We start from the raw sequence: 45,072 nt of genomic DNA, 5'->3' as shown, positions 1-45,072 counted from the left end.
TCCGAGAAGGTACGCAGGCGTCGGTAGCCGACTCTCATCTCGGTGCCGTTATTCGATCGAGCGATGCCGACGGGATCACCGTTCTGACCAGCGATCCCGGTGATGCTCGTGCCGTTGCGGGCGCCCGACACATCACCGTCGTGACGATTTGAGCATGCCCGCATGGATCCGCGAGCCGGCGGTAGGGGCTACCTGGGTTGGCTGATCACGCCCGGGGGAATATGGGGCAGCTCGAAGCGCTGAGTGGGTCCAGTGCGAGCCGCAACTTGCCACTATGTGTCTACATAGCTCGGCTAGTCGCGTACACTCGGGTCCATGGAAGTCGGCATAAGAGAACTGCGAGGAAGATTGAGCGACTACCTGGCCCGAGTCCGAGAGGGCGACGAGGTCGTGGTCACCGACCGAGGCACTGCCTTCGCTCGGATCGTCCCAATCGAAGGCGGCCGGACCTTGGACCGCGCTATCGCTGAGGGCATCGTCAGCCCGGCGCTCCAGCCAGGTCGGACCCGGCCCGCTCGACGGGTGAAAAGCCGCGGCAGTGTCAGCGACTTGGTTGGTGAGCAGCGCCGTTGATTGTGTACTTCGACACGTCTGCCATCGTGCCCCTAGTCATCGACGAGCCCTCCAGCACGGTCGCTTCTCGACTTTGGGACGAAGCTGACCGGGTCGTGTCTTCGCGTCTGGTCTACGCCGAGGGTAGAGCGGCCCTGGCCATGGCTCGTCGACTCGACCGGATCGACGAGAGCGGGCTGAGAGAAGCAGTCGACGACTTCGAAAGTCTCAACGACCAGCTTGACGTGATCGAGGTCACCGAGAGGCTGATTCGAGAGGCTGGAGGTTTGGCTGAGCAGCTGTGCCTCCGTGGCTATGACGCGGTCCACCTGGCTTCGGCAAGGCTGGTAGACGATGCCGAAATGGTCTTGGCGGCAGGCGACCAGAGCCTCCTCGTTGCCGCTCGAGCAATAGGGCTCGCCACAGCCGATCTGACCCGTCAATCCTGACCGACCGTGGCTCAGCGGCTCGCCCCGGACCGGGCGGTAGGAGACGTCCCGCCTGTGTGCTTCGGAGACGTCTCGGACGAGTGGTATGGGATACCTCGCCTTGTAAGGTACAACCGTGTACAATGCGGGATATGGCTACCACGATCAACGCCAGGGTGTCTCATCGAGGGCAGACCAGTTTGCCGGCCGACCTACGCCACCGCTGGGGCATCGAGGCGGGTGGGGAGATCGGATTCATCGACCTCGGAAACGCCGCCTTGGTAGTACCCGGCGGGGTAGACGTGGCGCGCCACGAACTGCGGCGGGTGCTGCGAGATCGATACGCGACCGGGATCGCGGCGATTGACGATCCAGATCTTGCTGATCAATAGCTCAGCGTGCCTGCGACTTCTGAGCTGGTCATAGTCGACGACCGGCTGCTGATTGAGGAGTTGCTGTTCGGACTCGCCAAGGGTAATGACGTTGCCCTCTGCACGACCTTCTACTGGTACTACCGAGCATGTCGCGCGGCCGTGCTCGGGGCGGGTGGCCACCTCTCCGGTCCGTTCCAGGAGTTGGACAACGACGAGCAAGAGCAAGCGATCTTGAGTCTCCTGGAACTGCGAAACGACATCGAGCTTCCCGACTCGCGACCGACCGTTCCTCGCATGGCCCAGATCGCCAAGCGTCACCCTCGGCTCAATCTTCTGAATCTCGAGGCAGTTGCCGTTGGTCAGCTGACGGGAGCCACGGTATGGCTTTCAGCAGAAGCCGCCGGCGGTGTTCTTCCAGACGTTCTTGATCAAGAGGGCGTCACGTGGAACACCGTTCGGATCGTCACGGACTGACCTCCGGACCACAGCAACGCCTGCCTTCTCAACACGGTGAGCACGCGCCCACGAGCCGGCGTTGGAGGGCACCTCGTGCTCGACATAGTGGGATGTTTCGACTGAGCAGTATGGGGCAGTCCTGCTTCCCACCTTGCGCGGGCTTCTTGTCATTGGTGCCGCTGGTATGATTGTGGTATGACCACCAAAGTTGCCATCAGCCTCCCAGACGACGTGCTCGCATCTGCACGTCAGGCCGTCGCTGAGGGCCGTGCGAGTTCCCTGTCCGGTTACATCTCTTCCACGCTGGCCGAACGCCGGGACTACGAGGACCTGGCAGAACTTCTCGCCGACATGGCTGCGGAGACCGGGGAGCCTTCCGATGAAGATCGCCGCTGGGCGCGCCAGGCCCTAGGTATCGACTGATGCCAGGCGTGACGCTCGATACAGGAGCCCTGATCGCCATCGAGCGGGCCGATCGGCGGATGCAGGCCTTACTCGACGAGGCGCACACCGCCGGGCTGCCCATCGACATCCCGGCTGGCACCTTGGCTCAGGCATGGCGGTCCGGCCCTCGCCAGGTCCGTCTTGCGAGAACGTTACATCTGGCCAACGTCACCGTCCCGGCCCTTGACGAACCGAACGCCAAGGCTGCCGGCATCCTGTGTGGCCAGCGAGGCACCCACGACCCAATCGACGCAAGCGTGGTGCTCAATGCCCGCCGACGCGATCAAACCGTGATCACCAGCGATTCGGCTGATCTCCGCAACCTTGACGCTCATGTTCGCCTCATCGAGATATAGCACCGAGCCGGCGTTGGTGGGCACTGTGGCCGGCGCCGATAGGGGGCACCTCAGCCACGAGTTGAGACTCCCGCCTTTATGATGTTCCGGGCGGACGGGTTGACTGAGCGACTATCCGAGGTCGAAATCTGGCTCGGCCATGCCGGGCCAGTCTGGAGGTAGTCCGAAGCAGGGACCCATCGCAGTGGATGGGAGCGGCCGCGCCTCGACGGTTAGGTCGAGCCGTGCGAGCCAGTCCGGTTGCTGGGTGGCGGTGGCCCCTGGTTCGAGGGTCGTCCAGAGTCGGGGCCGGATCGTGGTCACCGTCCATGGGCTGAGTCCCGCTGCCGATACGACCTGAGGGACGTTGCCGTACCGCCAACCGGCCTTTGTCAACCAGAACCCTTCCTGGAAAAGGCTGTCGGGGCGACGGGGGCTTTCGTGAGGTCGGTAGGACGAGACACCGTAGAGGGCCTGCTCGAACTCATAGTCCTTCGTCGGGTACATCGTGTTCGACAAGACCGCCACGACAAGTGGCGCGTCGAGCTGACCGTACTTGCTCTTCTTTGAGTCGAGCGCTCGACGGATGCCGGTGACGTTGTCGACCACCACTGCCTCGCCTGGCCCAAGCATGCCGAGTGCCGAGCGCGGCCTCCCGCGGACTTCGTCTCTGAGAGGGAGAGCGTGGAACTCCAGCCGCCATCCTTCATCTTCCCGGGCGAAGGCGGGTAAGGCGTCGAAACCGACCGCCGTTCGGGCCTCGACGGATCGCGCGACCTCATCGGGGTCGAGGCCGGCCAACCAGTCCTGGAGCTCTCGGCGGAGGCCTCTGGTGGCCAACGGCTTCGGTCCGATGGTGTAAGTGGACAGCTCAAGGGAGAAGTCCTGCACTTGGAGATCGGCCAAGATCTGGTGGAGATCTTGAAGGCGACGGTCCTCACCAATTGCGGTGGCGGCTTGGCCGACGCTGACCGCTTCGATATAGAACCTCTCCTCGTCGCGCGTCATCCGAAAGTCAGGGCGCGTTGGTCTGCCGGGAACGTCCGGATGGATCTCGATCTCGTAACCCGAGCACCGGTAGGCCTCGTGAAGGAACAGTTCCCAGAACGCGGACTCCATCTGCCGGTCATCAGCTCGGAGTGCGCCGCGGAGGTCTTTCTTTGCGGGCTGGGGCAGATGGGCGAACCAGTCTTCGATGAGATCGCGCACCTCCTGGAAATATTGGGACGCCGATCGGTTCAAGAACGCGAACCTGCCCTCGTTGTGCCGGGCGGGGGTGGCGTCGGTCCGCGCTAGGTCGTCGAAGACCTTGGTTTCCATGTGACGGTCGCTCCTGATTATCGAATGTCGAGCCAGCTGAGGTGGCCTCGGGCGGCAGCCCTGCTCGCTGCTTCTTGGGCGGCGCGCCTCGCGTCGTGATCGGGGCTTGCCAGCGCGGTGCGAATGATCGTGGCGGCGCTCTCGTCCCACAGCGAGAATCGCCACCCGTCTGTCTCGTGGTCGACCATGTCCGCGAGCAGTTCGACAGCGGGACGAGGGTGATCAGCGGAGAGCGAAGCGAGGTGCTCGATGACCATGTGGGCAGGCTCTGCAGCTCCGGCCAAGGTGAGGGCGCTGCGGAGTCCGTCGAATCGGCGCTCTGCCGGCAGCCGGGTGGAACAGAACCACCAGCCGTAGGCGGAGAGCTCCTTGGACGCTCGGATCTGTGCGGCCCGGATGCGGCTGTCCCACAGAGCGAGGAGCCGGTCGAGGGCCGCAGGTTCTAACGGGGGGCCGTCTTGGGCGAGGCCGCGGCCGACCAATTCGAGGGCCAGTCGTCGCGTCTCGTCATCGGCTCGGTCGAAGAACTCAGCGAGGAGCCCTTCGTCGAGGGTGAGCTCGCCGGACCAGTAGAGGTTCATAAGATGGTTGGCGAGCGCGTGATCTCGGCCTTGGTCACGGCGGTCCTCGCTTCCGGGGGCCAGTCGGGAGACGGCCAGGGCGTACTGGTCGCGCAGCGCCAGCCAGGTCGGTTTGTTTCGGATCCCCCGCCACAGGTAGGCGTCCCAAGCCGCCTCCCAGAGCCGGCGAAGGGGTTCTTCGGGCGGGAAGACTCGAGGGGCCGCCGCTTCGGCCCACCCTCTGTCAAAGGCCAGCAGGTTACTGAACTCGCGCCCGAGGACGGCACGTACCGCTACCGATGGGTCGGCGACGGCGTCGAGGTGTTGGTCGATCAGGCTGGTGATCTCGCTGAAGGGATCGTCGGGGTGGTTCTGGTACACCCAGATCCCGTACTGCACGGCAGCATCGATTGCCCTCGGTCTCACGCTGTTGAGGGCCAGGTCGTCGGGGCTCATGTTCGGTGGCCCGAAGCGCTCCTCTTCGCCAGGCGTGGGGTGGGGGTCGCTGGCCACTGCCGCGATCAGATCGAAGAGCCGCTGGCGGTGCTCGTCTCGAGGCCGGTGAGGGCCGGTGAATCCGGAGGTGAGGAGACGCATCACGTCGAGACGCGCCCATCCCCATCCGTCGACGGTGCTGTCATCAGGAGTCTGCGATCGAGAGTGCGACACGATCGATTCGCACAGGTCGATCGCCTGGTCCCAGTCGAGTGTCTCGCCGCCGGTCTGGGCACGCACGATCCCGTTCAGGGTGCCGTGGGCGTATTCGACGTCGAGGTCTCCGAGCTGGCGTGCCTCGAGGAGGTAGCGGGAAGGGTCGGCGGCCACAACGTCGGTCAGCGTTAGTGCCAGGCCGCTCTTCGACGGTCCGAGGAACTCGGGCGACGGCTCGAAGGCGCCCAGGTAGGCGACGAGGTCGTCGATGCTCAGGGTCGCCAGTTCTTCTGCGTTGGTGGGGCTGCGCTCGGCGACGGGGCCGCCCGTGAACAGCGGGGCGTCCGACCGTTGCGGTGGGCCGTTGTCAGCCACGAGCGCTTCGTAGCGCTGGGCCCATTCTTCGGGAAGTTGCCCAGCGAGCGGGGCGAGCCGATCGCGCTGCCAGATCTCGACATAGGTTTGGAGCTCTTCGCCCGTCGGCTCACGCCCCTGCGCTTGGCGCGCCCACTCGATGTGTCCGTCGACGTGGCTCGGGCCTCGCTCCACCATGGCGAGGATCGCCCGCCGCGCCTCAGCGTCGAGACCCGCAAAGCGAGCGGCGAGGAGTCGGTCGTATTCCGGGCGGAGCTGCAGGTCGTCGAAGGCGGCGGGGTCGGTCAGCTGGATTCGGATCTCGGGCTCGTCGCCGGTTGAGCGGGAAAGCAGGTCGAGCCTGAGCCGGCGGAAGATCGACCACTTCCGGCCGCCAAGGAGGTCCAGCAGCGAACGGAGGTCTGCTGGGACGGCGGCAGCTCGGGCGGCCAAAGCATGGCTGAGCGCGGTCGTAAGTCTGCTCTTGATTCCGAGGTCGTGGCTAAGCCCGCCAGGGGCGATGGCCCGGTGCCAGACGGAGGAGAAGTCTTGGCCCTCCTCGATCATCTCTGGTGACGCCGAGGCGGTGATCGCTTCCTCCAGCAGGCCGGCGAGCAGTTCGATCACCGGCTGGCCAATGGCGGCGGCCAGCGGCGTGGTGTGCCGTTGGAGGATCGATTCGTAGGTGTGCTCATCGATGCGCAGTCGGGGCTCTCGCATCGAGCGAACGAGCTCCGGTGGCAGGTCGCTCTCTTCTGGCTCAGCGGGCTCAGCGGGCTCAAAACTCAGTAGGGAGCGCGTCAATGCCAGTGCCGAAGGGAGGTCCTTAGCTTCGCTGAAGGCACCGATTAGCTCGGCGAGCCGCATCGGATACCCGATCCGGTAGCGGGCCTCAAGGGTTGCTACCAAGCGAGGGACCAGCTGTGCTGCGTTGGCGACGGGGAGCGCACGGCCGATGTCAATGATCCCCGAGTTCACGGCGGCGTTGTCGGTCGGCGGGATGGCCTTTGCTATCTCGGTCACTTCGTCGGGCAGGACCGTTGCCATACGGACGAGGTAGCGAAGCTGGGGCCACGGCGGGAAGCCGACGGTGTCGTTGTCGTGCAGCTCTGGCTGGGGCGGCTCCGCGAACAGTCGTGCGCTCCGCAACAGGGGCAACCACGACGGGTCGGCGATGGTTTCGAAGAACCGTCCGAGCGCAACGAAGTCTTGCGGGACGCTGGTCAGCAAGAACTTGACGTCGTCCGCGGTCGCTGGCGCCTTGACCGCCAGCTGGTCCAAGGTGGCGATGACCGAGGCGAAGTTGGCCTCCATCTTGTCGAGGACGTAGTCGAGAATGCCTTGGAAGTCGTCGAAGAACTGGGTGACGGTGTCGGTCATAGGGGCGGGTTCGGCGAGGTTCCGCCGGTGCGCACGCCCGTGGTAGCTGCCCGCCTGGCGAAGCCACTTCTTGGCGACGGGGTCGGTGATTGGAATTTCGAGTGCGGCGAGGATGGCTCGGATCTCGTCCTTGTGGCTACTGCCGCTCTCCTTCGCATCTTCATCGGCCGCTGGCGCGCTACTTGCTGAGAGCGGAACCAGCACGTCTCGAAGGGCGGACTCGATCTCTCTCATCAGATGGGCGACCAAGTGGGTGGTGGACTGGAACCGTGTGGGATCGTCCATGAGGTCGTAGGCATCGCGGTAGAACGCCATCGGACCGGGTCCGACCAGCTTGCTGAGCCTCCAGCGGATCCGGAGCCGGCGGGGGTCGCGCGGCGGTCGCGGTGATAGCGGCTGGGCTGGGTCCTCAGCCATTACCCGCCTCGGGCGTTGAGATCGGCTGTACGAGCTTGGCGAACGGCGGTAGGCCGAGGCGGTCGAGCGCCCAGTCCAGCCACGAACCTTCGGTGGCATACCAGCTCGTCCACTCCGCACGTTGTCGCGTGGCGGCTTCATTTGGCCCACCGACGACGAGGGACTCCCTCCAAAAGGGTGGTTGGGTCGTGCAGACGACGCTCGTCGCATTGCCATCCAGGTTCTGCCAGGTGTCTTCTGCCCCTACGGTCGAGCCGGCCGTGGGGGCGCTTGAGAGGACGATTCCGGCTACATGGGCGAAGGCCGCTAGCTCTGCCGACAGGCCTCGGGCGAGACGTTCGTGTAGACGGCGCCGGGGGTAGTCGGGCGGGACGGCGAGCGCCCAAAACTGCAAAGTCTCGTCGAACCGCAGCCACAACGGGTGCTCGCCGCGGCCCTGCTCGGCCTTGGCCTTGAGAGCGGTGGTAATGCGTCGCCACTCGTCGCCGTGGCGGATGGTCGTGGAGTGCCCGGCTCCGGTCGTAGGCCAGCCGGGTTGGATGACGAGACGGCCGCCAGAGGGTGGAGCCGTCTCGATCACGAGTCCCGACCGCGCTACATCCGCGGCCAGGAGGGCCAGCTCTTCGATCCATTCGTCGAGCTTGTCGTCCTCTATGCCCGGTTCGATCTCGCCGTTGAACGTGACCTGTTCGCGTGACTCAATCGCCATGAGGGCCATCGAGACCCGGCGGCTGAAGGCCAGATCCTGGTTGGACTGCTGGTCCAGGAGGAAGCCCTTTACCTCGACAAGCATGGCGTCGTCATCCCTGACGAGGAGCAGATCGGTACGGCTGCCCTCTTCGCCAACGCCCGGTTCGAACGTCACTTCCCAGCCGGCTCGCATTGCTAAACCACCGACCTCCAGCTGGAGGAGGCTGTGCGCGAACTGCCCGAGGTCCCGGCGCATGTTTCGGCGGAGGTCAGCGATCCCGGAGACACCCTGTAAGAGACGAAGTCGCGACCCCAGCTCCAATAGGCGCATAGACGTGCGGTACGTCGTTGCTGGGCCACCAGTGCCAAGACATCAATGGCAGCCCCGACCTGGACGACCTGGTTCCATTGGGCAGGAATCGAGCGAGCCAGTCTTCGCCTAGGTATTCGGCCACAGCGTCTACGGTGGCGCGGACAGCCTGTTTGCCAGCATCGGTGAGCGCGTTCGAGTGCTCCACGGGTGCGGACCACAAGCCCCAGGTCAGCTGGGCTTCACCTCGCTCGATGGCGAGCCACGCCGCGACCACTTCTGACTCCACAGTGTTGAGTGTCGCGCGGGGCTGGGACGACAGTCCTGCGAAAAATGCGCTCATTACCAGCTCCAGTGGTCGGGTCGGGCACACCTCCGGGAATGTCGCTACCCGCCTCGTCGTCGGCGAGACTGGTGACCCCGGTGCCCGGACGGCACGAAGGTCGGAGCAGCGTCTCGCAGTGCGACAGGCGAGTTGAACTCCATGGCCGACCCATCCCGAAACGCCGGCCGAGACGAGAACTGGATACGCCGGAAAGTGCCGATCGGGGGCGCCGAACGCGCACTGGGCATCCCCCACTGGGTGGGACACCTAGGACGAATCTTGGAGGCTGGTGGACGGGAGTCTGATATGCCGCGCCGCAGGTGGGCTCTGGAGGGATCAGGGGCTGGTCCTCTGCACCGAGATGGGCACACCGCTGGACCCTGCCAACGTGCGGAAGGTCTTCGCCCGGGTCGCTCGCGGCGCCGGCATCGACCCCGCCGGCGTGGTGCCGTACCTCCTACGCCACAGGGGTGTCACTGCTGATCGACGCCGCCGCCCCGATCGAGGAGGTAGCCGACCTGCTCGGCGACGACCCCCAGACCATCTACCGGCACTACCGCCACCGGGTCCGGCCCGTCGTCACCACCGCTGCAGAACGCATGGAGCGACTGGGCGGCACCGACGGCGACCGGCCGTGACCGTCAATGCCCGAATCCTTCGCGCACGAATCGCGCACGAGGCCCGTCCGGACTGCGCGCCGGACATCCTTCCGGCGCAAAACCCCTGGTCAGGGAGTGGAGGCGATGGGAATCGAACCCACGAACCTCTTGCATGCCATGCAAGCGCTCTACCAACTGAGCTACGCCCCCAGGTGGTCTGAAGACAGTAGCACCCCTCCCGGCGGGCCCCCAAGCAGGCGGTTCCGCGCAGCCTCAGCGGCGGGACGGCCCGCCACGGACGATGGCACGGGTCAGTACCGGCGCCGGTCAGTACCGGCGCCGGCACGAGTCAGCATCGGCCCCCGCCGGCGGGAGGCGAGATGGGAGGCGCAGCACGCCCCCGGTACGCTGGGGCCTCCACCGACGAGGAGCAGCATGGCTGAGGCGTACGACCCGCAGGCGGTCGAGACCAAGTGGCAGGCCCGCTGGGCCGACGAGGGCACCTACCAGGTCGACAACGACGACCCGCGGCCGACCTCCTACGTCCTCAACATGTACCCGTACCCGAGCGGCCCCGCCCACATGGGCCACGTCCGCAACTACACCTTCGGAGACCTGAACGTCCGGTGGCGGACGATGCAGGGTCAAGCTGTGCTCAGCCCCTTCGGGTTCGACTCCTTCGGGCTGCCAGCAGAAAACGCGGCCATCAAGACCGGCACCCACCCCCGCGTCTTCACCGACGCCCGCATCGAGGAGCTCAAGGCCAGCATCAAGCGCCTCGGCGCGGTGTACGACTGGCGCCGCGAGGTCCGCAGCCACGACCCCGCCTACATGCTCGGAAACCAGCGCATCTTCCTCAAGTTCCTGGAAGCCGGTTTGGCCTACCGCGCCAACGCGCCGGTCAACTGGTGCCCCGGCTGCCAGACGGTGCTGGCCAACGAGCAGGTCCTCGCCGACGGGACCTGCGAACGCTCCGGCGACGTTGTGGTCAAGAGGGACCTCGAGCAGTGGTTCTTCAAGATCACCGCCTACGCCGACGAGCTGCTCGACGCCATCGACGGCCTCGACTGGCCCGAGCGGGTCAAGACCATGCAGCGCAACTGGATCGGCCGCTCCGAGGGCGTCGAGTTCGACCTGCAGATCGTAGGGCGCACCCGCAAAGCTCACGGTGACGACGCCAGCATCCGGGTGTTCACCACCCGTCCTGACACCTCGTTCGGCATGACCTTCGTGGTCCTCGCCCCCGAGCACCGCCTGGTGAAGGACCTGACCACCGAGGACCGCCGAGGCGAGGTGGATGCGTTCGTCGAACGGGTGCTGCAGGAGTCCGACATCGACCGCCAGTCCAGCGAGGGCCCGCTCGACAAGCGGGGGGTGTGGACCGGCTCCTACGCGGTCAACCCCTTCAACGGCAAGGAAGTACCGATCTACCTGGCCGACTACGTCCTCGGCACGTACGGCACCGGGGCGGTGATGGCCGTCCCCGCCGAGGATCAGCGGGATTGGGATTTCGCGGTCGCCTACGGGTTGCCGATCGTGCGTACCGTCCAGCCGCCGGACGGTTGGGACGGCCAGGCGTACACGGGTGACGGCCCGCGGGTAAACAGCGAGTGGCTCGACGGCCTGGTCGATACAGCGGAAGCCAAGCGGGCCGCCATCGACTGGCTGGAGGACAAGGGCATCGGGCAGGCCAAGGTCAACTTCAGACTGCGCGACTGGTTGCTGTCGCGCCAGCGCTACTGGGGATGCCCGATCCCGGTGGTCCACTGCCCGGTCGACGGCATCGTCGCGGTCCCCGACGACCAGCTCCCCGTGCTCCTCCCCGACGACGTCGAGTTCCTCCCTACCGGAGAGTCCCCTCTGCGCCACCACGACGCGTTCTTGCACACCACCTGCCCGAAGTGCGGCGGACCGGCGGAGCGCGAGACCGACACCATGGACACCTTCGTGGACTCGTCCTGGTACTTCCAGCGCTTCACCGACCCGTGGACCGACGAGCCTGTCGACAAGGCCGCCGCCGAGAAGTGGATGCCCGTCGACCAGTACATCGGCGGCATCGAGCACGCCATCTTGCATCTGCTCTACGCCCGCTTCTACACCAGGGCCATGGCCGACCTCGGCCTCGGGCCGGCGACCGTCCGCGAGCCCTTCGCCCGCCTCTTCACCCAGGGCATGATCACCGCGGACGGCAAGAAGATGTCCAAGTCGTCAGGCCGGTCGGTCGCCCCCAGCCACTACTTCGACACCGCCGGCGCGGACTCCCTGCGCCTGTTCCATCTCTTCGTCGGGCCACCCCAGGACGACTTCGAGTGGTCCGACCAGGTGGACTCGATGATCGAGGGCTGCAGCCGGTTCCTCAACCGCCTGTGGCGGCTCGGGGCTTCGTCGGTCGAGCGGGCCGTGATCGTCAACCGTCCGGCCACCCCGGCAGACCAGGAGGTGGAGAAAGGAGTCCACCGGCTGATCCAGAAGGTCACCTCGGACTACGAACGGTGGTCTTACAACACGACGGTCGCCGCGGCGATGGAGCAGGTCAACACCCTGACCCGCTACGCCACCGACGGGGACGGGGCGCGGCGCGAGACGCTGGACTTCGCCGTCGACACGGTGCTGCTGCTGCTGGCGCCGATGGCGCCCCACGTGACCGCGGAGCTGTGGGAGCTGCGCCACCCAGGGGAGCCGTCGCTGCACGCCCAGCCGTGGCCCGTCGCCGACCCGGCGATGCTGGCCGTAGCGTCGGTGACCATGGTGGTGCAGGTCAACGGCAAGCCTCGGGACCGCATCGAGGTCGCGCCCTCGATCTCATCGGAGGAGGCCGAGGCGCTGGCGCTCGCATCTTCCAAGGTGGCCGCGGCGCTTGACGGCGCCCGCCCGCGCAAGGTGATCGCCAAGCCGCCCCGAATCGTCAACATCGTGGTGTGAGCGGCGCCCTCGACGGCGTCCTGGTAGCCGATTTCAGCCGGGTCCTGGCCGCCCCTTACGCCACCATGCTCCTCGCCGACCTCGGCGCGGAGGTCATCAAGGTCGAGCAGCCGGGACGCGGTGACGACACCCGCAGCTGGGGGCCTCCGTGGGCCGGGGACGACTCGACCTACTACCTGTCGGTCAACCGTTCCAAGCGGTCGGTGGCGCTGGACCTCGCCGACCCCGAGGACCGGGCCGCGGCGGTGGCGTTGGCCACCCGGGCCGACGTGCTGGTGGAGAACTTCCGCCCCGGCGGTCTGGGCCGCTATGGCCTCGGCTGGAGCGACCTATCCGAGGTCAATCCCCGCCTCGTGTACTGCTCGGTGACCGGTTTCGGCTCCGGTGCTGGCGCCGACCTGCCCGGCTACGACCTCCTGGCCCAAGCCGTGGGGGGTCTCATGAGCATCACCGGCCCGGCCCCAGGCGAGCCCACCAAAGCCGGAGTCGCAGTCGTCGACGTGCTCACCGGTCTGCACGCCACCGTCGCCATCCTCGCCGCGCTCCGCCACCGCGACGCCACCGGCATCGGGCAGCGAGTGGAGGTCAACCTCCTCTCGGCGCTGCTGTCATCGCTCGCCAACCAGTCGACGGCGTACAGCGCGGCGGGCGTCGTGCCGGGGATCATGGGGAACCGGCATCCGTCCGTTGTGCCCTACGAGCTGTACCCCACCGCGACCGATCCGATCGTCCTGGCGGTGGGCAACGACCGCCAGTTCGCTGCGCTCTGCGCGGCCCTCGGCCTGGAGCGGTTGGCCTCCGACGAGCGCTTCGCCACCAACTCCGATCGGGTCGCCAACCGCGACGTGCTGGCGTCCCTCCTGGTGGAGGCCCTGCGCAGCCGGCCGGCGGAGGAGTGGTTCGAGGCCCTAACCCCGCTCGGGGTGCCGTGCGGGCCGGTCAACGACATGGCCGGCGCCTTCGCGATGGCGGAGCGCCTCGGCCTGGACCCCGTTGTCGACGTCGAAGGCGTGTCGCTGGTCGCCAACCCGGTGACTTACGGCGCCTCGCCGGTCACCTACCGCCGGCGCCCGCCGCGCCTGGGCGAGCACACAGACGAGGTGCGGGCCTGGCTGCAGCCGGGCTGAACGCCAGTTGGGGCCCGGTGGGCCCGTTGCCGGGCTCGGGTGTCGCGTCGTCGCGTCGTGGGTGCCGTGGGTGTCGTGGCGTGGCGTCCCCCGATGAAACCCTCGACAGACGGTGCCGCGGCGGTGGGGATGTGTCGCGGGCTGCGCGGGCTCTTCGCGTATAAGTCGCGACAGACCCCAGGCTCGGAGGCGAGGTATGTCGCGGCTTTCATCGGGGAGGCTGGCGCCGGCGGTAAGGCGCCCGCAACGCGCCACCTTGCCGGCAACGCCGCCACGTCGCCGGCAAGGCGCCAGTCCCGCCGGCAAGGCGCCAGTCCCGCCAACAATGCGCAGGCAATGCGCCGCTCCCGCCAGCAATGCGCAGGCAAGGCGCCAGTCCCGCCGGCAATCCGCGGGCGATGCGCCACTCCCGCCGGCAATGCGCCGGCAAGGCGCCGGCGAGGCGCGTGCCGCCGGCGAAGGCACGCGCCGGTCAGGGTCCAGCGGCGGAGGGCGCCCCGGGGCGTCGCCCGAGGTCGGGGAGCAGGGCGAAGAGCTGGCGGGCGGCCCAGTCGAAGGAACGCTCGGCTGCCCAGCGCCGGCCCCGATCCCCGAGAGACTCCCGCCCCGCGGGGTCGGCGAGCGTCGACTCGAGCAGCTCGGCCAGGTCCGCGGCGCCGGCGCCGGCGCCGGCGGGCAGCTGCGCGGTGACCGCGGCCAGCTCCGACTGCGGGCCGAGGGCGCTGACGACGGTCGGCACTCCGTGGCACAGGCAGTCGGCGACGGCCCCCGAGCACTCGCCGTTGGTGTATCGCCGCAGCTGGGCGGCGACGGCCGCCCGCCGCAGCCACTGCTCGTAGTCGTCGTCGGCCACCTCGCCGGTGACCACGACGCGGTCGCTGACCCCCAGCTGCTCGGCGAGGGCTGCGATGGCCTGGCGCTGATCGGCGCCGGCGGGGCCGACGAAGGCCAGGCGCAGATGGGGGCGGCGGGGCAGGAGCAAAGCCAGCGCGGACACGAGCAGGTCAGGTCTTTTGGCTTCGTTGACCAGGCCGAAGGTGCATACGAGGTCGGGATCCACGCCGCCGGCTGCTCGTCCCACGGCCGGCGGGTAAGCGTATGGCCACACCGCGACCTTCTCCCGGTCCTCGGAGCGGCAGTCGAGCCGGGCAACGTCCGCCGCGAACTCTGAGGTGACCAGCGTCCGCTCCGAGCGGGCGACGATCTCGCTGAGCATGAAGATGCCCTCGCGGGCCGCGACGTCGCTCGGGATGCGCCCGTCGCGGACCACGTTGCTCAGCCCGGGGTAGTGGTCGGCCACGGCCTGCTCGAATCCCTCCGGCACGGCGCCCCGGGCGGCCGAGTGGAGCCACAGGTTGGCCAGGCGCACGTCGTGGACCTGGGCCACGACCGGGATCGGCGAGGTGCGGAGGATCCGCAGGGCGTTGGCGTGGAACTCGCTGTTGCCGAGAGCGACGATCACCGAGTCGTAGCCGCCGGTCGTGAGGTCCCGAAGGGCGATGCCGGCGGGGTCGAATACGCCTCCCCGCTCGGTGTCTTCCACCGGGTCGCCGTCGGTGTAGACGTCGACGTCGCAGTAAGCGCGCAGCGCGTCGACCAGCCGCCGGCTGTAGCTGGCCACCCCGGTCAGCGACGGCGGCCACGGGGTGACCAACGCCAGCGAGGGCCGTCGCCGCCACCGCCGGACCGGTCGGGCGCCGGCGGGCGGCAGGAGGCCCCGGTATACCTCTGCCGCCCGGTCGGCGACTCCGGCCCAGGTCGGCTGGGGCCGGTCGGACCAGGCCAGCAGCCGGGCCCGCAGCCCGTGGTCGGACAGCCCGGCGTGCACCGCGGCCGCGATGGCCGCCGGGCTCGACGGGTCGAAGGTGGCCTCCGGCGCCACCAGCTCCACCAGCGACGAGTTCCCCGACGCGATCGCCGGCGCCCCGCAGGCGATGGCTTCGGCGACCGGCAGGCCGTAGCCCTCGTAGAGGGAGGGGAACACCGCCAGGTCGGTCGTCTGGTACAGCGCGACCAGGGTCGCGTCGGGCAGGTAGCCGGTCAGCACCACCTGGCCGGCGACGCCGAGCTGCGCGGCGCGCACCTCGAAGTGGTTGCGTTCCAGGGGAGCCAGCTTGCAGACCAGCACCAGCTGATGCTCAGCCCGCAGGCGGGCGGGCAGCTGGGCGTAGGCCTCGAGCAGCGCCTCCATGTTCTTCCTGGGCTCGACCGCGCCGTTGTAGACGATGAATCCCGGCTCGATCCCCGCGACGAGCCCGCTCAGCGCGGCGCGGGCCGCGTCCTTGCTGGCCGGCCGGCGGAACGCCGCGCCGGTGGCCGCCCCGACGACGGTCACCCTCGACTCGGGCACGCCGAGATGGTCGATCACGTCGTCGGCCGCGGAGCGCGACAGGGTCATGACATGGTCCGCGACCCGGATCAGCTCCCGGCGGGCCCGGTAGCGGCGGCGTAGTCCCTCGTCGCGCAGGTAGATGTCGGGGAACAGTTCAGGGATCAAGTCGTAGACGGTCACCACCGTCGCCATCTGGCGCTGCGACACCCGGCGTGGCCACAGCCGGCGGACGCCTACCGCCAGCTCGAAGGGGGAGAGGACATGGAAGATCCCGCCGTCGGCGCCCGGAGACCAACTACCGGAGCGGGTGACTCGCGCCTGGGCCATGAGGTGCTCCACCCCAACGGGAGGAAGGTCGGGGTCGAGCACCACCTGCTCGAGCAGATCAGGGTGGCGCTCCACCAGGGAGGTGGTGAAATCGAGGGCGTAGCGGGCCACGCCTCGGTCGCGGTAGCCGGCGCTTTGCGCGGCTTGGAGGTCGACGGTGACCGCACCCAGGCCCCCCGGTCCTGCGCCGGCCTCCGGCGAAGGAGCGCCCAAGGCCTCAGCCCTGGCCGCGCAGGAACCGCTCGAGCTCCGCGGCCAGCTCGTCGCCGGAGGGCAGCGGACCGAACGACGCAGGCGGGGCCTCCGCCTCCGCGTCGTGTTGGGTCTCTAGCTGGCGGATCATGGCGGCGTGCTCGTCGCTGGCGGCGACCAGCTGCTCGATCTGATCGAAGGTGGTCTGGCCCGCCTCGCGCAGCGCGCTGGTGTCCAGCTCCAGGTGGGCCAGGCGGGCCAGCTCGTCGAGGAGGGCGGCCGCGGCTGCCGGGTAGGGCATCGCCGACGCGTAGTGCGGCACCCGGGCCCACAAACCGACGGCGGGGAGCCCAGCGTCGCCGAACGCGTGCTCGAGCGCCGCCTGCGCGCCTGCCGGCACGTCGATGGTGACGGGGAGGAACCCCACCTCGGCGGCCAGCTCGGCGCTGGTGGCCGTCGCGGTGAGCCGTACCGGCCGGGTGTGGGGGACCGGGGCGGGGAAGGCTCCGAGCCCGATGACCTGCTTGACCCCGAAACGCTGGGCCAGCGACACGACCTCGGTCGTGAACTGGTGCCAGCGCATGTCCGGTTCGGGTCCGACGAGGAGCAGCACGCTGCGCCCGGTGCGGGTGGTCGCGGCCTCAATGCGGATCTCCGGCCAGTGCAACCCGGAATGAACCCCGTTGACGATGCGCAGGACTGGCCGGCGGGCCCGGTGGTCGATGAGCGCGTCGCCGTCGAAGGTGGCCAGCAGCTGGCGCGGCAGGGTCTCGAGCAGCGCCGTCGCCGCAGTTACCGCCGCCGCCCCGGCGTCGATCCAGCCTTCCAAGGCCATCACGAGCACGGGATCCTCCAGCGCCGGGAGGCTGTGGATGGTCGCAAGCTCACTCATGGACGGACCATTCTTCCAGGCTTGGGCCGCCGGAGCGGTACCGGCACCTTCCTGTCAGCGACCCTCGACGGGCTGTCAGCGACCCTCGACGGGCTGTCAGCGACCCTCGGCGGGCTGTCAGCGACCCTTGAGGGCGTCGTGGGCCCGCTCGGCGAGGCCGGAGATGGCCGCCGGGTAGAAGCTGTAGTCGAAGTCGGTGTCGCCCATCGCCCCCGCCACGTAGCGGACGTAGACCCCTTCCAGGATGCATGCCAGCTTCCACAGCGCGAACGCGTAGAAGAAGTCGAGCTGGCTGAGGTCCCTGCCGGACGCCTTGGCGTACAGCTCGGCCACCTCGGCGCGAAGCGGGAAGCCCTCGACCCCGGTGGCCGACGCGCCGAGCGGGCTCTCCTCACCCGGCTCGCTCCAGTAGGCGAGCAGCGCGCCCATGTCGGCCAAGGGATCCCCGAGGGTGCACAGCTCCCAGTCCAGCACCGCCGCGATGCGGTGGTCGGATCCGACGACGGTGTTGTCGAGGCGGTAGTCGCCGTGGACCAAGGTGGCCGGCCCCTGCTCGGGAATCGACGCCGAGAGCATCCCGTGGAGCTGGTCGACCAGCTTCACGTCGGGGCCGCCGGCGCCGTCGCGCGACGCCTGGTACTGGCTGTACCAGCGCTTCAGCTGGCGGGCCACGTAGCCCTCGCGCCGGCTGAGGTCGCCGAGGCCGGCCGCGTCGGGGTCGACGGCGTGGATCTGCGCCAGGGTGTCGATCAGCGACTCGGCCACGACCCGCCGGGCCGGGACGTCCCACGCAGCCTCTGCCTGCTCGGCGCTCCGCACGATGAGACCGTCGACGAACCCCATCACATAAAACGGCGCCCCGTTGACCGACTCGTCGGTGCACAGCCCGAGCGCGGGCGCGACCGGCACCCCGGCGGGGGCGACGGCGGCGATCAGCCGGTGCTCCCGGGCCATGTCGTGGGCCGTCGGGAGCAGATGCCCGGTGGGCGGCCGGCGCAGCACCGTCGCCCGCCCCGCCGCGTCGTCCACCCGGTATGTCAGGTTGGAGCGGCCGCCGGCGATCAGCGTGAAGTGCAGCGGCAAAGTGGTGCCGGGAATGTTGTCGGCGTACCAGGCGCTTACCCTGTTGGTGTCGATGCCGGGGAGAGCCCGGTCGACGCCGCTACCGTCTGGGTCGGTCATGACGCAGCTTCCATGACCCAGCAATGTAGAGCGAGAGAGGGAGTGAGGGTCCGTATGGACGTCACCGATGCCACATTCGAGACCGCCGTGCTCGAGCGGTCCACCGAGGTCCCCGTAGTGGTCGACCTGTGGGCGGAGTGGTGCGGGCCGTGCCGGACGCTCGGGCCGATCATCGAGAAGGTGGTCGGGGAGACCGGCGGGCGTGTCGAGCTGGTCAAAGTCGACGTCGACGCCAACCCGAGGGTCGCGGCGACGTTCCAGGTCCGCTCGATCCCGGCGGTGTACGCCATCGCCGACCGCAAGGTCGTCGACAGCTTCGTCGGCGCGCTCCCCGAGCCGCAGGTACGGGAGTGGGTCAACCGGCTGGCTCCCGAACCCACCGAGGTCGACACGCTGATCAGCGCCGGCGACGAGGCGTCCCTGCGCCGCGCGGTGGAACTCGAGCCGGCCAACGAGAAGGCCCTGCTGGCCCTGGCCGGGCTGCTCGTCGACGCCGACACGAGCGACTCGAAGGAGGAGGCCCTAGGGCTGCTCGCCCGCCTCCCCGAGACCGCCGAGGTCCGCCACCTGATCGCCAAGGCCCGCGTCGGCGACGAGGTGGTCGACGCCGGCGCCGGCGAAGGGGTGGACGCCAAGCTCGACGGGCTGCTCGAGCGGGTCAAGTCCGACGAAGCGGCCCGCCAGGAGTTCCTCGACCTGCTCGAGGTGCTAGGACCCGACGACCCCCGCACCGCTGGGTACCGCAAGGCGCTGACCGCCCGCCTGTTCTGACCGCCTGATGGCGGCGGCCCGCGGCCCGGTCGCAGGGCCCCGATAGGGTCGAATCGTGCAGCTCCGCCTTGGACCAGTCCGCTACGACCTCTCCGAGCGGGCGCTGGTCATGGGCATCCTCAACCGCACGCCGGACTCCTTCTACGACAAGGGCCGGTACTGGGACCTGGACGCTTTCTACCGGCGGGCCGAGACGCTGGTCGGCGAAGGCGCCGACCTGCTCGACGTCGGTGGGGTCAAGGCCGGCCCGGGCCCCGAGGTCAGCGCGGCGGAGGAGCTCGAGCGCGTCGTCGGGGCCATCGAAGGCCTCGCGTCCCGTTTCGACGTCCCGCTCTCGGTGGACACGTGGAGAGCGGAGGTCGCGGCGGAGGCCTACAAGGTCGGCGCGGTGGTCGGCAACGACATCAGCGGGTTCGCGGACCCCGAGTACCTCCCGGCCGCGGCCGCCGCGGGAGCGACGGTGGTGGCCACCCACATCCGCCTGGCGCCGAGAGTGGCCGATCCCGACCCCCGCTATGACGACGTCGTCGCCGCAGTGGCGGCATTTTTGACCGAACGGGGAGAGCGGGCCCGTGCCGCCGGGCTCGGCGACGACCAGATCATCGTCGACGCTGGACTGGACCTGGGGAAAACGGCCTTGCAGTCGTTGGCGCTGCTGCAAGCCTCCGACCGCCTGTCCAAGTTGGGGTGGCCGCTGCTGCTCTCCGCGTCGAACAAGACGTTCCTCGGGGTGCTGTTCGACCTGGAGGTGGCCGAGCGCCGGGAGGCGTCCGTGGCCGCCCACGCCCTCGGCGTCGCCCTCGGGTGCCGGATCCTGCGAGCCCACGACGTCCGTGGCGCCCGGCGGGTCGCCGATACCCTTGCTGCGGTGCTGGCGGCTCCATGATGGACATCCCCCGATGAGCGAGCAGCTGCGAACGGTGTGGCTGGTCGACGGCGACGACCCGACGTTGGTCGCCGAGGCGGTCCGGGGCCTGGTCGACGACTTGGTCGGCGACGCCGACCGGTCGATGGCCCTCGAGGACCATCGGGGGGAGGAGGTCGACCTGGCCGCGGTGGCCGACGCGTGCCGGACCCCGCCGTTCCTCTCCGACCGTCGTGTCGTGGTGGTCCGAGACGTCGGGCGGTGGGGCACCGAGGAGCTGTCCCCGATCCTCGACTACCTGGAGGACCCCTTCGAGTCCACCGCACTGATCCTCGCCGCCGGCGGCGGTCGGCTGGCCCCGAAGCTGCTGGCGGCGGTGAAGGCCAAGGGCCACATCACCGGGACCGCGGTGTCGGGGCGGGAAGCCAAGGGATGGGTCAGGGACCGGATCAAGGCGTCCAAGGTCCGCCTCGACGGCGGTGCCGAGGCCCTGGTCGAAGCCCACCTCGGCGAAGACGTCAGCCGCCTCGGGTCGCTGCTCGAGGTGTTGGCCGCGGCGTACGGCGAGGGGGCCCGGTTGGGCGCCGCCGACATCGAGCCCTACCTCGGCGAGGCCGGTTCGGTCGCGCCGTGGGACTTCACCGACGCCATCGACAGCGGCCGGACCGAGGCCGCGCTGGAGTTGCTGCACCGGCTGATGGAAGCCGGCGAGCGCCACCCCCTCGTGATCCTGTCGATCCTGACCCGCCACGTGCAGGGGATGCTGCGCGTCGACGGCGACGACATCGTCACCGAGGCGCAGGCCGCGGCGGCTATGGGCCTGGCCAAGGGGCGCAGCACGTACCCGGCCAAGAAGGCGCTGGCGTCGGCTCGCCGCATGGGGCCTTCAGGGGTGGCCGAGGCGGTCGGCTTGGTCGCCGACGCCGAGGTGGCGCTCAAGGGGGGCACCGAGTGGCCGGCGGAGCTGGTCCTCGAGGTGCTCGTCGCCCGGCTGTGCCGTCTGGCCCGGGCCGGTGCCGGGGCCCGCCGGTGAGGCGGAGGTCGTGAGCGGCGCCTTCAGCGTCCTCGACTACATCGGGGCCGGCGGCGCGGCCGTGGTGGCCGGCGCCATCAACGGGATCGCCGGCGGGGGGACGCTGGTGTCGTTCCCTGCCCTGATCGCCATCGGGGTGCCGGCGCTGCCGGCCAACGTCACCAACACCGTCGCCTTGTCCCCCGGCTACCTGTCGGGAAGCCTGGCCGCCAGAGTCGACCTGCGGACGCAGCGGGCCCGGATCCGGCGGCTGGCGCCGTTCTCGGTGATCGGCGGTCTGGCCGGGGCGTTGCTGCTCGAAGTCACCCCGGAATCGACGTTCCGGGCGGCGGTGCCGTGGCTGGTGCTGGCCGCCTGCGCGTTGCTGCTGGCCCAAGACCGGGTCAGGGGGTGGGTGCTGGCCCGGTCGATGTCGGCCATCGACTCAGGCGACGACGCCGCGGCCGGCGACCCGCCCGGCCCGACCGGAAACGCGGTCGACACCGAAACCGCCACCGCCAGCCCGGCGTTGTGTGCCGCGGTGCTGGTGGCGTCGGTGTACGGCGGCTTTTTCGGAGCGGGTCTCGGGATCATGCTCCTCGCGGTCCTCGGCGTGTTTTGCGGCGACAGCCTGGTGCGGCTCAACGCGGTCAAGCAGGTCGTGTCGTTCCTGATCAACATCGTCGCTGCGGTGTGCTTTGCCATCACCGGTCACGTCCGCTGGCAGCTGGTCCCGATCATGGCCGTCGCCGCCCTGCTCGGCGGGGTGGTCGGTAGCCGCCTAGCGCAGCGGGTCAACCCGACCTTGCTGCGACGGGTCGTGGTCGTGTTCGGGGTGGCCGTGGCGATCAACTTCTTCGTGAGCTGATTCCCCGGCTCCGGCGCGCCTCGGCAGCGGCCGGTAAATCGCTGGATGACGATCCGGGCCGGCTGCTAGCTTCGCCGGCCCCCCGTTTTCCCCACCCTGTTAGGAGCGCGCCCGGTGACCGACGATGCCGACCTGACCGGCGAGCAGGCCTACCTCGACGCGGCCTACGAGCAGCTGGCCCGGATGCGGGCCCGTTCCGAGCACCTGCTGCACACCATGGCCGGCACCGACCCTGACCTCGAGTGGGCGCTCCTCCGCCGGGTCCGGGCCTTGGCCGACACCCCGCGGGCCCTCTGCTTCGGGCGTATCGACGCCGGCAACGGCGAGACTTGGTACATCGGACGGCGTCACGTCGAGGACGAGGAGGCCGACCCGGTCGTGGTCGAGTGGCGGGCGCCGATCGCCCTGCCGTTCTACCGGGCGGGGCGGGCGGATCCGATGGGCCTCACCCGCCGGCGGCAGTTCGTGGTCGACGGGCGGACCCTCCTGTCGATCGGCGACGACGTGTTCGCGGCGACACCCCGGGACGCCGCCGGGGACGGTCGTGACCTACGCGGCCGCGACGCCTTGCTCATCGAGCTGGAGCGGGCCCGCAGCGGCGAGATGATCGACATCGTCGCCACCATCCAGCCCGAACAGGACGAGGTCATCCGCTCCGCGGCGCCGGGCGTGCTGGCGGTCCAGGGCGGACCGGGGTCGGGCAAGACGGCGGTGGGGTTGCACCGGGCCGCGTTCTTGCTCTACGGCGACGACGCCATGGCCCGCGCCAACGTCTTGGTGGTGGGACCCAACCGGACGTTCCTGCGCTACATCGCCCAGGTGCTGCCGTCGCTCGGCGAGCACGCGGTGGTGCAGACCACCCTCACCGACCTGGTCCCCGAACTCGGCGGTGGAGCGGTGCCGCCGGAACCGGACGCGGTGACCGAGCGGGTCAAAGGCGACGGGCGCATGGCGACGGTACTGGCCCGGGCCTTGACCGCCCGGCGGACCCGCTCCGAGGAGGACCTGGCCGTCAACCTCGGCGTGCGCCGCCTGGTCGTGCCGGCGGCCGCCGTCGAGGCCGCGGTGGACCGCGTCGCCCGCCGGAGCCTGCCATGGTCCGACGGGCGCGACGTCCTTCGCGAGCAGCTCATCGGGCTGGTCGCCGAACGCTACGAGGAGGTCGCCGGCCCGCCGCCCGACGGATCCACCTTGGGATCGCAGATCCGCCGGTCCGACGGGCTGAAAGACGCCCTGGACCGCCGGTGGCCGAGCGTGGCGCCCGTCACCCTGGTCGCTGACCTGCTCGCCAAGCCGGCGGTGCTCGCCGCGGCCGCCGAAGGGCTGCTCTCCGGCGACGAGCAGGCCGCCCTCCGGCGCCGGCGGGGCCGGGCGTGGACGGCGTCGGACGGTCCCCTCATCGACGAAGCCAAAGATCTCATCGCCGGGCAGTCCCGCACCTACGGGCACGCCATCGTCGACGAGGCCCAGGACCTGTCGCCGATGCAACTGCGGATGCTCGCCCGTCGCTGCCCGTCGGGGTCGATGACCCTCCTCGGGGACCTGGCCCAGTCGGTCGGGGTGTGGGCCCGGCGGGACTGGCATGAGGTCGCGGCGTGGCTCCCGACGCCGGCCGGGGTGCGGGTGGTCGAGCTGCGTTACGGCTACCGCTCGCCGGGCCAGGTCCTCGAGCTGGCCGGCCGTCTCCTCCCCGAAGCCGCCCCCGACGTCACGCCCACCTTGGCCGTCAGGCCCGGTCGCAGCGCACCGCGGCGGGTGATCACCGAGGCCGGCGAGCTCCTCGACGCTGTCGTCGCCGAGACCGGCCGCCTGGCCGGCGAGTGGCCGACGGTGGCGGTCATCGTGCCTTCCCGCTTGGTCGACGAGGTCGTCGCAGCCCTGCGCGCCGGCATCGACGCCGCGGTTCGGGCGGACCCGCCCGGCCGCCCGGGCGGGTTCCGGGGGGGAGCCGACGCGGTGGGGGAGGCGGTGGCCGACGGGCTCGGCCGGCCGGTCACGGTCGTGTCGGCCGAGGCGGCCAAAGGCCTCGAGTTCGACGCGGTGGTGGTGGTAGAGCCGGAAGAAATCGCCGGGGAACGGACCGACCGGGCGTCAGGGCTGCGCCTGCTGTACGTGGCGCTCACCCGGCCGACCCAGCACCTGAGCATGGTGGCGTCCGCGCCCCTCCCCGAGGCCCTGGCCGGCTGAAGCGCCTGGCGGCCTGGGGGCGAGGGGCGCTGGCGGCGAGGGGCGCTGGCGGCCAGGAGCGAGGGCTGGCGGGCTGGTCGGCGCTCGCCGGGATGCGAGGTCGGGCAAGAGAGCCGCTGCCGGGCGCGCATCGAGCCCCCGGGTAGGAGGCTCGATCACGGAACTTCAGTTGTCGCGGGCGCCCGGCGAGCGGGCAGCAGTCAGGCTTCGGAGCTGTCGCCGGTCGCCGCGGCGGTCAGCGCGTTGATGCGCCGGACCAGGCGAGACTTGCGGTTGGACGCCTGGTTCTTGTGGATGATGCCGCGGGCGGCAGCCTTGTCGAGGCGCTTGACTGCGGTGCGCAGGTCCTCGACGGAGGTCTCGGCCCCAGTCTCGGCGGACGCCACGGCCCGCTTGATGTGCGTCTTCACCTCGGAGCGGGCCGCCTTGTTGCGCAGGCGGGCCTTCTCGTTGGTGCGGTTGCGCTTGATCTGGCTCTTGATGTTGGCCACAGACGTCCTACCGGTCAGTAAACGGAACCCGACGATCCTACCAGGCTCACCGGCGGCCGGGCAGGTCGGCCGCCGCCGCCCGGTAGCTGACGACCGCCTGGACCAGTACGTCGATGGCACCGTCGATGCTGAGGACGGTGGGGTCGAGGACCAGATGGTACAGCGACGTGTCGGTGGGATCGACGCGATACAGGCGCCGGACGTAGAGCGTCCGGGCCCGGTCGGTGTCGTCCATCCGAACCTTGGCCTCGTCGGTGGTGATGCCCTCGATCAGCGCGGCGCGCGCCAGGCGCCGTTTGGGCGGCCCGTCGAGACGGATGTGATAGGTCGCCGGCCGGCGGCGCAGGACCACGGCCCCGGCCCGCCCGAGCAGCACCCCGCCGCCGGCGCACAGCTGGGCGATCTCGGCCTCGGCCCGCTCGCGCAGCAGCTCGTTGTGGTCGACCAGGCTCTCGGGGGGCGCCATGGCGTTGGCGCCGGCCGCCCGGGCCAGGTACAAAAACAACCGGCTCCCGGGGGCCGCCTCTTCCTCCCGGTCGCTCAGCCCCTCCCCGACGGGGTCGGCGCTGCGGCCGGCCTGCTCGGCGGTGGTGGAGGAAACCAGGCGATCCAGCCACGGCACCTTCAGCCGCTCGGCCAGGAGCGGCGCGATGACGCTGCCCCCGGACCCGTAGCTGGCCGAAACAGTGACGACCAGCGGCGCCGTCTGTCCTTCTGCGTCGGTCCCGGTCATGCCGTCCTCCCCCTTGTCCCGCCCCCAGGGCGTTGCAGCGTAGGCCACTGCCGCCCCGGGTGCGCCAGACTGGTCTCCTTGCACCCCCCGAGGAACTGGAACTACCCGCTTTGAGCGACGCCGCACCCATGGACCGGATCCGCAACCTGAGCATCGTGGCCCACGTGGACCACGGCAAGTCCACGTTGTCGGACCGGATCCTCGAGCTCACCGGCGCAGTGGACGCCAGAGACATGCGCGAGCAGTACCTCGACTCGATGGACATCGAGCGGGAGCGGGGAATCACGATCAAGGCCCAAAACGTCAGGGTCGGATGGAAGGGCCACACCATCCACCTGATCGACACCCCCGGCCACGTCGACTTCGGCTACGAGGTCAGCCGCAGCCTGGCCGCGTGCGAGGGCGTGGTGCTGCTGATCGACGCCGCTCAGGGCATCGAGGCGCAGACCCTGGCCAACGCGTACCAAGCTATCGAGAACGACTTGGAGATCGTCTGCGCCCTCAACAAGATCGATCTGCCCGCCGCCGACCCCGACCGCTACGCCGCGGAGATCGAATCGGTGCTCGGCATCCCCGGCGACCAGATCATCCGGATGTCGGCCAAGACCGGGGTCGGGGTGACCGACCTGCTCGACGCCATCTGCGAGCGCATCCCGCCGCCCGCCGGCGACCCCACCGCGCCGCTGCAGGGATTGATCTTCGACTCTTACTACGACCAGTACCGGGGTGTGGTGAGCGCGGTGCGGATCATGCAGGGCGTGCTCCGCCCCGACGTCAAGCTCCGGTTCATGCAAGCCGGACGGACCCACGAGGTGGAGGAGGTCGGGGTCCGCACCCCGCTCAACACCCCCGTCGCCGCTCTCGGGCCGGGGGAGGTCGGCTACCTCATCGCCGGCATCAAAGACGTCGGAGAGGCCCGCTCCGGTGAGACCGTCACCGAGGCGGCCCGCCCTGCGGCCGCGCCGCTCGAGGGCTACCGGGACCCCAAGCCGATGGTGTTCTGCGGCCTGTACCCGGTCGAAGGCGACGACTTCGCCGACCTGCGGGAGGCGCTCGAGAAGATGCGCCTCAACGACGCGTCGGTGACCTACGAGCCCGAGACGTCGGGCGCGCTCGGTTTCGGGTTCCGCTGCGGGTTCCTCGGCCTGCTCCACATGGAGATCGTCCGGGAGCGCCTCGAGCGGGAATTCGACCTGGCCCTCATCGCGACCGCCCCGAGCGTCGAGTACCGGGCTCACCTGACCGACGGCGGCCAGGTGGAGGTCCACAACCCCTCCGAGATGCCGCCGCCCCAGAAGCTCGAGTCGATCGAGGAGCCGTTCCTCCAGGCCACGATCCTCTCGCCGACGGAGTACACCGGGACGCTCATGGACCTGTGCCAGTCGCGCCGCGGCGACATGGTCCGCATGGAGTACCTGTCCCCGGAGCGCCTCGAGCTGGTCTACCGGATACCGCTGGCCGAGGTGGTCATGGACTTCTTCGACGCGCTGAAGAGCCGGACCAAGGGATACGCCAGCCTCGACTACGAGGAAGCCGGTTGGGAGCAGGCCGACCTGGTCAAGATCGACATCCTGCTCAACGGCGTGCCGGTCGACGCCTTCAGCGCCATCGTGCACAAGTCGCAGGCCCAGGAGTACGGCCGGCGGATGACCGAGAAGCTGCGGGAGCTGATCCCCCGCCAGATGTTCGACGTGCCGATCCAGGCCGGTGTGGGGGGCCGCATCATCGCCCGGGAGACGGTCAAGGCGAAGCGCAAGGACGTCCTGTCCAAGTGCTACGGCGGCGACATCACCCGCAAGCGGAAGCTGCTCGAGAAGCAGAAGGAGGGCAAGAAACGGATGAAGAACATCGGGCGGGTCGAGGTCCCCCAAGAGGCGTTCATCCAGGCCCTCCGCCTCGAGGAGTAGGTCGACCGCCTCGAGGGGTAGCTCGACCCTGGCCGGTCAGGAACCGAAGGTGGTTTCGGCCACGACAGTGCCCGCGGCGTCGACCAGCCGAGCCCCGGTGATGCCGGACTGCACAGCCGGGGCCGGTGCCCCCCACCAGCCAGAGCCGTCGGTGAGGGAGAAGGTGCCTACGGTCGCCACGACCCGGTGGCCAGCCTCCAGCTCGCAGGTCACGCGGTCGTCTCCGGCGCCGACCGACACTCCCATGTACACGAACGGAGCCGTCCCGCCGTACAGGTAGGCGACGCCGACGGGCCGCCCGTCCGACACCAGCGTCCCGTGGCGGAGGACCCCTTGGTGGGTGCGGTGGGTGCCGGCGTCGTAGCCGACGCTCCCAGCCGCGATCGCGACGACCGCGGCCGCGGCCGCGGCCGCGGCCGCGGCGAGCATCGCCCGCCGCCGGCGGGGGCCCCGGACCGCCGCTGGCGGGCGGCTCCGAGCGATTCGCTCGAGGGTCCGGGTCTCGAAACCGGCGGGCGGCTCGACCGAGGGCACGGTCGCGATCAGCTCGTCGGCCACCTCGGTGTGACGGCGCAGCTCCTCGCGACACGCCTGGCAGCCCGAGACGTGGGCCAGGGCCTCGGCCCGCTCGCGACCGTCCAGGGCGCCGAGCGCCAGCTCGGGGGCCAACGAGCGCAGCTGGTTGCAGGTCGGCTCAGGCACGGGTGCTGCGCTCCGACTCCAGCGCCAGGCGCAAACGGCTCATGGCGGTGCGGATCCTGGTCTTCGCCGTCCCGAGCGGGATGCCCTCCGCGGCGGCGATCTCGGAGGCGGTCATGCCCACCAGGCCGGCCAAAACCACGGCGCGCCCCTGCTCGGCGGGGAGGGCCTTCAACGCAACTCGCATACGCTCGCCGGTGGCGACGCTCATGGCCTGATCCTCCGGGTTGTGACGAGAGCTGCAGAGGAGAAGCAGCTCGGAGGGGTCGACGGGCTGAGGCCGGCGCGTCCGGGACACGTCGATGGCCAGGTTGCGGGCGATGGTGGCCACCCACGTGCCCACGCTTCCCCGGCGGGGGTCGAACGTGGCCCCGTGCCGCCACGCCCGCTCGAACGTCTGCTGGGCGACGTCCTCGGCCAAACCGCTGTCGCCGAGGACAGCCACGGCCACGCCGAAGACCCGACCCTGGAACCGGCGGATGAACGCCACCGTCGCCTCGTCGTCACCCCGGGCCATGGCGACGAGGAGCGACTCGTCGGGCAGCGTGTCCACGGGGAGTCCAATGCGCCGCACACCACTACCTACGGGCGGGGGCGTCGCGCGGATTGGTCAATCCGCTGGCGGGGTGTGGACGTAGTTCGCAGTATGACCTCTCCTACCAGTCACCGTGCTCGCTTCCTCACCGGCGTGGGCGCCGCCGCGATGGCCCTGACCGTCGCGGCGTGTGGGTCGTCCTCGACCGCCGCCGGCCCCTCCGCGCCGGCCACGACCGCGGCGCCGGCGCCCGTCCCCGGCGACACCCTCACCGCCACGCTGAGCGATTTCCACATTGCGCTGTCGTCCCGGTCGGTGCCGGCCGGGACCTACACCATCAAGGTCAGCAACGCCGGCAACACCCTCCACGCCCTCGACGTTGCAGGGCCGGGCGGGACCGTCGCGGCGTCACCGTCGGTGCTGCCGGGACAGTCGACCACGGTCTCGGTCACGCTCCCTGCCGGCAGCTACCACCTGTACTGCCCGATCGCCAACCATCGGGCCATGGGGATGGACGTCGTCTTGACCGTCCAGGGGGGCGGAGGCGGGTCGACGGTCACGACCGTCGCCGGGAGCAGCTACTGAAGGTGCGCCAATCACCCGGCCCCGACGTTGGCGTTGCGCCGGATGGCTCGTAGCGTGAGCGGATGCCCCAACCGACGGTGATCTGGTGGGTCCGGCGGGACTTTCGGCTCCGGGACAATCCCGCCCTGGTCGCGGCTGGCCACGCCGGGTCGGTGCTGCCGGTGTTCGTGCTCGACGACGCCCTGTGGGCTCCGGCGGGCCCCGCCCGCCGGGCGTTCCTGGCCGGCTGCCTGGAGGACCTGCAGCGCTCGACCAACGGTGCGCTGGTGGTCTGCCACGGGGACCCGACCTCCGAGCTGGCGGCGCTGGCCCGCTCTACGGGGGCCGCCGCGGTGTATGCCGCCGCCGATTTCGGGCCCTACGGGCGCCGGCGCGACGACGCGGTCGCGGCCGCCCTCGAAGCCGGCCAGGTGGAGCTGCGCTGGGTCGGGTCCTCCTACGCCGTCGACCCGGGCAGCGTGGTCAAGGGCGACGGGACTGCGTTCAAGGTGTTCACGCCGTTCTCCCGGGCCTGGGCCGCGCACGGCTGGGACCGGCCCTTCCCCGGCCCGGTCGGTATCGGGTGGGCGGACGGCCCGGAGGGGAAAGGGATACCCGAGGCCCCGGCGCACGACGCCGAGCTGCCCACCGCCGGAGAGGAGGCCGGGCTGCGGCGGTGGGACCGGTTCCGGGACGGGGCGCTCCTCGATTACGACAAGCGGCGCGACAGCCCGGCCGGTGAGCACACCTCACGCATGTCCGCGTACCTGAAGTGGGGGTGCGTCCATCCCCGCACCCTGCTCGCCGACCTCGACGTCGCCCGCAAGGGAGACGCCGCGTTCCGCGCCGAGTTGTGCTGGCGGGAGTTCTACGCCGACGTGCTGTGGCACCAGCCCGGCAGCGCCCGGCGCGCCCTGCAGCCCCAGATGGCCGGCATGGCGCTGGACTCCGGGCCGCTCGCCGACGCCCACTTCCAGGCGTGGTCCCAGGGCCGCACCGGGTTCCCGATCGTCGACGCGGGCATGCGCCAGCTGCTCGCCGAGGGTTGGATGCACAACCGGGTCCGGATGATCGCGGCCAGCTTCCTCGTGAAGGACCTCCACCTGGACTGGACGCGAGGCGCCCGCTGGTTCATGGACCACCTGGTGGACGGGGACTTGGCGTCCAACAGCCACGGCTGGCAGTGGGTGGCCGGCACCGGCACCGACGCCGCGCCCTACTTCCGGGTGTTCAACCCCACCACCCAAGGCCAGAAGTTCGATCCCGACGGCGACTACGTCCGCCGCTACGTGCCCGAGCTGCGCGCCGTCGCCGGCAAGGCAGTGCACGAGCCGTGGGCGCAGCCCCTCCTCGCCGGCGGGTACCCGGAGCGGATAGTCGATCACAAAGAGGAGCGGGAGGAGGCCCTGGCCCGCTACCAGGCCGTCAGGCGCTGAGCAGTCGACCAACGCCGGCCGGCTACCACTGCAGCGCGCCGGCGACGACCTTGTCGACCTGGTCGGCCTCAACCAGGAACCCGTCGTGACCGGCAGCTGAAGTGATGATCTGCAGGGGGGGACCGCCGGGCAGGGCGGCCGCCAGCTGCTCTTGGAGGCGGAGCGGGTAGAGCCGGTCGGAGTCCACCCCCGCGACGGTGACCTTGGCGGTGACCCGGGCCAGCGCAGCGGCGACACCGCCCCGGTCCCGGCCCACGTCGTGGAGGTCCATCGCCCGCGACAGCGACAGGTAGCTGTTGGCGTCGAAGCGGGCCGCCAGCTTGAGGGCCTGGTGGTCCAGGTAGCTCTCGACCGCGAACCTGCCGCCAGCGAGCGGCGCCTCGCCGTCCTGGGCGTCGTGGCCGAAGCGGGCGTCGAGCTCCGGCTCGCAGCGATAGGTGATGTGCCCGATCCGCCGGGCGGTGCCCATCCCCCGCGCCGGCCCGGCGCCGGGCGGCGCGTCGTAGTAGTCGCCGCCGGCGAAGCCGGGGTCCAAGCGGATCGCCTGGGCCTGCACCGCGCACCACGCGATCTGCTCGGCGGTGGCCACCGGCCCGCAGGCCACGACCACCGCCCGCTCCAGCCGCTCCGGCGCGCCGACCGCCCACTCGAGGACCCGCATGCCGCCCATCGATCCGCCGACCACCGCGGCCCACCGGTCGATGCCCAAGAAGTCGGCCAGCGCCACCTCGACGGCCACCTGGTCGCGGATGGTCAGCGTCGGCCACGCCGACGCGTAGCGCCGGCCGCCGGTGGCCAACGACGCCGGCCCGGTCGTGCCCTGGCAGCCGCCGAGCACGTTGGGGCACACCACGAACCAGTCGGCCGGGTCGAGTGCGCCGCCGGGAGCGACGATCGCCTCCCACCACCCAGGCGACGGGTGGCCCGCTTCGACCGGCCCCGCCAGGTGGCTGTCGCCGGTGAGGGCGTGGAGGACCAGCACCGCGTTGGAGCCGTCGGGGCGCAGCGTCCCCCACGTCTCGTAGGCGACGGTGACCGGGCCGAGCGTCGCGCCGGCCTCCAGGCACAGCGGAGAATCGGCGAAGACCGTCGCCCACCGCCGCCGGCCCTCCGGGTCGCCCGGCTGCCACGCCCCCGACGCCGGGATCGCGTCCCACGGGTCCGCCGGCGCCTCTCCGGGGTCCGCCGGCGACTCCCGCCCGCCCGCCGGGCGCGTCGCGGCTCCGGGAGCGACGGGCCGGCCCGCCGGTGACACCCGGTCGTGGTTGGCGCCTGGCACGGAGCGCGAGACTTCAGCCCTTGGCGGCCCGGAAGCCGGCCTCGAGGTCGGCGAGGATGTCGTCGATGGTCTCGAGGCCTACCGACAGGCGGACCATGTCGGGGCTGACCCCTGTCGTGGCCTGCTCTCCCTCGCTCAGCTGGGAGTGGGTGGTGGTAGCGGGGTGGATGACCAAGCTGCGGACGTCGCCGACGTTGGCCAGGTGGCTGTGCAGCTCCAGCGCCTCGACGAAGGACCGGCCGGCGTCGGCGCCGCCTCGGATACCGAAGCTGAGGATGCTGCCGGCGCCGCGGGGCAGCAGCTGCTGGGCCCGGGCGTTCCACTTCGACGACGACAGGCCCGGGTAGGCGACCCAGTTGACCTCGTCGCGGCCCTCCAGGAACTCCGCGACTCGCTGGGCGTTGGAGACGTGGCGCTCCATCCGCAAGCTGAGCGTCTCCAGCCCCTGGATGAGTAGGAAGGCGTTGAACGGGGATATCGCCGCGCCCATGTCGCGCATCCCCTGCACCCGCGCCTTGGCGATGTAGGCCCCCGGCCCGAGGGCCTCCCAGTACTTGAGGCCGTGGTAGCTCGGGTCCGGCTCGGTGAACCCGGGGTGGCGGCCGCTGGCCCCGAAGTCGAACGTCCCGCCGTCGACGATCACCCCGCCGATGGCCGTGCCGTGACCGCCGATGAACTTGGTGGCCGAGTGCACCACGATGTCCGCGCCGTGGGCCAGCGGGTTGGCCAGATACGGGCTGGCCAGCGTGTTGTCCACGATCAGCGGGACCTGGTTGCGGTGGGCGACGCCGGCGAGCCCGGGGATGTCGAGGATGTCGCCTCGCGGGTTGCCGATGGTCTCGCCGTAAAGCGCCCGGGTGTTCGGGCGGATCGCGGCCTGCCAGGCGTCCAGGTCGTCGGGGTCCTCGACGAAGCTGACCTCGATCCCCAGCTTCGGGAGGGTGTAGTGGAACAGGTTGTACGTGCCGCCATACAGCGACGACGACGACACGATGTGGCTGCCGCTGTCGGCGAGGGTCAGGATCGCGAGCGTCTCCGCGGCCATGCCGCTGGCGGTGGCCAGCGCGCCGACGCCGCCTTCGAGGCTGGCGACGCGCTCCTCGAAGACCCCCTGGGTCGGGTTCATGATCCGGGTGTAGATGTTGCCCGGCTCGGTCAGCCCGAACAGCGCCGCCGCGTGGTCCGTGTCTCGAAAGACGTAGCTGGTCGTCTGGTAGATCGGAGTGGCCCGGGCCCCCGTGGTGGGGTCCGGCGAGGCCCCGGCGTGGATCTGGCGGGTCTCGAAGCCTCTGGCATCGTCGGTCACGGTGATCTCCTCACTTCGGCGGTCGCGGGGGCAGCCCCGAAACTCTACTGAACCAGTCGGGATTCGTCACGACCGACGCGGCCGGCCACGATGGAGAAAGGACGCCGGGCGCCGCTCACCCGGCCGCGGTGAGGGAGTCCACCTGCTCCTGGCTGAGCGTCACCGTCGCCGCCGCGCAGTTCTCCTCGACGTGGGCGACGGTCTTGGTCCCGGGGATCGGCAGCATGACCGGCGAGCGGGCCAGCAGCCACGCCAGCGCCACCTGAGACGGGCTGGCCCCGGTCTCCTTCACGATGTGGTCCACCGGGCCGCCCTGCTCGGCCAGCTTGCCAGAGGCGATCGGGAACCACGGGATGAACCCGAGCTGCTCCTTCTCGCAGTAGTCGAGCACGTCCTCGGACTGCCGGTTGGTGAGGTTGTAGAGGTTTTGCACCGTGGCGACCGGGATGACCTTGCGGGCCGCCTCGATGTCGGCCACCGACACCTCCGAGAGCCCGAGGGAGCGGACCTTGCCCTCGTCGAGAAGCTCCTTCATCACCCCGAACTGCTCCTCGGCGGGAACCTTGGGGTCGATGCGGTGCAGCTGCCACAAGTCGAGGCGCTCCACCCCGAGGCGGCGCAGGCTCATCTCGCACTCCTGGCGCAGGTACTCGGGGCGGCCCACGCTCAGCCACTCGCCGGGCCCGGTCCGGGTCAGCCCGGCCTTGGTGGCGATGATCAACCCGTCGGTGTAGGGGTGCAGCGCCTCCCTGATCAGCTCCTCGCTGACGTAGGGGCCGTACGAGTCGGCGGTGTCGATGAAGTCCACGCCTTGCTCGACCGCCCGGCGCAACACCCGGATGCACTCGTCGCGGTCCTTGGGCTCACCCCACACCCCGTCGCCGGTCAGCTGCATGGCTCCGTAGCCGAGGCGGTGGACCTCGACGTCGGCGAAACGGAACGTCCCAGAAGCGAGCACCGGGCGCGAAATGGTGTCTGAGGTGGCCATGACATCTCCTTGTCGTGTGGCGTGGGCCGGTTGAAGCGGCGAGCCGTCTTCGTCCGGCGGAAGCGGGAGGAGCCGGGCCGCGGCACGCGTGCGGGGGCGACCGACTGCTTTCCCCGAACGTTCTACCCACACCCAGACGGTTAGCGTCCGGGGATTCGCAGGCAGGGCCGGTAACCTGACCAGACGACAATGCTCGACGACCGCAAGTCCTCCATACTCCGCGCCGTGGTCGAGGAGTACATCCGGACCGCTCAGCCGGTCGGGTCCGCGCACGTCGCCGAACGGGCCGGGCTGCCGGTGTCGTCGGCCACCATCCGCAACGAGATGAGCGCCCTCGAGCGCGACGGCTACCTGGTGCAGCCCCACACCAGCGCCGGGCGGATACCCACCGACCGTGGGTACCGGTTCTTCGTCGACCACCTGGCCCCCAAGGGGCAGCTGCAGCCGGCGCAGAGCCAGCAGGTGCGGACGTTTTTCTCCTCCACCCACGGGGAGCTGGAGCGGATGCTGGCCGATACCAGCCGCCTGCTGTCGGCTCTCACCGACTACGCGGCCGTCGTCGTCGGGCCGTCCCACGAGCTGGCCTACGTCCGCAGCGTGCAGCTGGTCGGCCTCGGCGGACGGGTCGCGCTGGCGGTCGTCGTGCTCTCCAACGGCACGGTCGAGAAGCGATCGATCGAGATGGTGGAGGAGACCAACGACGTGACGCTGTCGGCGGCCTCGGTGCACCTGACCAAGTCCTTGACCGGGACCGTGTGGGGCGCGCCGGCGCCGGTCGCGCCCACCGGCGACCTCGCCGTCGACGGCCTGGTGGCCCGGGCCATCGGTTCCTTCGGGGCCGACGACGCTCAGGGCGGCACCGACAACGTGTTCGTCGGCGGGGCGTCGCGCATGGCGGTGGCCTTCGACGCGGTGGAGACCATCCGGCAGGTGCTGGGGATCCTCGAGCAGCAGGTGGTCGTGGTCGGGTTGATCTCCGACATCTTGGACCGCGGGCTGTCGGTGTCGATCGGAGCCGAGCACGGCGTGCCGTCTTTGGCGGACTGCTCGGTCATCGTCGCTCCCTACGACGTGGAGGGGGAGAGGGCCGGCTCCATCGGTATCCTTGGGCCCACTCGCATGGACTACCAGCAGGCCCTGGCGGCAGTCGCCGTGGTCAGCAAGCGGCTGGGCAGGGCGCTCAGCGAGGGCGCATAGCCCTCCGCACGGAACGGAAGAACGGATCACCCAGGTGGCTGACGACTACTACGCGGAGCTCGGCGTCTCCCGCACCGCCAGCGAGGCCGACATAAAAAAGGCGTACCTCCGCCTCGCCCGGGAGCTTCACCCCGACGCCAACGGCGGCGACCAGGCCACCGAGGAGCGGTTCAAGGCCGTCACCCGCGCCTACGAGACGTTGCGGGACCCGGAGCGGCGAAGGCAGTACGACATGTTCGGCGCGGACGGGCCGCGCGGCTCGGGCGCCGGCGACCCCTTCGCGGGCGGCGGGCTGGGTGACATCTTCGACGCGTTCTTCGGCGGCGGCGGCCCCTTCGGGGCTTCCGCGTCGGGTGGCGGCCGGGCCCGCAGCGGCCCCCGCCAAGGCGAGGACGCCGAGGCGGTGATCGACCTGGACTTTCGCGACGCGGTCTTCGGCACCGAACAGGAGATGCACATCCGGGTCCTGCAGCGCTGCAGCGTCTGCGACGGGAGCGGGGCGAAGCCCGGCACGTCCCCGGTGACCTGCTCGGTGTGCCACGGCGCAGGCGAGGTGCGCCGGGTCCGCCAGTCCATCCTCGGCCAGATGGTCACCGCCGGGCCGTGCCCGCAGTGCGGCGGTCTGGGCCAGGAGATCCCCGACAAGTGCACCAACTGCGCTGGCCAGGGCCGGATCCGAGGCGAGAGCAGCTTCGTGGTCGAGGTGCCCGCCGGCGTCGACACCGGCACCACGCTGCGCCTCCCCGGCCGCGGCGCGGCCGGCCCCCGCGGCGGGCCCAACGGCGACCTTTACGTCCACGTGCGGGTCAAGCCCCACCCGACCCTGACCCGATCCGAGTCCGACCTCCTCGCCGATCTGCACGTGCCGATGACGCAGGCCACCCTCGGCGCCCATGTGCCGTTCGAGACCATCGATGGCATCGAGGAGATCACCGTCGCCGGCGGCACCCAAAGCGGCAAGCAGGTCCGACTGCGAGGCAAGGGGGTGCCCCACCTGGGCCGTCACGGGCGAGGCGATCTCCTCGTCACGGTCGTGGTCGACACGCCCACCGAGCTGACCAAGACCCAGGAAGAACTGCTGCGGCAGCTGGCGGCAGAGCGCGGCGAGCAGGTCGCCGAGGCCGACGCGGGCTTGATGTCGCGCATCCGCGGCGCCTTCAAGTAGCCACCGCCGGCGCCGGTGGACCAGTCGCGCCGACAAGCGTCCGCCATGGTCGTCGTCGCGCCCGGTGCGCTGGCGGGCGACGACGTGGCCCTCGAACCCGCCGACGCGCACCACCTCGGGCGGGTTCTGCGGTTGCGGTCCGGGGAGCCGGTCGTGGCGTCCGACGGCCGCGGATCGTGGCGCCAGTGCGTCTACGCGCCGCCTGGAGGGCTGGATGCGACCGGTCCGGTAGTGAGCGAGAACCCGCCGGCGCCGGCCATCGCGGTGGGTTTCGTGCCGACCAAGGGTGACCGGCCGGAGTGGACCGTCCAGAAGCTCACCGAGCTCGGCGTCGACCGGATCGTGATCGTGTCGAGCGGCCGCAGCGTGGTGCGCTGGGACGGCGAACGAGCCGCCCGCCACCTGGCGAAGCTGCGCGAGGTGGCCCGACAGGCAGCCATGCAGAGCCGGCGGGTGTGGCTGCCGATCGTGGAGGGAGTAGCCGGGTTCGCTGACCTGGCCGCGGGGTCGTGGCCGGCGGGGTCGTCGCCGGCGGGTTCGGGGTCTGCGGTACTGCCGGCCGCTGTCGCGGTGGCCGGTGGCGGCGGACACCGCACCGCTTGGTCGCTGGCGGCACCAGGCGGGGAGGCGCCGGCGCTGGGGTCGGCCGCCTGCGGCGCGGCCGTCGGGATCCTGGTCGGGCCCGAGGGTGGGTGGACCCCAGAGGAGGAGTCGGTCGGGCTCCGAAAGGTCGGGCTCGGCGAGCTGGTGCTGCGAGCCGAGACCGCCGCGCTGGCCGCCGGCGCCCTGCTCGCCGGGCTGCGGGCCGGGCTGGTAGCTCCCGCAGGGTGAGCGTCACCCCGCCGGCGGCTCCGAGCGGATCCGGCTGCGGGCCGCGTCCTCGGCGGCGTCCTCTGCAGCCCCGCCAGCGATGACCGAGCCATTTGCGTCGAGACGGCCGAGGCGCTGCTCGACTCGGGCCATCGTGGCCTCGAGCCGCTCGAAGGAGCTGTCGAGGTCATCGGTGGTGGCCATCCCGGCGAGGGCCAGGCGGACCGACGCCAGCTCCCTGGCCAGGAACTCGGTGTCGGCCTGCGTGCGAGTGGCTACGTTGCGGTCGCGCTCGATGTTCTCCCGGTCCCGCTCGTCCTGGCGGTTCTGGGCCAGCAGGATCAGCGGGGCGGCGTAGGCCGCCTGGGTCGAGAACAGCAGGTTCAACAGGATGAACGGGTACGGGTCCCAGTGGTTGATGATCCCGACGCTGTTGAGGGCGATCCAAAACGCCACGATTACCGTCTGGATGGCCAGGAACCGGGCCGTGCCGAACAGCCGGGCGATGCCCTCCGAGAACCGTCCGAACGCCTCCGGGTCGTAGTGCGGTCCGAGCCGCACCGACGATCCCCTCGGCGTGGTGAGATCCTCGTGCCGGCGGATCCGCCTGGTGCCGATCCGGGCCATCAGCGGCTCCTCCGCCAGCCGACCGGCAGCGTCTGGTCCAACACGTCATCGACGGTCACCGCGCCGATCAGCCGCCCCGCCTTGTCACACACCGCCAACCCGATCAGGTTGTACGCCGCCAGGCGTTCCGCGACCTGCCGCTGCGGCAAATCGGCTTCGACGTAGCCGGCGTCGCGCACGCAGTTGCCAACCGTCTGCGACGGCGACTCGCGCAGCAGCCGCTGGAAGCCGACGACGCCCAGGTAGCGCCCGGTGGGGGTGGCGAAAGGCGGTTCGCACACGAACACCTGGGCCGCTACCGCGGCGCGGATCTCCTGGCGGCGGATGATGGCCAGCACTTCCGCGACCGCCACGTCCGGGCCGACGATCACCGGCTCGGGGGTCATGAGGCCTCCGGCGGTGGAGGCGTCGTAGCGCAACAGCCGCCGCAGCGACGTCGCGTCCTCCGGTTCGATCGCGTCGAGGAGGTCGGCACGGCGCGCCGGCGGCATGGCCGCCAGCAGGTCAGCGGCGTCGTCGGGCTCCATCTCCTCGATGACGTCCGCCACCCGGGACAGGTCCATGTCCTCGAGCAGCCGCACCTGTTCCTCTTCCGGGAGCTCCTCGAGGACGTCGGCCAGCTGCTCCTCGGGGATGGCGGCGGCGAGCATCGCCCGCCGGTCCGGCGCCAGGGCGTGGATCTCCGCGGCGACATCGGTCGGGTTGAGGTCGCGTAGCGCCGCGACCTGCGCGGCCAGCACGCCCCCCTCGAAGATCGAGCGGACTTCGTGCCAGTCCACCACCCGCCGGGTCCGGCGGTAGATCGCCCGTCCGCCGCCGAGCGCCACCTCGGCGACGTCCCACTCCCCGAGGTCCGAGCGACGGAGAGCGACGTCCATCACCGTCTCGCCGCCCACCCGCCGTCCGAGGATCTTGCTGACGAGCAGCTCACCCGGGCGGGCCCGGAAGTGGCGCAGATCGACGGTGCCGTGGCGCAGCCGCACCCCGCGGGAGTCGACCTCGCCGATCCGCCCGGTGTTGACGAAGATCCGGCGGCGCTGGACCTCGGCGACGAAGCCGAGGACGTGAGGAGGCGCGGTGCTGTAAGCCGGCGCGATCAAGATGTCGTCGACCCGGCCCAGAGCGACGCCGTTCTCGTCGGTCAGGCCGAGGCGCAGCAGGCGGCCGGCGAATATGCGGTCCTCGGCCACGGTGGGCAGGGTACTCACCCACGCGCTGGAGGGCGCCGGCTACCTCGCGTTGGTGAAGACGTCCGGCCCGAACGTCGAGGTCACCGACGCGGCCTCGCCGAGCCTGGGCAGGCCGAAGATCTTCTCGTCGGTGGCGAGCGTCGAGTAGTGGTTGTACGCGGCGGCGGTCGTCGTGCCGCCCTTGATGTAGGGCGACAGCAGCACCGCTCCGACCTTTCCGCCGCCGAGACCGGTGATGCCCGGCAGAAGGCTGGCGACCGTCGGACCCTCCCCGCAGCACGCGGAGCTGTCGGATTGCGGACCATCGGACTCGTCAAAGGTGATCTCGATCAGCCCGCCGCGCTTGTACGCCGGCGACGCCATGATCTTGGGCACCCAGGTGCTGAGGAACGAGTCGATGTCGTCGAGCGCCGATGTTCCGCCGGTGGTGTTGACGCACGGGTAGTCGTGACCGTCTGCGCACAGGTTGGGGGTGATGAACGAGTACGCCGGTGTCGTCGACGCTCGCTGCAAGTCGGTGGCCAGCCCGGTCTCGCCGGCCAGGGCCGCGGCCGGCATGGTGCCGTCCGGCGCGCCCATCGCCACCACGTGGGCGTCGCAGTAGGTCGGATAGTCGATGACGGAATGGAAGTAGACGAAGGGGTCGTGTCGGGCCGCGTACCCGTCACCGGCTACCGCCTTCTGGGTTCCGTCGATCGAGTTGATCGACGGGTGCCCGCACGCGGCGGTCTCCCGGTTGGGGTCGTTGCCCATGTCCTGCTCGTAGGCCTTCCAGGTCAGGCCCTTGCGGGTGAGCTGGTTGCCGATGTTGGCGATGGTGTCGGGGTAGACGCAGCCGGCTCCGGTCTGAATGCCGTTGAGGGCCCCCAAAGTCAAGAAGTCGCTGTACACCTGACAGTCGAGCTGGGTTTCGGGGTTGGGGGGTTGCCCCGACACCATCGCCAGGTAGTTGTCGTTGCTCTCGTGGCCGACCCCGTAATAGTTGGGGACCAGCGCTCCCATGGCGGGAAGGGTCTGGGCCAGGTACGGGTCGGCGGACGGGTTGCCGAACGTCGAGGCGTAGTCCTGGTTTTCCAGGACGATGTTCCACACGTGGGTGATCGGCGGCAGCCCCGAAGCGGTCGCGGCCGGGGCGGCGACGGCGCGGGTAGCGGGCGCGGCCGCCGCGGGCCCGGCGGTGGCGGCGACCAGTGCGGTCGCGGCGCTGGCCAGCGCGGCGGCGCGTCGGGATCGGCGAGAGGTACGGGTCACAGTGCTCCCTCCAGGGTGCTCAGCATCTCGGGCAGGTAGTCCAACGGTCGGGCCAGCTGCGGCGGCGAGGCCAGCGCCGGCACCTTCGGGTCGAGGAAATCCATCACTGTCCGGGCGTTGGCATCCCGGTAAGTGAGAGCCGGCAGGTTCCACTTGGCCTCGATGGTCGCCAGGACCGAGGTGTGGTCGTGGACGACGTTGGTCGTGCCGCCCGGCTTCGAGTACGGGGAGGCGACGATCGCCGGCACCCGGGGTCCGTAGATGTTGTAGCCGCCGGGCACGTCGGTCGGGGCCAGGCTGGGCGCGATGGCATCAGGGGCCACCGCGGCCGGCGGCGGCACGTGGTCGTAGTAGCCGCCGTGCTCGTCGAAGGTGTAGACGAGCAGCGTCCGGGGCCACGCCGGCGAGTGCAGGACGGCGTTGACGACCTGGTACGCCCAGTTCTCCCCGTAGCTCATGTCCTGGGGGTTCTCCTCGTCGCCCCCGAGGGTCGAGATGTAGTCGCCCAGTCGGGTGACCCCGGGGACCTGCGACAGCGGGCCGCCGACCTCGCCGAGCACCCCGAACTCGGGGTCGACGAAGCTCACCGCCGGCAGCGTGCCGAGCGCGCAGTCGAGGAAGAACTGCGCAACCGGCGACAGGTTGCCCGGGTACTTGGTGATGATCGACGGGATGATCGCGGTCTGCGGCAGATCGGTGTAGTAGTTGCGCCAGCTGACGCCGTAGGCGTGCAGCCGGTCGAAGATCGTCCCGTTCGGGGGCGGGGTGAAGTTGATCGACGCCAGGTCGGTCGAGATGTTCCCGTACGCCGTGCCGGCCATCAGGAACCGGCGGTTGGGGTAGGTCTGGCACGGCGCGGAGCAGAACCAGCGGTTGCCCACCGTGAACTCCTTGGCGAAGGAGTAGGCGAAAGGCAGCACCTCGGGACCGTAGTAGCCCATGGCCTGCGTCGAGCCGCGATTGCCGGTGATGAACCCGTCCATGCGCCCGTGGTCGATCTGGGCGTGGGTGCTGTTCCAATCCTGGGACACGTCGGGTCCCTGCGCGGTGCTCGGGAACGGGTACACGGTGACCGGGCCCGTCGGCGACGGGTTCGAGTTGACCGGGCGCCCGGCGCGCAGCGTGAATCCGTCGGCGCGGGGTCGTCCCACCGCGGGCAGCATGCCGAGGTAATTGTCGAAGGAGTGGTTCTCCATCATCACCACGACGATGTGATCGAAGGGCATGGTGGGGTCGAGCGTGCCGGCCGGCCGGCGCGGATCCCACAAGCTGTCGGGTTGTCGGAGGGGGGCGGCGCCGGCCGGCCCGGCCAGCGGGCCGAGCGCCAGGCCGCCAGCGGCGGCGACGGCAGCGGCGCCGCCCAAGCGGAGGAATTCGCGTCGTGAGTAGGCCACGCCGGGACTGTTCCGCTCCTCCCGTCCGCCCTCCTGCCACGCCGGAGTGAACTGGGGGCGAACAGTCGGTGAGAACCGAGACCCCCGTCACATCCTGGCTGGGCGGTCTCGTCGCGATTCGAGATCGTCGCGGCGCGCTGCGGCCTCAAAAGCCGGTAGCGGTAGTGACGCCGGCGTCAATCGAGCGCCGCCGCCAGCGGTCCAACCCCTCCGGGAGAACGGCTTGGTCTTGCGCGCTGGCCACGCTCACCACGACGACCCGTCCCGCCAGGCGGGCCTGCTGGCGGAGGGCCAGGCGCCACCCCCACGACTCTGGGCTGCTGCTCTCGGGGGTGGTGGCGTCGCCGCCCGCGTCTTCGACCAGCGCAACCACGCCCGAGCCGTCGAGCACCCGGCCGGCCTCGTTCCAGAGCGAACCGAGCGACTCGGCCAGGCCTCCTCCAGCGCCGACCGCCCGGTTCCACGGCGGGTTGGTCACGATCGCGGCGCTCACGGCTGCCCCGCCGGCTTGTGGGGAGAAGAGGCCGGCGCCGTCTCGCACGGGTAGAGCGGCGTCTCGCATGGGTAGGGCGGCGGCGTCTCGCATGGGTAGGGCGACGGCGTCTCGCAGGGGTAGGGCGGCGGCGTCGGCCCGCACCAGCCCGACCGCCGACGCGCAACGGGCTCGGGCGGCGTTGACACCGGAGTTGCGGACACGGCGCGGGTCGAGATCGGCGCCGATCGCAACCGCGCCGGATGTCGCGGCTTCGATGAGGATGGTGCCGTCCCCGCAGCACGGGTCGATGACCAGCGGCGGCGAGCCGGCCAGGCGGACCAGCGCGGCGGCGACCGGCGGATGGAGCGTCCCAGGTCCCGTCGCCACCTTCCAAGGCCGCCGGTGCAGGGGCTGGGATCCCAGCCTGAACAGCACCTCGGCCCGGTCGCCGGTGACGGCCACCCGCAGGCTGAACCCGGTCGCCGGGGGGGGACCGTCCCGCCTCGAGACGTAGGCGGCGGAAAGGATCCGCCCGACCTCGGCGCCGACCGCGTCCTCCACGTCGTAGCGGTTGTAGCGGCGGCTCCCGCCCAGACTCACCACGACATCGAGCAGCGGCTCGGTGCCGGCGGAACGGCGGGCGCGCCGCAGCGCGTCCAAGGCACCGGCCAGGTCGAGCCGGGTGACGGCCCGGGCCAACTGGGCCGGCGCTTTCCGGTCGGTTCCCACGCCCCGCACCGCCCCGGCCCGGAGGAACACGTCGTCGACGGTGCGCAGGGTGGCGGCGGCGGCCGCCTCCTCGCCGGGCATGGTGAAGTTGACCTGGCGGACGGCGAGCTCCAAGCGGCGGGCGCCGGGGAGCGCGGTCTCGATCTCCTCGGCGGCGACCCACTCCAGGCCCCGGACGGTCCTGGCTGCCAGGCCGACGATGGGTGGCATGCGGCGACGCTAGCCGCCGGCTTACCGGAACGGTATCTCATCGCACTTCATGATCTAATCGACTGCCGGCATGCGGCCGTGCGCCGAACCCCAGGAGGGCCCGGCGGGTCGCAGAGCCGACCGGCGGGCCTAATAGCTGTCGGTTTGGAAGACTGTTCGGGTGGACGGGCGGGACCGGGTGCGGGCGTGGCGGCCGCGGGTCGCCGGGGTCGCCGAGGTGCTCCACGCCGAGTGGCGTGATCATGCCTATCCCGGCCACACCCACGACACGTGGACGCTGCTGCTCGTCGATGACGGGTTGATCGGCTACAACCTCGATCGGCGCGCCCACGCCGCCGTCCCTCGCGCCGGGGTCACGCTGCTGCCGCCCCACGTGGTGCACGACGGAAGACCGGCGACATCTCGAGGGTTCCGCAAGCGGGTGGTGTATCTCGACGGGGACGTGTTTGCCGAAACCTTGATCGGCTCGGCGGCCGACGGGCCGATGATCTCAGACGACCGTTTGCGGGTCGAGTCGTCGCTGCTGGACCAAGCCTTGGTGCTCGGGGAGGACCTCGAGGCCGAGAGCCGCCTGGCGCTGGTCGTCGAGCGGCTGGCCTGGCACCTGACCGGCCGCCCCGATGCGACCGTGGCGCAGGACCGCGCGCAGATGGCGGTCGCCCGTCGTGCTCGCGAGGTCCTGGACGACGATTCAGGGTCGCTCAGCAGCATTGCCGCAGTGGCGCAGACCGTTGGGGTGAGCACCGCTCATCTCGTGCGATCGTTCACTCGTAGCTACGGTATCCCGCCGCACCAGTACGTGCTGGGGCGGCGTCTGGATGTCGCTCGGCGTCGGCTGCTCGCCGGGGAGGCGCCCGTCGATGTGGCGCTAGCCACGGGCTTTCACGATCAGTCGCACCTGACACGCCACTTCAAAAGGCTGCTCGCGATTACGCCGGGCCGCTACCAACGTGGGGTGACCTCGAGCCACGGTGGGTGAGGCCAAGGTGGTGAGGCCGACCGGATCAAGTATGTACAAGACCCACAGCAACGGCGTGTGGTGGGCTGCTCTGGTGAATTCAGACCCGCTGGTGCCCCCGTTTGCGAGCAAGATCGCGGTCGTCATTCGTGACGACCTAGAGAGTTGGCAGCGCCTAAACGTGACCGCTTTCCTGATCAGCGCGGTCAGCGCCGCGCACCCGGAGCTGGTAGGCGCGGACTACGAGGACGCCGACGGGCAGCGGTATCTGCGGATGCTCGGCGTTCCGGTTCTGGTCTTCGAGGGCACCGGCGAGACGCTGGCCGCCGCCCGCTCCCGTGCCGTGCAACGGGAGCTGCCGGTGGCCGTCTACACGAAGGACATGTTCGCCACTGGCCACGACGCCGACAATCGCGCTGTGGTTCGTGCCGTCCCGGGAGGCGAACTCGACCTGGTCGGGATCGGTTTGCACGGCCCGAAGAACGCGGTGGACAAGGTGATCAAAGGCACTCGGCTGCACCGTTGAGACCAGACCCGCTGCCACGGGCGTGTGGCCGGGGGGTTGCGGCGATCGCCGGTCGGTCGCCGGGGTGGCCCCTCTATCGGAGCGCAAGGCCGGAAGGCGAGCGGATGGCAGGGTTGTGATAACGGAAATTTGACCAATTTGCCCTTGCCTGATGCCGTGGCCTCTGGATACCTTTCATGTCGGGAGCCGTCGGACGTGGTTCGGAGGCGGGCGAGATGAGTGTGGTGTCGGCGCAAGCGGTGTCGCCGCTGCGACAGATCGAGCAAGCGGTGCAAGAGCGCGCCAAACGGATGGCGCTCGACATGAGCGGCCCCGCCGGCACCAACGCGTTGCGGGACCTGGTCGACGACGAGTTGGAGCAGTGGCACCTGGAGTTCCAGCGGGGACGCCGGGATATGGACGTCGCCGAGCCGGAGCGAGCCGCCGAGCGGGCGCTGCGCAACCTAACCGGCTACGGGCCGCTCCAGCCGCTCCTCGACGACCCCGACGTCTGGGAAATCATGATAAATGCCCCTGATGTCATTTTCTGCAAAAGGCACACGGGGCGCTCCGGCTATCACGACGAGAGCTTTCACGACGACGAGCACCTCCAGCGGGTGCTGACCAAGATCCTCGACGACGCCAGCCGAAGCCACCGCAAGTTGGACCCGGCCGAAGGGCTCCAAGACGCCCAGCTCGACACCGGCGCCCGGCTGCACATCGTCCACTCCGACATCGGTCGAGACGGGCA

General features: G+C 70.4%; 40 protein-coding genes, 1 tRNA gene and 1 pseudogene. 22 read left to right on the top strand and 20 right to left on the bottom strand.

The annotated features are described in order from the left end of the window. Window positions 1-315 precede the first annotated feature (315 nt). Together K6U06_RS24895 and K6U06_RS23460 are read left to right on the top strand one after the other, a co-directional pair. Window positions 316-573, top strand: a complete 258-nt coding sequence (locus K6U06_RS24895) for a type II toxin-antitoxin system Phd/YefM family antitoxin (protein WP_410051137.1) — start codon at window positions 316-318, stop codon at window positions 571-573. Between the two features lie 2 nt (window positions 574-575). Next, complete coding sequence (locus tag K6U06_RS23460; protein ID WP_262324415.1) at window positions 576-1,001, top strand: type II toxin-antitoxin system VapC family toxin; 426 nt, start codon at window positions 576-578, stop codon at window positions 999-1,001. Window positions 1,002-1,192: 191 nt separating this feature from the next. Here K6U06_RS23460 and K6U06_RS23455 read toward each other — a convergent pair whose 3' ends face one another. Then, the gene (locus K6U06_RS23455; protein ID WP_262324369.1) at window positions 1,193-1,369 is read right to left on the bottom strand and encodes a hypothetical protein; all 177 of its coding nucleotides are present in this window, start codon (window positions 1,367-1,369) and stop codon (window positions 1,193-1,195) included. A gap of 9 nt (window positions 1,370-1,378) precedes the next feature. Here K6U06_RS23455 and K6U06_RS23450 point away from each other — a divergent pair, with 9 nt between their 5' ends. The 3 genes from K6U06_RS23450 (at window position 1,379) to K6U06_RS23440 (ending at window position 2,610) form a co-directional block, all read left to right on the top strand. Next, window positions 1,379-1,828, top strand: a complete 450-nt coding sequence (locus K6U06_RS23450) for a hypothetical protein (RefSeq protein ID WP_262324413.1) — start codon at window positions 1,379-1,381, stop codon at window positions 1,826-1,828. 177 nt (window positions 1,829-2,005) lie between these two features. Beyond that, complete coding sequence (locus K6U06_RS23445; protein ID WP_262324412.1) at window positions 2,006-2,233, top strand: hypothetical protein; 228 nt, start codon at window positions 2,006-2,008, stop codon at window positions 2,231-2,233. Beyond that, entirely contained in the window at window positions 2,233-2,610 is a 378-nt protein-coding gene (locus K6U06_RS23440; protein WP_262324411.1) for a hypothetical protein, read from the top strand. The genes K6U06_RS23445 and K6U06_RS23440 overlap by 1 nt, the downstream gene beginning before the upstream one ends. Window positions 2,611-2,721: 111 nt before the next feature. Here K6U06_RS23440 and K6U06_RS23435 read toward each other — a convergent pair whose 3' ends face one another. The 3 genes from K6U06_RS23435 to K6U06_RS23425 form a co-directional block, all read right to left on the bottom strand. Further along, window positions 2,722-3,909 carry a hypothetical protein gene (locus K6U06_RS23435; RefSeq protein ID WP_262324410.1) on the bottom strand — a complete coding sequence of 396 codons (1,188 nt, stop codon included), beginning with the start codon at window positions 3,907-3,909 and terminating at the stop codon, window positions 2,722-2,724. Window positions 3,910-3,926: 17 nt separating this feature from the next. Then, entirely contained in the window at window positions 3,927-7,169 is a 3,243-nt protein-coding gene (locus tag K6U06_RS23430; RefSeq protein WP_262324409.1) for a hypothetical protein, read from the bottom strand. A 94-nt stretch (window positions 7,170-7,263) separates the two neighbouring features. Further along, a complete protein-coding gene (locus K6U06_RS23425; RefSeq protein ID WP_262324408.1) occupies window positions 7,264-8,217 on the bottom strand; it encodes a hypothetical protein in 954 nt (317 codons plus the stop codon). A gap of 849 nt (window positions 8,218-9,066) precedes the next feature. Here K6U06_RS23425 and K6U06_RS23420 point away from each other — a divergent pair. Next, window positions 9,067-9,234 (top strand): hypothetical protein, encoded by a 168-nt coding sequence (locus K6U06_RS23420; RefSeq protein ID WP_262324407.1) that lies wholly within the window; start codon window positions 9,067-9,069, stop codon window positions 9,232-9,234. A gap of 97 nt (window positions 9,235-9,331) precedes the next feature. Here the strand turns inward: K6U06_RS23420 and K6U06_RS23415 are convergent. Beyond that, window positions 9,332-9,405: transfer RNA gene (locus K6U06_RS23415), tRNA-Ala, on the bottom strand. A 225-nt stretch (window positions 9,406-9,630) separates the two neighbouring features. Here K6U06_RS23415 and leuS point away from each other — a divergent pair. Continuing rightward, on the top strand, window positions 9,631-12,117 hold the full coding sequence (gene leuS, locus K6U06_RS23410) for a leucine--tRNA ligase (RefSeq protein WP_262324406.1): 2,487 nt from the start codon (window positions 9,631-9,633) through the stop codon (window positions 12,115-12,117). Then, window positions 12,114-13,244 (top strand): CaiB/BaiF CoA transferase family protein, encoded by a 1,131-nt coding sequence (locus K6U06_RS23405; RefSeq protein ID WP_262324405.1) that lies wholly within the window; start codon window positions 12,114-12,116, stop codon window positions 13,242-13,244. The genes leuS and K6U06_RS23405 overlap by 4 nt, the downstream gene beginning before the upstream one ends. Before the next feature lie 472 nt (window positions 13,245-13,716). Here K6U06_RS23405 and K6U06_RS23400 read toward each other — a convergent pair whose 3' ends face one another. The 3 genes from K6U06_RS23400 to K6U06_RS23390 form a co-directional block, all read right to left on the bottom strand. Beyond that, window positions 13,717-16,116, bottom strand: a complete 2,400-nt coding sequence (locus K6U06_RS23400) for a glycosyltransferase (RefSeq protein WP_262324404.1) — start codon at window positions 16,114-16,116, stop codon at window positions 13,717-13,719. Between the two features lie 4 nt (window positions 16,117-16,120). Continuing rightward, the gene (locus K6U06_RS23395; protein WP_262324403.1) at window positions 16,121-16,987 is read right to left on the bottom strand and encodes a PAC2 family protein; all 867 of its coding nucleotides are present in this window, start codon (window positions 16,985-16,987) and stop codon (window positions 16,121-16,123) included. 117 nt (window positions 16,988-17,104) lie between these two features. Beyond that, the gene (locus K6U06_RS23390) at window positions 17,105-18,169 is read right to left on the bottom strand and encodes a phosphotransferase family protein (protein ID WP_262324402.1); all 1,065 of its coding nucleotides are present in this window, start codon (window positions 18,167-18,169) and stop codon (window positions 17,105-17,107) included. Window positions 18,170-18,223: 54 nt separating this feature from the next. On the opposite strand from K6U06_RS23390, the gene K6U06_RS23385 reads away from it, so the two are divergent. From K6U06_RS23385 to K6U06_RS23365, 5 genes are all read left to right on the top strand, one after another. Next, complete coding sequence (locus K6U06_RS23385; RefSeq protein ID WP_262324401.1) at window positions 18,224-18,940, top strand: tetratricopeptide repeat protein; 717 nt, start codon at window positions 18,224-18,226, stop codon at window positions 18,938-18,940. A gap of 55 nt (window positions 18,941-18,995) precedes the next feature. Then, on the top strand, window positions 18,996-19,826 hold the full coding sequence (gene folP / locus K6U06_RS23380; protein ID WP_262324400.1) for a dihydropteroate synthase: 831 nt from the start codon (window positions 18,996-18,998) through the stop codon (window positions 19,824-19,826). 13 nt (window positions 19,827-19,839) lie between these two features. Continuing rightward, window positions 19,840-20,838 carry a DNA polymerase III subunit delta gene (gene holA, locus K6U06_RS23375; protein ID WP_262324399.1) on the top strand — a complete coding sequence of 333 codons (999 nt, stop codon included), beginning with the start codon at window positions 19,840-19,842 and terminating at the stop codon, window positions 20,836-20,838. Window positions 20,839-20,848: 10 nt separating this feature from the next. Continuing rightward, window positions 20,849-21,685 carry a sulfite exporter TauE/SafE family protein gene (locus tag K6U06_RS23370; RefSeq protein ID WP_262324398.1) on the top strand — a complete coding sequence of 279 codons (837 nt, stop codon included), beginning with the start codon at window positions 20,849-20,851 and terminating at the stop codon, window positions 21,683-21,685. A 114-nt stretch (window positions 21,686-21,799) separates the two neighbouring features. Next, a complete protein-coding gene (locus K6U06_RS23365; protein WP_262324397.1) occupies window positions 21,800-23,872 on the top strand; it encodes a HelD family protein in 2,073 nt (690 codons plus the stop codon). A 200-nt stretch (window positions 23,873-24,072) separates the two neighbouring features. On the opposite strand, the gene rpsT is transcribed toward K6U06_RS23365, so the two are convergent. Both rpsT and K6U06_RS23355 read right to left on the bottom strand, forming a co-directional pair. Beyond that, window positions 24,073-24,363, bottom strand: a complete 291-nt coding sequence (rpsT, locus tag K6U06_RS23360) for a 30S ribosomal protein S20 (protein WP_262324396.1) — start codon at window positions 24,361-24,363, stop codon at window positions 24,073-24,075. A 46-nt stretch (window positions 24,364-24,409) separates the two neighbouring features. Further along, the gene (locus K6U06_RS23355) at window positions 24,410-25,096 is read right to left on the bottom strand and encodes an AAA family ATPase (protein WP_262324395.1); all 687 of its coding nucleotides are present in this window, start codon (window positions 25,094-25,096) and stop codon (window positions 24,410-24,412) included. Between the two features lie 128 nt (window positions 25,097-25,224). On the opposite strand from K6U06_RS23355, the gene lepA reads away from it, so the two are divergent. After that, window positions 25,225-27,003: a translation elongation factor 4 gene (gene lepA / locus K6U06_RS23350; RefSeq protein WP_262324414.1), complete on the top strand. Its 1,779-nt coding sequence runs from the start codon at window positions 25,225-25,227 to the stop codon at window positions 27,001-27,003. Window positions 27,004-27,039: 36 nt separating this feature from the next. Here lepA and K6U06_RS23345 read toward each other — a convergent pair whose 3' ends face one another. Beyond that, window positions 27,040-27,705, bottom strand: a complete 666-nt coding sequence (locus K6U06_RS23345; protein WP_262324394.1) for a zf-HC2 domain-containing protein — start codon at window positions 27,703-27,705, stop codon at window positions 27,040-27,042. Next, entirely contained in the window at window positions 27,698-28,255 is a 558-nt protein-coding gene (locus tag K6U06_RS23340) for an RNA polymerase sigma factor (RefSeq protein ID WP_262324393.1), read from the bottom strand. Before K6U06_RS23340 ends, K6U06_RS23345 begins: the two co-directional genes overlap by 8 nt. A 93-nt stretch (window positions 28,256-28,348) precedes the next feature. Here K6U06_RS23340 and K6U06_RS23335 point away from each other — a divergent pair, with 93 nt between their 5' ends. Further along, a complete protein-coding gene (locus K6U06_RS23335; RefSeq protein ID WP_262324392.1) occupies window positions 28,349-28,822 on the top strand; it encodes a hypothetical protein in 474 nt (157 codons plus the stop codon). A gap of 62 nt (window positions 28,823-28,884) precedes the next feature. Continuing rightward, window positions 28,885-30,237, top strand: coding sequence for a cryptochrome/photolyase family protein (locus K6U06_RS23330; RefSeq protein WP_262324391.1), 1,353 nt, complete (start codon window positions 28,885-28,887; stop codon window positions 30,235-30,237). A 22-nt stretch (window positions 30,238-30,259) separates the two neighbouring features. Here the strand turns inward: K6U06_RS23330 and K6U06_RS23325 are convergent, their stop codons facing one another. The 3 genes from K6U06_RS23325 to K6U06_RS23315 all read right to left on the bottom strand — a co-directional run bounded on the left by K6U06_RS23325 (window position 30,260) and on the right by K6U06_RS23315 (window position 33,810). Beyond that, window positions 30,260-31,384: a homoserine O-acetyltransferase gene (locus K6U06_RS23325; RefSeq protein ID WP_410051138.1), complete on the bottom strand. Its 1,125-nt coding sequence runs from the start codon at window positions 31,382-31,384 to the stop codon at window positions 30,260-30,262. 145 nt (window positions 31,385-31,529) lie between these two features. Continuing rightward, the gene (locus K6U06_RS23320; RefSeq protein WP_262324389.1) at window positions 31,530-32,822 is read right to left on the bottom strand and encodes a bifunctional o-acetylhomoserine/o-acetylserine sulfhydrylase; all 1,293 of its coding nucleotides are present in this window, start codon (window positions 32,820-32,822) and stop codon (window positions 31,530-31,532) included. Window positions 32,823-32,937: 115 nt separating this feature from the next. Continuing rightward, entirely contained in the window at window positions 32,938-33,810 is an 873-nt protein-coding gene (locus tag K6U06_RS23315; protein WP_262324388.1) for an aldo/keto reductase, read from the bottom strand. 189 nt (window positions 33,811-33,999) lie between these two features. Here K6U06_RS23315 and hrcA point away from each other — a divergent pair, with 189 nt between their 5' ends. The 3 genes from hrcA to K6U06_RS23300 are packed head-to-tail and all read left to right on the top strand — an operon-like array spanning window position 34,000 to window position 37,003. Beyond that, window positions 34,000-35,007 (top strand): heat-inducible transcriptional repressor HrcA, encoded by a 1,008-nt coding sequence (hrcA, locus tag K6U06_RS23310; RefSeq protein WP_262324387.1) that lies wholly within the window; start codon window positions 34,000-34,002, stop codon window positions 35,005-35,007. Between the two features lie 34 nt (window positions 35,008-35,041). Next, window positions 35,042-36,172, top strand: a complete 1,131-nt coding sequence (gene dnaJ / locus K6U06_RS23305) for a molecular chaperone DnaJ (protein WP_262324386.1) — start codon at window positions 35,042-35,044, stop codon at window positions 36,170-36,172. Window positions 36,173-36,217: 45 nt separating this feature from the next. Further along, window positions 36,218-37,003: an RsmE family RNA methyltransferase gene (locus K6U06_RS23300; protein ID WP_262324385.1), complete on the top strand. Its 786-nt coding sequence runs from the start codon at window positions 36,218-36,220 to the stop codon at window positions 37,001-37,003. 3 nt (window positions 37,004-37,006) lie between these two features. Here the strand turns inward: K6U06_RS23300 and K6U06_RS23295 are convergent, their stop codons facing one another. The 5 genes from K6U06_RS23295 to K6U06_RS23275 all read right to left on the bottom strand — a co-directional run bounded on the left by K6U06_RS23295 (window position 37,007) and on the right by K6U06_RS23275 (window position 42,858). Next, complete coding sequence (locus K6U06_RS23295; RefSeq protein WP_262324384.1) at window positions 37,007-37,609, bottom strand: DUF1003 domain-containing protein; 603 nt, start codon at window positions 37,607-37,609, stop codon at window positions 37,007-37,009. Continuing rightward, the gene (locus K6U06_RS23290; RefSeq protein ID WP_262324383.1) at window positions 37,609-38,799 is read right to left on the bottom strand and encodes a magnesium transporter MgtE N-terminal domain-containing protein; all 1,191 of its coding nucleotides are present in this window, start codon (window positions 38,797-38,799) and stop codon (window positions 37,609-37,611) included. Before K6U06_RS23290 ends, K6U06_RS23295 begins: the two co-directional genes overlap by 1 nt. 39 nt (window positions 38,800-38,838) lie before the next feature. Beyond that, the gene (locus tag K6U06_RS23285) at window positions 38,839-40,050 is read right to left on the bottom strand and encodes an alkaline phosphatase family protein (protein ID WP_262324382.1); all 1,212 of its coding nucleotides are present in this window, start codon (window positions 40,048-40,050) and stop codon (window positions 38,839-38,841) included. Next, on the bottom strand, window positions 40,047-41,444 hold the full coding sequence (locus tag K6U06_RS23280) for an alkaline phosphatase family protein (protein ID WP_262324381.1): 1,398 nt from the start codon (window positions 41,442-41,444) through the stop codon (window positions 40,047-40,049). The genes K6U06_RS23285 and K6U06_RS23280 overlap by 4 nt, the downstream gene beginning before the upstream one ends. 145 nt (window positions 41,445-41,589) lie before the next feature. Then, complete coding sequence (locus K6U06_RS23275; protein ID WP_262324380.1) at window positions 41,590-42,858, bottom strand: hypothetical protein; 1,269 nt, start codon at window positions 42,856-42,858, stop codon at window positions 41,590-41,592. A 217-nt stretch (window positions 42,859-43,075) separates the two neighbouring features. Between K6U06_RS23275 and K6U06_RS23270 the strand changes: the two genes are divergently transcribed. From K6U06_RS23270 to K6U06_RS23260, 3 genes and pseudogenes are all read left to right on the top strand, one after another. After that, window positions 43,076-43,837 (top strand): helix-turn-helix transcriptional regulator, encoded by a 762-nt coding sequence (locus K6U06_RS23270; RefSeq protein WP_262324379.1) that lies wholly within the window; start codon window positions 43,076-43,078, stop codon window positions 43,835-43,837. A gap of 31 nt (window positions 43,838-43,868) precedes the next feature. Next, a complete protein-coding gene (locus K6U06_RS23265; RefSeq protein WP_262324378.1) occupies window positions 43,869-44,342 on the top strand; it encodes a DUF2000 domain-containing protein in 474 nt (157 codons plus the stop codon). Window positions 44,343-44,557: 215 nt separating this feature from the next. Next, window positions 44,558-45,072, top strand: a pseudogene (locus tag K6U06_RS23260) (hypothetical protein); the annotation flags it as partial.

This window comes from Acidiferrimicrobium sp. IK (assembly GCF_025499425.1).
Taxonomy (GTDB): Bacteria; Actinomycetota; Acidimicrobiia; order Acidimicrobiales; family Palsa-688; genus Acidiferrimicrobium.
This window is presented reverse-complemented; position numbering and strand designations above follow the sequence as displayed.

Bases quoted from the DNA above. Each gene is read 5' to 3' on its own strand.
- K6U06_RS23295 (WP_262324384.1), bottom strand. From the start codon at position 37,609: ATGGCCCGGATCGGCACCAGGCGGATCCGCCGGCACGAGGATCTCACC.
- hrcA (WP_262324387.1), top strand. From the start codon at position 34,000: ATGCTCGACGACCGCAAGTCCTCCATACTCCGCGCCGTGGTCGAGGAG.
- K6U06_RS23315 (WP_262324388.1), bottom strand. From the start codon at position 33,810: ATGGCCACCTCAGACACCATTTCGCGCCCGGTGCTCGCTTCTGGGACG.
- K6U06_RS23430 (WP_262324409.1), bottom strand. From the start codon at position 7,169: ATGGCGTTCTACCGCGATGCCTACGACCTCATGGACGATCCCACACGG.
- K6U06_RS23355 (WP_262324395.1), bottom strand. From the start codon at position 25,096: ATGACCGGGACCGACGCAGAAGGACAGACGGCGCCGCTGGTCGTCACT.
- K6U06_RS23395 (WP_262324403.1), bottom strand. From the start codon at position 16,987: ATGAGTGAGCTTGCGACCATCCACAGCCTCCCGGCGCTGGAGGATCCC.
- K6U06_RS24895 (WP_410051137.1), top strand. From the start codon at position 316: ATGGAAGTCGGCATAAGAGAACTGCGAGGAAGATTGAGCGACTACCTG.
- K6U06_RS23330 (WP_262324391.1), top strand. From the start codon at position 28,885: ATGCCCCAACCGACGGTGATCTGGTGGGTCCGGCGGGACTTTCGGCTC.
- K6U06_RS23390 (WP_262324402.1), bottom strand. From the start codon at position 18,169: ATGACCGACCCAGACGGTAGCGGCGTCGACCGGGCTCTCCCCGGCATC.
- K6U06_RS23275 (WP_262324380.1), bottom strand. From the start codon at position 42,858: ATGCCACCCATCGTCGGCCTGGCAGCCAGGACCGTCCGGGGCCTGGAG.
- K6U06_RS23265 (WP_262324378.1), top strand. From the start codon at position 43,869: ATGTACAAGACCCACAGCAACGGCGTGTGGTGGGCTGCTCTGGTGAAT.
- K6U06_RS23335 (WP_262324392.1), top strand. From the start codon at position 28,349: ATGACCTCTCCTACCAGTCACCGTGCTCGCTTCCTCACCGGCGTGGGC.
- K6U06_RS23385 (WP_262324401.1), top strand. From the start codon at position 18,224: ATGGACGTCACCGATGCCACATTCGAGACCGCCGTGCTCGAGCGGTCC.
- K6U06_RS23445 (WP_262324412.1), top strand. From the start codon at position 2,006: ATGACCACCAAAGTTGCCATCAGCCTCCCAGACGACGTGCTCGCATCT.
- holA (WP_262324399.1), top strand. From the start codon at position 19,840: ATGAGCGAGCAGCTGCGAACGGTGTGGCTGGTCGACGGCGACGACCCG.
- K6U06_RS23300 (WP_262324385.1), top strand. From the start codon at position 36,218: ATGGTCGTCGTCGCGCCCGGTGCGCTGGCGGGCGACGACGTGGCCCTC.
- K6U06_RS23435 (WP_262324410.1), bottom strand. From the start codon at position 3,909: ATGGAAACCAAGGTCTTCGACGACCTAGCGCGGACCGACGCCACCCCC.
- K6U06_RS23425 (WP_262324408.1), bottom strand. From the start codon at position 8,217: ATGCGCCGGGACCTCGGGCAGTTCGCGCACAGCCTCCTCCAGCTGGAG.
- leuS (WP_262324406.1), top strand. From the start codon at position 9,631: ATGGCTGAGGCGTACGACCCGCAGGCGGTCGAGACCAAGTGGCAGGCC.
- K6U06_RS23440 (WP_262324411.1), top strand. From the start codon at position 2,233: ATGCCAGGCGTGACGCTCGATACAGGAGCCCTGATCGCCATCGAGCGG.
- lepA (WP_262324414.1), top strand. From the start codon at position 25,225: ATGGACCGGATCCGCAACCTGAGCATCGTGGCCCACGTGGACCACGGC.